This is a genomic window from Cohnella sp. LGH (genome assembly GCF_017671885.1).
GTDB lineage: Bacteria > Bacillota > Bacilli > Paenibacillales > Paenibacillaceae > Cohnella > Cohnella phaseoli.
Window position 1 is genome coordinate 2,876,763 of record NZ_CP072117.1, and the last position, 57,671, is coordinate 2,934,433.

Genomic DNA, 57,671 nt, shown 5'->3' on the forward strand with positions numbered 1-57,671 from the left:
CGTCATGAGAGAAGACAAAGGCGGCGTTTACGTAGAGGATGTCATCGCGGAGAGTCCGGCTTCGTCGGTCGGCATACTGGCGGGAGATCTTCTCGTCAGCGCGGACGGCAAATCGTTCAAAGGAAAATCGATGGCCGACATTCAGAAGGAAATTCGCGGCGAAGAAGGAACGTCCGTAGCGCTAACCGTGTCTCGCAGCGGCAAATCTCTGAAATTCAAAATTACGCGCAAGTCTGTGCATGTGCCGGTCGTTTCGACGAAAATGCTCGATCAGGGAATCGGCTACTTGGCGCTCTCCAGCTTTACTTCCGAGGCGGGCAAAGAGGTGAAGCGAGAGCTGGAGAAGCTCGAGAAGAACGGCCTCTCTTCCCTCGTGCTGGATTTGCGCAATAACGGCGGCGGATACGTCGTCGCCGCGCAGGAAATCGCCGGGCTGTTCGTCGAAAAGGGCGTGCTGGCGCACATGAGAGATCGTACCGGACATGACGAGCCGTTGTCCATCTCCGGAACGAAGAGGCCTTACGAGGTCGTCATCCTCGTCAACGGCAATACGGCGAGCGCGTCGGAATTGCTGTCGGGCGCGCTTCGGGATTACGGAGTCGCGCAGCTGGTCGGCGCTAAAACCTACGGTAAAGGCGTCGTGCAATCGCTGATGCCGCTTAGCAGCGGAGGCGTGTTGAAAGTGACGATTCAAGAATATTACACCCCGAAGGGGAAAAAGGTGGACCAAGTCGGCCTGGCGCCGGACTTGGCGCTGAGCGGAGCCGCCGAGCAGCTGATCGGCGCTTTCCGTCTCGCGGGCGGCAAGAAATTGGCCGCAAGCTGGCAGAATGGCATTCTGACGGTTAATGGCATACGCATGTCGCAGCCGGATGCCGCGCGCAAAGAACAGAACCTGTGGTACGTCAACTTGAAGCTGGGCGCCGAAATCGCGGGAGCCAAGCTGTCGTACGATGCCAAGAACCGCACCTATACGCTGGCAAAAGGAAATCAGAAGGAGACGATCAAGCAAGGCGATTCCCGCATCCTAATCAAGGACGGGCGCACGAGTCTCGATGTTCGTCTGCTGGCGAAATGGTTCAAAGGCGTTACGTTCTCGACATCCGGAGATACGTTGAAGCTCGGCTCGCGATAATTAAACGAGTTATGAGGAATAAGGAAAGGGGGAGAAAGAGATGGGAATCATACGCCCGCTTGACGAGCATTTGGCGAACCAGATTGCCGCGGGAGAGGTCGTTGAACGTCCGGCTTCCGTTCTGAAGGAGCTGATCGAGAACGCCGTCGACGCCGGGGCCAGTCGAATCGACGTATCCGCGGAAGAGGGCGGTCTGCAGTTGCTTAGAGTGGCGGACAACGGCGCCGGCATACAGCCGGACGATATGCTGACCGCTTTCCAGCGACATGCGACAAGCAAAATATCGACGGATAAAGATCTGTTCCAGATCGCGACGCTCGGGTTTCGCGGCGAAGCGCTGCCGAGTATCGCGGCGGTGGCCAAAGTGAAATGCGTCAGCGCGACGGACGACAGCGGGCTCGGCAGCCTGCTTGAGATCGAAGCCGGAACGGTGACAACCAATCGCGAGACGAATGCGCCCAAAGGCACGGAGATGGTCGTCAAGGAAATCTTCTACAATACGCCTGCGCGGTTGAAATATATGAAGACGATCCAGACCGAGCTGGGCCACTTGTCCGATATCGTTTATCGGCAGGCGCTGGCGAGGCCGGACATCGCGTTTACTTTTTCGCACAACGGCAACGTGCTGCTGCGAACGCCGGGAAAGGACGATCTGCGCCAAGTCGTGGCGGCGATCTACGGAACGGCTTCGGCGAAGGCGATGATCGAGGTGCAGGATGAGAACCCGGACTATTCTCTGAACGGCCTGACCGCAATGCCGACTGAAACGAGAGCGAACCGCAATGCGTTGACCGTACTTGTCAACGGTCGTTACGTCCGCAGCCAAGCGGTCGTGCAGCCGCTGCTTCAGGCATATCATACGCTGCTGCCGCTGCACCGTTATCCGCTTGCCGTGCTTAACCTGCGAATGCATCCGACGCTTGTAGACGTCAACGTCCATCCGGCCAAGCTGGAGGTGCGCTTCAGCAAAGAAGTCGAGCTGCGGGCTTTCGTAGAGGGCGCGATCAAGAAAGCGGTAGGCAAGACGGCCTACATTCCGTCGGGAACGGCCGTTCGGTCTCCGAAGACAAACTCGTGGGTACAGGAGCAGATTCGTTTTCAGCTTCCGCCGGCAACGGAGGTGGCCGATCGTGAGCAAGCGCCGCTGCCTGAACCGCCGGAGGAACCGACGAGGGAGCCGCTCGGACGACAGCAGACCGACTTCGTGAAGGAGACGGCTACGTCCTATGAACGGAGCGAAGCTTCGCAGACATCGGCCGCGCCCTTCGAGCGGGGGGAAACTTCGCCTGCATCGTCTTCAACCTACGATCGCCGGGATGCTTCGTCAGCAACGTTCGCATCCAGTCCGTCTCAGGCGACCGCAGTGTCGAATGCTTCCTCTCGGCCGCAGTCCGGCCAGCCGCCGGCGCGTTCGTCGACTGCATGGCCTGCGGCGACCGGCGCTTCGGACCCGATTCCGTCCGAGGTATGGAAGAGCGCGTTCGCCGCGCCAGCCGTCCAGCCCGGGGTTCCGGAGTTTCCGGAGCTCGGCTGGGTCGGACAGCTGCACGGCACGTATATCGTGGCGCAAAATCCGAACGGGCTGTATTTGATCGACCAGCACGCCGCTCACGAGCGGATTAACTACGAGTATTATTACGACAAATTCGGGCGGCCGGAGGAAGCGAGCCAGGAGCTGCTGCTCCCGATGACGCTGGAGTTTGCCCCGGATGAGTGCGCCCTGCTTCGCGGACGATTGGCTGCCTTCGAGAGCGCCGGGGTATATATGGAGGATTTCGGGGGAAATACCTTTATCATAAGGGCGGTGCCTCACTGGTTCCCTTCCGGCGACGAAGCGGCGATCGTCCGCGAAATGGCGGAATGGATCATTCAGGAGAAAAGCGTCGATTTGCGCGTGCTGCGGGAGCAGGCGTCGATTATGTGTTCTTGCAAGGCGTCGATCAAGGCGAATCAGGCGCTGACGCGGGAATCGGGAGAGAAGCTGCTGCAGCGGCTGGCCGCCTGCAAGCAGCCGTACACTTGCCCGCACGGAAGGCCGATCGTCGTCAGCTTCACAACCTACGAGCTCGAAAAAATGTTTAAGCGGGTGACGTCTTGATCGTAACGACTTCGCAGCGGCCTTCCGAGGAAACGGTCGAAAGGGCCGTCCGGTTGGCCGCAGAGTTGGGCGTTGTCCGCGTTGCAAGGGAAGGTCGGACGATCCGCTCGCTGCAGACAACGACGGATGACACAGAGGTACTTGTCGTCGGTCCGCAGGATATTCGTCTGCACGGCGAGGGCGAGCAACCGTTCTATTTTCATCCGAGCATGGCGCTTGTCCGAATCAAGGGCCTGCTGGCCGGAGGTCGCGATTCGCTGCTTGAGGTATCGGGCGTCAAGCCGGGGGATACAGTGATCGACTGCACGGCGGGATTGTGCGCGGACTCGCTCGTATTCAGCTGGGCGGCGGGAGCGGCGGGCAAGGTCGTGGCGCTGGAAGCGGTGCAGACGGTGCATGTTGTCGTGCGGGAGGGACTGAAGACGTATGAGACCGGCCTTCAGGATGCCGATCAGGCGCTGCGCGCCATCGAAGCCGTGCATGCGAGCTGCGAGGAATGGCTTCCCGGGCTGCCGGACGACAGCGCGGACATCGTCTACTTCGACCCGATGTTCGAGAAGCCGGTGATCGCTTCGAGCTCGCTCGTCCCGCTGCGGACTCGCGCCTTTCACGGGCCGTTGACGCCGGAAACGGTGCGGGAGGCCAAGCGGGTCGCTCGCAGGCGAGTCGTTCTTAAAGACCATCGCGACAGCGGAAGGTTCGAACAGCTCGGCTTCCGGCTGGCCAAGTCGTCCTCGTCCGCCGTCGCTTACGGAGTGATAGATGTTGAGTCATGCAGAAGAGGATAACCGTCCGCCGCTGCTCGTGCTTGTCGGGCCGACGGCGGTGGGCAAAACCGCGCTCAGCCTGAAGCTGGCCAAAGCGTTGAACGCGGAAATTATTAGCGGCGATTCGATGCAGGTATACCGGGGAATGGATATCGGCACGGCCAAGCTGATGCCGGAGGAGATGGAGGGCGTTCCGCACCATCTCATCGACATCCGCGAGCCGGAGCATCCCTTCTCCGTATCGGAGTTCCAAAGCGTATGCGCCGATGCCATCGACGAAATTCATAGCCGCGGCCGCCTGCCGTTTATGGTTGGAGGGACCGGATTATATGTGGAATCCGTCTGCTACGGTTTTCGATTTCAGGATTTCGGAGCGGACGAGGCGTATCGGACCGAGATGAGAGCGTATGCCGCCGAGCACGGCGCGCAGGCGCTGCACGACAAGCTGGCCGCAATCGATCCGGCTACGGCAGCCAAGCTGCATCCGAACGACGAGGGACGGATCATTCGCGCGCTCGAGGTGTTCCGTCTAACGGGCAAGCCGCTTTCCGAGGCGCAGAGCCAGTCCCGCGGCGATGTCAAGCGTTCGCCCTATAAGCTGTGCCTGATCGGGTTGACGATGGACCGGGAGGAGCTTTACGGAAGAATCGACGCGAGAGTGGATCTGATGCTGGAGGCCGGACTGGTGGAGGAAGTGCGCCGATTGCTTAATGCCGGGGTGCCGAGAGGCGCCGTATCGATGCGCGGTCTCGGCTACAAGGAGATCGCCGCTTACTTGGACGGGGAGACCTCTTACGAGGAAGCGGTGACGCTTCTTAAGCGGGATACGCGGCATTTTGCCAAGCGGCAGCTAAGCTGGTTTCGCCATATGCAGGGGCTCGAATGGGTGGATGTAGGCGACGCTGCAAAAAACAGCGCCCTTTTCGAAAGTATATGTGCTATAATAGCAGGAAAGTTTCAGATTGATATTGAATATAATTGTTCATAAATATTAGTGGCGATGGGGGTTTACGGCCAATGAACAAGTCCATTAACATCCAGGATACCTTTCTCAATCAACTTCGCAAAGACAGCATTCCGGTCACTGTTTATTTGACCAACGGGTTTCAAATTCGCGGCATCGTTCGCGCGTTTGACAACTTCACCATCGTGATCGACAGCGAGGGACGCCAACAAATGGTGTATAAGCATGCGATCAGCACGTTTATGCCGCAGCGCAACGTCTCTCTCATGCAGCAGGACAGCGGGACGGATAACTGACCCGCCGTCTTCACGGCAGCGGTCAAGTGAAACTTTTCCCCAGCCATATGCGTCTAAGAGAATAGGCCGGCACATGAGCAACCCGCTAACCGGGTTGTTCTTTCTTTCTAGGCTGGGTAAATTAGAGACAGAGAGATACGGATAGAAGGGGAGACACAGATGAACCAACCGACAGTTCCAAGCCGATCGAGCAGCGCGGAGAGAAGCGGCAAGAGCGGCAGCAAGGGAAAAGGCAACGGGAATGGCGCAGGAAAGCGCCCGCGCAAGGGCAAGAAGAAGCTTGCGCTCGTGTGGCTGTTCTTCATCGTATTGATAGCAATCGTATGCGCGGTCGTCGGTTATTTGCTCGTTATTTTGAACGGGGAACGTATTCTTAACGCCAATATCAACAAATTGAATCTGGATAAAGCTTCGATTGTCGTAGATCGCAATGGCACCGAGGTTGCCAAGCTGTACAATGCCGAAGGCAATCGGGAGTTCGCGCCGATCTCGACCATTCCGAAGGTTGTGCAGGATGCGTTCGTCGCAACCGAGGACAAGCGCTTCTACGAACACAACGGCGTCGATCTGCTCGGCATCGGCCGCGCGCTCGTCAAGGACGTCATCGCCCGCAGCGCGGTTGAGGGCGCCAGTACGATTACCCAGCAGCTCGCCAAAAACCTGTTCCTGAACGCGGACAAGACGATTTTCCGTAAAGGCACGGAAGCTTCCATCGCGCTCGCGCTTGAGCAGAAAATGACGAAGCCGGAAATTTTGGAGCTGTATTTGAACCGGATTTATTTCGGAAAAGGCCAATACGGCGTCAAAACGGCGGCGAAGTACTATTTTGACGTGGACGATCTGGAGGAACTGGAGCTGTGGCAGATTGCGACGCTGGCCGGCATGCCGAAGGCGCCGAACACGTACAACCCGATCCGCAACCCGGAGAAGTCGATGGAACGGCGCTCGGTCGTGCTGAAGCTGATGTACGATCAAGGGCTGATTACGGAGAAGGAAAAGGAAGCCGCGGCGAAAGAAGTATACAAGCCATCCAAGGCGAGCCAGGTAGATGACAAATACTTGGCATTCCTTGATTACGTGCTCGACGAGGCGCAGGAGAAAACGAACCTCACCGAGGAAGAGCTGCGCAGCGCCGGTTATATCATTACGACAACGCTGGATACGAAAGCGCAGACGATCGCAGAGAAGGAGTTCGCCAACGCCGAACGATTCGAGAAAAGCGTAGACGAGCAGATCGTCCAGGGCGCGATGGTCATTATGAACCAGCATGACGGATCGCTTGTGGCGATGGTCGGCGGCCGAGACTACAAAGCGCAGGGCTGGAACCGCGCAGTGAAGCAGAGACAACCCGGTTCGTCGTTTAAGCCGATCATCGACTACGGACCGGCGCTTGAAACCGGCAACTACTTCCCGTGGTCGACCGTTCAGGACGTGAAGCAGTGCTTCGGCGACTACTGCCCTTCGAACTCCAATCGCAACCAGTATCTGGGCGCTATCCCGATGAGCCAGGCGATTAAGGAATCGCGCAACGTTTCGGCGGTCTGGCTGCTGAACGAAATCGGGATCGGCAAAGGATTGGAATTCGCCAACAGGCTCGGTATCGAGCTTGGCAAAGAAGACCGCAACCTATCGATCGCGCTTGGCGGTCTGACGCACGGCGTCACTCCGCTCCAAATGGCGAGAGCTTACTCGGCGTTCGCGAACGGCGGCAAGCTTTACGAGCCGCATAGCGTCCTCAAAATCGAGGACGTCAACGGCAAATCGATCTACGAATTCAACGAGAAGCCCGAGCAGGTCATGAAAGAGACAACCGCGCATTATGTGACGGAGCTGCTTTCGGGCGTCGTTCAGAAAGGCGGAACCGGCACGCGGGCTGCCATCAGCGGTCGCACCGTGGTCGGGAAGACGGGTACGACGCAAGCGGGTATTCCGAACCTGAGAACGAGCAAAAACCGCGATGTCTGGTTCGTCGGGTATACGCCGGAGCTGACGGCGTCCGTCTGGTTCGGCTACGATAAGACGGACAAGGATCATCTGCTCGACGGCAGCAGCGGTCAGGCCGCTTCGATGTTCTCCGCGGTCATGTCCAAGGTGCTGGAAGGCTACAAGAAGAAGAGCTTCCCCGTGCCTTCGGGCGTGCAGGAGGAAGAGGAGCAGAAGCTGGACGCCGTAAGCGGTTTGATGGTCTCGTACTCTCCGGAGACGGTCAGCGTCGATCTGCTCTGGACCGCGGTGCCGGGGGAAGAAATTACGTACCGCATCTACCGGAAGGAAGCTGCCGAGCAGGAATTCAAGATGATGGCCGAAGTCGAAGGGACGACGTACGACGATATGGCTCTGCTGCCGGATCAGACGTACACGTATTACGTGACGGCATATCAAGCGTCGAAGTCGCTTGAGAGCGAGCCGTCCGATCAGCAGACGATTACGGTGACTTCCGGCATGGAGACTACGCCTCCGACCGGAGAGGAAGGCGAGGAGACGATTCCTCCGGTGGAGACGGGCGAACCGACCGAAACGACGGAGCCGCCGATCGAGGTGCCGGGAGAATCGCCATCGCAGACCCCGACGCCTTCGGAGGGAGTTCCGCCGCCGGAGACGAGCGAAAGTCCGAGTCCGGACATTCCGGTCACCGAAGGCGATGACGGAACCGTTCCGCTGGTTGGCACTTTCCCTCAATAAGCTTGATACGCAAGGACGATCTCGGCTGCATGATGCCGGAATCGTCCTTGTTTCATGTGCGCCCGATCGGATCTGCAGGGGGCAAACTGGTTCGTAAAGGCAACTTGTGGTAAGCTTTTTATATGTAGAGTTGTCTTAAGGCAACGCGAGTAGGACTTTAACGACACTGTGTGAGCATACTAGGCTTACAAATGTTGAACGGACGGAAAGGAAAGTCGTGATGAAGCGTAAATTTTCGGATCGGGCCAACTGGCGGCGGATTTTAAAGAAAAGCTATGCATGCGTACCCATGGATGAGCCTCAGTTCAGAGGTTTCGTAACGCTGTACCGGATTCACGAGCTGCGCGACCCTCTGTGGAAGGAGTACAACGGGAAAAGAATGTGTTTGGCGGATCGCGGATATTTATGGATGCAGCATTTTCCTAAAGGAGAGCATTTCGTCGTGACGACGATGTTCGACGATCAGGGCCAAGTCGTACAGTGGTACATCGACATCTGCAAAATTCAAGGGTTAACCGATCAGCAGGTTCCATGGTTCGACGATCTGTTTTTGGACATTGTGGTGCTTCCGACGGGGGAGAAGCTGCTGCTGGACGAAGACGAGCTGGAAGAGGCGCTGGAGGAAGGGGAGATCACGCCCCGCGATTCCGCTATGGCGCGCAAGACGGCGGCTCGGTTGATGGATTTGATCAAGCAAAATAAATTTCCGTATTTCGACTTGAGCTTACAGCATCGCCGAATGCTGCTAAACAAGCTGGGCTGGGATAAGAGCCCGATATGACGCTCGGTCGGCAGGGAGAAGGGAGGTCGTCGGGCATGGAGACAGCCTTCGAACCCGTTAAACGCGGCAAGTGGAAAAAGAGAGTGCTGCGGCTGTTGGCGCTTGGAGCGGCAGCACTGCTCCTCTGGTGTCTGACGATTTACGTGATTGTCGTTCGGTTCGACGGCATTCCCGGAGAGGGCAAACCGACTCCTTCGGACGTCGGCATCGTGCTTGGCGCAAGGCTTTGGAACGACGAGGCAAGTCCCGGGCTGAAGGAACGGCTCGATCTCGCTCTGGAGCTGTATGAGGAAGGCGCGTTCGCCAGCATCATCGTTACCGGAGGATTGGATGGCGGCGGTGCGACGATTACCGAAGCGGAAGGGATGCGCAACTATCTTACGGCCAAAGGCGTGCCCGAATCGGCCGTACTAATGGATACGCTGTCCCGAAGCACATATGAGAATTTGCTTTTCGCAAAGGACATTATGGAGAGCAATGGCTGGAACTCCGCATTTGTCATCACGCACAGCTATCACGGCTCAAGGGCGGCGGACATTGCGCGGAAGGTGGGCATTTCCCCGTTGCAAGTCAGCGTTACGGATTCCGAAGTGCTGAATGTGCCGTATCATCAAGCGAGAGAGGTGCTGGCCTACACGAAGTGGCTTGGCACGAAGCTGTTCCTATGACTAGGGATCGGACGAACGGAATACATTGGTATTGCGGCTAATCGTCGACTCGAGTTCACGGGGTGAAGCTTGATGAACGTTAAAGCGGGAGCGCCTGAGGCCAAGATGGCTGCTGCTTCGTCTTCCCGTCCGTCCCGGCAAATCAATATTGTTCTGCGCAATGCGGACCAGGATACGACGGCCGGCTATGCAAGCGCAGCCGATCCTTCGGGCAGTCTAAAATCGTTGCCTCAATCCGGCCCGTGGGCGGAATGGCACAAGGAACTGGATCGTCTGGTCGGACTGGACGATATCAAAGAACTCGTCTACGAAATTTACGCGCTGCTGCAGATTATGCAGTATCGCAGCGAGGCGAGCCTGCAGGCGCAGGCTCATGTGTACCATATGATCTTTAAGGGCAATCCGGGCACAGGCAAAACGACGGTAGCCCGTCTGCTCGCGAAGCTGTTCCAGAGCATGGGACTGCTCGCCAAAGGCCATCTGGTCGAGGTGGAACGAGCCGATCTCGTCGGAGAGTACATCGGACATACGGCGCAGAAAACCCGCGATCTGGTCAAGAAGGCGCTGGGCGGCGTGCTGTTCGTGGACGAAGCGTATAGTTTGGCGCGAGGCGGAGAGAAGGATTTCGGTAAAGAAGCCATCGATACGCTGGTTAAGGCGATGGAAGACTACAAGAATCAATTCGTCCTCATTCTCGCCGGCTATACGCTGGAAATCGACTCTTTTCTGATGACGAATCCGGGGCTGCCGTCCCGTTTTCCGATTCAGATGACATTTCCGGATTATTCGGTCGATCAGTTGATCCAGATTGCCGAAGGCATGGCCAAAGATCGCGAGTATACTCTGCTTCCGCAGACGATTTACAAGTTCAGACAGCTGCTCGTCCAGGAAAAATCGGAAGCGATCTGCGATTTCAGCAACGCTAGGTTTGTCAGGAACGTTCTCGAGCGGGCGATCCGCTATCAGGCGGTACGGCTGCTGTCGCAGCATCCGGGCTCGTCGCCGGGGCGTCAGGAGCTGATGGCGCTAAGGCCGGAGGACGTTCGCGGATTGCAACACTAACGGAATGAGGGGACACAGATGAGACAAAGCGCATACGAGACGGAGGCGGCTGGCCTGGAGAGAGCTTTGCTCGTCAGTCTGGTCACGGACGAGGTAAAAAGATCCGGAGCGGACCCTGAGCATTCGCTGGAAGAGCTGGCCTCATTGGCCGAGACGGCTGGCGTCGAAGTCATCGGTTCCGTGATGCAGAATTTGGACTCGCCGGACAACAAATATTACGTCGGCAAAGGCAAAGCCCAGGAAATTCGGGACATCGCGCTGCGCGACGGTGCGACGACGGCGATCTTCGACCAGGAGCTGACCGGCACTCAGGTTCGTAATCTGGAGGAGACGCTGGATCTGAAAATTATCGATCGTACGCAGCTCATTCTCGACATTTTTGCCGGACGGGCCAAAACAAGGGAAGGGATTCTTCAGGTTGAGCTCGCCCAGTTGACCTACCTCCTCCCTCGGTTGTCCGGGCAGGGCAAAAACCTGTCAAGGCTAGGCGGAGGAATCGGCACGCGCGGTCCCGGCGAGACGAAGCTGGAGACGGACCGCCGTCATATCCGGCGGCGGATTACCGAGCTTAAGCGGCAGCTGGAGACGGTGACGGCTCACCGTAATTTGCACCGCGAGCGCAGGCGCAAGGTCGGAGCCGTGCAGGTCGCTCTCGTCGGTTATACGAATGCGGGCAAGTCCAGCCTGCTAAGACAGTTAACCGATGCGGACGTATTGGCCGAGAACAAGCTGTTCGCGACGCTTGATCCGACATCGCGCAGCTTGGAGCTGCCAAGCGGGAAGACGGTCGTATTGACGGATACGGTCGGCTTTATTCAGAATCTGCCGCACGATCTGGTTGCGGCGTTCCGCGCGACGTTGGAGGAGGCGGCGCAAGCCGATCTCCTGCTGCACGTCGTCGATTCTTCGTCTCCGATGAGGGAGCGTCAGATGGCGGTCGTAGAGGACGTGCTGCGCGAGCTTGGCGCGGGCGGCAAGCCGACGCTGACCGTGTTCAACAAGATCGATCTGTTGGTTGAGCAATCGGAACGAGTTCTTATCGGCGGCGCCGACGCGATTCGGGTTAGCGCCTTTGATCCCGAGGATATGGCACGGTTGCGCGCGTCGATTGAGGATCGGATACTGGGGGAGATGGCGACGTTCAGAATTCCGGCGTCTAGAGGGGATTTGGCGTCGCTCGCTTACCGGGTCGGGGAAGTAACCGGGCAGGAAACGGACGAGGAGCATTTACTTCTGTCCGTACGGCTGAATCCGGCGGATATGGAAAGATCGGGACGCGAGCTTGAGGAGTATCGCGTATTTCATACACAATAGCACATTGGCGGAAATAAAGGGGAGCATTATGCAGGCAGCTGAGATCGCGGATTTCGAAAAGCAATGGGAGCAATGGGAGGATGCGGCGGAGGAGCAGGTTCAGGGCGCGTTTCGCAAATTGGACCGCGTCGCGGAAAATAACCAATGGAAGGTCATCCGGGCATTCCAGAAACATCGAGTGAGCGACTTTCACTTCGCGACGTCCACGGGCTACGGTTACAACGACAGCGGAAGAGAAGTGTTGGATCTCGTCTATGCCGACGTCTTTGGGGCGGAGGCCGCGATCGTCAGACCTCATCTCGTATCGGGAACGCATACGATTTCGGCGGCTTTATTTGGTTGCTTGAGACCGGGAGACGAGCTGCTGTTCGTCACGGGGCGTCCTTACGACACGCTGCACAAAGTGATCGGCAAGCCCGGAGACGGGCTTGGCTCGCTAGCGGACTGGGGCGTGACGACGAAAATCGTGCCGCTGCTGCTGGACGGCAGCGTGGATTGGGACGGTGTGGCCGCAGCGACAAGCGAGCGAACGAAGGTGTTCGCGATTCAACGTTCCCGCGGATACGATTGGAGGCCGTCGTTCACGATCGAGCAGATCGCCGCGATGGCTTCGCGCCTCAAGGAGCTGAAATCGGACGCGATTGTATTCGCGGATAACTGCTACGGGGAGTTCACCGAGGAGAAGGAGCCGACAGAGGTCGGCGTCGACTTGATTGCGGGCTCCTTGATCAAAAACCCGGGCGGAGGTTTGGCTGCCAGCGGCGGTTATATTGCCGGCAGGCAGCGCCTGGTGGAACTGGCAGCGTATCGGATGACCGCTCCCGGAATCGGCGGGGAGGTCGGAGCGATGCTTGGAACGACGCGATCGATCTACCAGGGACTATTCCTTGCTCCATTGCTTGTCGGACAAGCCGTGAAGGGCAGCGTATTTGCTTCAGCTATTTTTGCGAAGCTGGGCTTTGAGACGCATCCGCGGTGGGACGATCCGCGAACCGATCTGATCCAGGCGATCAATTTCGCGGGAGCGGAGCCTCTGATTCATTTCGTGCAGGCGATCCAGAAGGCGGCGGCCGTCGATGCGCACGTCGTACCTGAGCCTTGGGACATGCCCGGTTACGAGCACCCGGTCATTATGGCGGCGGGGACATTTATCCAGGGGGGCAGCTTGGAGCTGTCTGCCGATGCTCCTGTTCGCGAACCGTACATTGCTTATATGCAAGGCGGGTTGACTTACGCTCATGTGAAGTTTGCCGTCAAGATGGCGCTGCAAGAGCTCCGCATACGCGGATTTTTGTAAATGAACGCTTCCAGAAACCTTACATTCCTTGACACGTTTTGGGGCCGCGGGTACAATGAAAGTGATTTCAAAGTCAAGCTGGAAGGTTGGGTACGAGATGGGTGACGAGATTCGCAGAAATATGGCGTTATTTCCGATTGGCATCGTCATGAAGCTGACCGACCTGACCGCCCGCCAAATTCGCTATTACGAGCAGCACGAGCTCATTCAACCCGCCCGTACGGATGGCAATCAGCGATTGTTTTCTTTTAACGACGTCGAACGACTGATGGAAATCAAGTCGCTGATCGAGAAGGGCGTCAATATTGCGGGCATCAAACAAGTGATGAATCCGGTCGGTCAGAACGAGAACGAAGGCACGATCATTAACGAAGTGTCCGAGGTAAAGCGGAGGGAGCTGAGCGATTCCCAGCTGCATCGGATGCTTAAGCAGGAATTGCTGCAGGCTAAGCGTCCGGGTCAGGTTTCTCTGATTCAAGGGGAGCTCTCCCGGTTTTACAAGAACAAGTAATTACTCATCCGCTTTAGGAGGCTGTCATGACCTACACACGTGAAGATATTACTCGGATCGCCAAAGAACAGAACGTTCGTTTTATTCGACTGCAATTCACCGATTTGCTCGGTTCGATCAAAAATGTGGAGATTCCGTTCAGCCAGCTGGAGAAAGCTCTCGACAACAAAATGATGTTCGACGGATCCTCGATCGAAGGATATGTTCGCATAGAGGAATCGGATATGTACTTGTATCCGGATCTCAGTACCTGGGTCGTGTTTCCGTGGGTCACCGAGAATAAGGTCGCGCGCTTGATTTGCGACATCTACATGCCGGACGGCACTCCGTTCGCAGGCGATCCTCGCGGAATCTTGAAGCGTGCATTAGAGGACGCCGAGAAAATGGGCTATACGACGATGAACGTTGGCCCTGAACCGGAATTTTTCTTGTTCCAGACGGACGATAAAGGTTATCCGACCGCGGAGGTGAACGACCAGGGCGGTTATTTCGATCTCGCTCCGACGGATCTCGGCGAGAATTGCCGTCGCGATATCGTGCTTACGCTGGAAGAGATGGGCTTCGAGATCGAAGCGTCTCACCATGAAGTGGCTCCCGGGCAGCATGAGATCGACTTCAAGTACGCTTCCGCCGTCAAAGCGGCCGACCAGATTCAGACGTTTAAGCTCGTCGTGAAGACGATCGCGCGCCAGCACGGCTTGCATGCGACGTTTATGCCCAAGCCGCTGTTCGGCGTGAACGGGTCGGGAATGCACTGCCATCTGTCGCTGTTCAGAGGCAACGAGAATGCGTTCTACGATCAGAGCGACAAGCTGGGCTTAAGCGAGGAAGCCCGTCATTTTATGACCGGCATTTTGAAGCATGCGCGCGGCTTTGCGGCGATTACGAATCCAACGGTCAACTCCTATAAGCGTCTGGTTCCAGGTTACGAAGCTCCGTGCTACGTCGCTTGGTCCGCAAGCAATCGCAGCCCGATGATTCGCATTCCGGCGTCCCGCGGCCTCAGCACGCGGGTTGAAGTTCGTAATCCGGACCCGGCTGCAAACCCTTATTTGACACTTGCCGCCTTGCTGAAGGCTGGTCTTGACGGAATCAGCAGCAAGCTGCCGACGCCGCCTCCAGTAGATCGCAACATCTATGTGATGAGCGACGAGGAGCGGATCGAAGAAGGTATCCCGAGCTTGCCAATCGACCTAAAAGAAGCTCTGTCCGAGCTGTTGCGGGACGACATCATCTGCGAAGCGCTTGGCGACCACGCCCTCAGCCACTTCTACGAGCTGAAGGAAATCGAGTGGGATATGTACCGGACGCAGGTTCACCAATGGGAACGGGATCAGTATTTGACGCATTATTAATTGGGAAGATTGTTGTAATATCAGGGGTTTAGGAGATTTAAGGTTTGGGGGCAGGAAGGGGTTTAAGACGGTTATTCTATCGTCGCCCCCGAAACGCCCCTTATTTTTTATTTTTGCCAACAGCGAGATTAACAAGCCCATAATGAATAACCCGGGGGCCTAGACCCCCGGGCTATTCTATTTAAGAAATCCCGCACTGCCAGTGGCCAGGCGGGGATTTGCATATCAAAGCTTAAAGCCCGACAGTTTATCTAGGCTGGCTTTGGAATTTCCAAGTCGAGGGGCAGGACCGGCATTTTTGTTCGCCTCGTGCTCGAGGTTTCTTAGGCGATGCAATATCTCGCTTTGGTATTCCAGAATTAGGCCAATTGCAAAAAAGACGATGCCGGAAACAGCTCCGCTGATCCACCAAGCAACTGCAATGCCCCATCTGAATTCTGATACATAGCTGTCAGTTTGGTTTGCCTGAATAAACCCGGCAATAACAGCAGTCAAAAATGTAGCGATGGCCAAGCCTTTTAATATCTTATCCAACAATATCACCTGATGACTTCCCCATCGGATGGGGGATTTGCTATATTTTCATGTTCACATCATTTTACATCAAACGACTTAGTTTGACGATATGTGGAATCAAATCAAATAGCCGAGGATTCAGGCTCTTGGGCTGCATCTGTCGAGGACAGCCCGCATAAAAAAAGAACCTCAATCGCCGCTTAAATGGAGGGTGAGGTTCTTTCGTATGCGTAAGTATAGTTGTTCTCGTACTATGCGAACACTTCGAGATCGCCAATCATCACCAAGTATTAGTGAAGCGAGCGGATCAGGCCGATAACCTTGCCAAGAATGCTGACGTTGGAGAGGCGAAGCGGCTCCATGCTGGCGTTCTCCGGCTGCAGGCGAATGTGGTCGCGTTCCTTGTAGAACGTCTTGACCGTTGCTTCGTTGTCTTCCGTCATCGCTACGACGATGTCGCCGTTCACGGCGGTCGGCTGCTGGCGCACGATCACGTAATCTCCGTTATGAATGCCCGCTTCGATCATACTCTCGCCCTGGACGGACAGCATGAATACCGGCTGTTCTCCTACCATGGAGATTGGAAGCGGGTAATACTCCTCGATGTTCTCGGTGGCCGTAATGGGCACTCCCGCCGTTACTTTGCCTACAAGCGGGACTGTGCGAACGGAAGCCGAAAGTCTGTGCATCTGATCGTCTTCGTCGCCAAGAATTTCGATCGCGCGGGGTTTGGTCGGATCGCGCCGAATCAGACCTTTCTTCTCCAGGCGATCGAGGTGACCGTGCACGGTAGAGCTGGAAGCGAGTCCTACCGCTTCGCCGATCTCGCGGACGGAAGGAGGATAGCCCTTCTCACGCACTTCGGTTTTAATAAATTCAAGTATGGAATTTTGTCGGCTGGACATCTTGGTCACGCCAAAACCTCCCTATTAAAATAGCTCATGATGACAAATTATAGCACAGAACCCGAGTTCGCACAAACACTCGTTCTAGAGAACGAACGTTCCTGAAATCGTTGACATGAACATGTGTTCGTGTTACGATGTGATCAGAACAAATGTTTGGGGTGAGCGGAATGGTTCATACATGGGTTTCTACTGGAGCAATTTCTGCAACGAAGGCACACAACACGGCTCAGATGACATATAATCGCGATGTGAAGAATAAGGAAGGCTCTTTGAATTGGAGAGCGGCCAGAGGGCTGTTTGTGCTCGTGGCGTTCCTGCTTCTATTCAGCGGCTTTACGCTGATGCGCTCGTTCGCTTCTACCGGAGAGTTGGCGCCTGCCTCGAACGATGAAATCGTAATTTCCGTTGACAGCGGAGATACGTTGTGGGAGCTGGCCCGTACCTATAAGGACCCTGCGCTCGATACGCGCCAAGCAGTCCATGTTCTAATGGAGCGCAACAGGCTTTCCTCTCCTGCTTTGCAGAGCGGACAAGAGCTGATCTTTCCTGCGAATATATTGCCTTGACTTGATGATATAGAGGATACAAGAAAGATCGGCGAATCATTATGCCGGTCTTTTTTTTGATGGTTAAGCAAAGCTTGTCCAGACAAGGCATTGATTCTTGACAAGCCCTCGGCGAAAGTGGCAAAGTAGAGAAGATGCGAAAAGGGGAGTGAGACACCGATGGAGATGGAACAGTTGATTAACCGTATTAATGAATTATCCCGGAAGAGCAAGAGCGAAGGCTTAAGCGAGCAAGAGGTCGCGGAACGGGACCGTCTGCGCAAACAATATTTGTCGGTATTCAAAAGCAACTTCCGCCAAGAACTGGATCGGATCGAGGTCGTCGATCAGCCCCAGATCAAGCATTAACGATAGATATGCAGTCGGAAGAAACCGCAAGATGACGCAGAGGGAACCGCAAGCTGATGGAGGAAGTTCCGACACAACTAGAGGTTCAGGGCGTCGTCCGTAATGTGACGAGGAGGAAGGTTATGTCCCGCTCATGGGAACGAATGGTGACGAAGAACACCAAGCAGATCAACAAAAAGCGCAAAAAAGAAGGCAAACAGGGGATTGCCGCCAATGCCCCGCAGATTGACCGGTTTCAGGGACGGAACTATGTAATACCTTCTCTGTTAGTATTGTTGATTTTGTTCTATATTTTGTTGTCGCAGCCCTGGTCGGATAAATTCCTTCAGGATCCGACGCTGTTTTGGGTGACGATCGGGTGTTACGTTCTGCTTGCGGTGTTTTACTATTTCAGGCGGCCCTATTTGGCTGTGAGTCGGGATACGCTCGAGACACGTAAATTTACGGGCTACAAGACGTTGCGTCCGTCGGAAATCCGTAAAATCGTCGTTCAGCCCGGTTATGTCCTGATCGAATCCGTCAAAGGAACGAACTGGGTATTTTCCAAGATCATGAACCGTTATCCGATCAGCCGAATGGCCGAGCGGCTTAAAGTGTATGCGGAAGTGAACCGGGTAGATTATGAGATTAAAACAAAGTGAGGAACGGAAATGTCGATTAAAGCGGTGCTGTTTGATTTGGACGATACTTTGCTTTGGGACGATCGGAGCGTAAGCGAAGCATTCCGGTCTACATGCCGATATGGTGCCGAAGCGACGGGAGTGGACGAGCAGGAGCTGGAAGCAGCCGTGCGCCGCGAAGCAAGGGCATTGTACGAAACTTATGAGACTTTCGGATTCACCCAGATGATCGGCATCAATCCGTTTGAAGCGTTGTGGGGCAAATTCGAGCGCGGAGAGCATCCGATGTTCCGTAAGCTCCAAGAGCTCGCTCCCGGCTATCGTCAGACGGCCTGGACGAAAGGGTTGGCTGCGGTCGGAGTGGATAATCCCGGGCTAGGGTCTCAGCTTGCGGAAATGTTCCCGACGCAGAGAAGAAAACTCAAATATGTGTACGACGAAACGTTCGAAGTGCTTGAAGAACTGAAAAAGTCGTACAAGCTGCTGTTGCTGACGAACGGTTCTCCGGATCTCCAACAGGAAAAACTGGACGGAATGCCCGATCTGATTCCCTATTTCGATGCGATTGTTATTTCCGGCAATTTTGGCGAAGGCAAACCTTCCTCTAAACTGTTCGCGCATGCCATGGAGCAGATCGGAATTTCGGCGGAAGAGGGCGTCATGATCGGGGACAAGTTTACGACAGACATTCTCGGCGCTAACCGGATTGGAATGACATCGGTGTGGATTAATCGGCATGAGGCCGTTCGCAACGACGATATCGTTCCGTCCTACGAGATTGAGAGCTTGACCGAGCTTCCAGAATTAATTCGTACATTAAATTCGCGCTAAGCGTTTTTTAGTGACTTAGTCACGGTGAACGAGACCGATTTCACCTAAGCTGAAATAGAGTTCACTATTTCATGCGGAGGGATCGGAATGAAAAACGTGGGAACCGTCGATAGAGTATTGCGCATTCTTGTCGGCCTTGGCGTGCTGTCGCTCTTCTTCCTGCTGGAAGGCGGAGTGAAATACGTCGGCTTGCTGGGGCTTGCGGTGCTGCTGACGGGACTGGCCGGGAGCTGTCTGATGTATAGAGTGATGGGCTTCAACACCTGCAAGCGCTAGGGCGTGTCCGCAAACCCGCTCAGGGGCGTCTTTCACCACCTTTTCGCCCCCTGCTTCGTCACTTTTGCTTGACGTACCCCCAGTACGCCTTCACAAAAGTTCCTTGCATGGAACGAAAATTCGGCCAAATCTGCTGCCCTCGGAGTATGCAGACACGCCCTAGGCGAAGTAAGAGACGGCACGACGAAAATAAGGGCTATCCCCTCTGATCGTAAGATCAAGGGATAGCCCTTCGTCGTATCTAGCATCTATTTTACGAATGTCGGATCTTCGAACGGATCCGCCACCCAGCCTGCCGGCTCAATAAACAGACGGACCGCTACGATCGCTTTATTTTCCATTAAGGTGAAGAAATGCGGTTGGCCTTCCGGAACGGAGATGACGTCGCCGGCGCTCAGCTCGACATCGAAGTATCCGGTCTCGTCGTCGCCCTTGATGATGAAAATGCCGCGTCCGGCCGTAATGGCGCGAACCTCGTCCTCCGTATGCGTGTGCACCTGTTCGAACTTTTTGAGCAGCTCGGGCAAGTTCGGCGTTGCTTCGGAGAGCGCGACGATGTCCCACACCTTATAGCCGCGACGTCCGGCAAGATCGCGAATTTCCGCGTCGTAAGTGGAGAGGAGCTGGGCTTTCTCATCGTCGGAAAGCACAAACTTCTCATTCAGCTCGGAAGGGAGCTTGCTCGTATCCCAGTGCTCGTAAAGTACGTTTTGCTTTGTCAGAAACGCACGAACCTCATCTTCGCCGGCAATTCTTTCATTCGTGTTGCGGATGCGAATTTCTGCCATGTTAATTCCCCTTTTCCCAATGTGAATTAATGAATTTATTATAGTCCAATTCCGTAAACCTGTCGATGTGTATCTTTCCGTCCACTGAGGATTCTGTTACTATAGAATTTAATGATTTGACAGACAGGGGAAGAGACTCAATTATGACTTTAACGCAAAATAAACCGTCCCTGCAAGAGGCTCTGGGCTCCAGAATTCTTATTTTGGACGGGGCAATGGGTACGATGATTCAGCAAGCGGATCTGACGGCGGAGGATTTCGGAGGCGAAGAATTCGAAGGCTGCAACGAACTGCTTGTATTGACGAGGCCGGACGTGATCCGTTCGATTCATGAAGGGTATTTGGCAGCGGGCGCGGACATTATCGAGACGAATACATTCGGTTCGACGGCTGTCGTGCTGTCCGAGTACGATATTCCGGAGAAGGCTCGGGAGATTAATCTGGCCGCCGCCCGACTGGCGAAAGAAGCTTGCGAGAAATACTCGACTCCTGACAAACCTCGTTACGCCGCAGGCGCGCTCGGTCCGACGACCAAAACGCTGTCCGTTACGGGAGGCGTTACGTTCGATCAACTGATTCAGGACTATCTGGATCAGGTCGTCGCTCTTATGGAGGGCGGAGTGGATTGCATTCTGATCGAGACGTGCCAGGACACGCTTAACGTGAAAGCGGCGAGCATTGGCGTGCGCGAAGCGTTTAAGAAGATGGGGCGCGAGCTGCCGATTATGATCAGCGGAACAATCGAGCCGATGGGAACGACGCTGGCGGGTCAAAATATCGAATCTTTCTATATTTCGCTGGAGCATCTGAAGCCTGTGTCAATGGGGTTGAACTGTGCGACCGGGCCGGAGTTTATGCGCGATCATATCCGTACGTTGTCCGGGATTGCGAAGACGGCTGTCAGCTGCTACCCGAACGCAGGATTGCCCGACGAGAACGGACACTACCATGAATCGCCGGACTCTCTAGCCAAGAAGCTGCGCGGGTTCGCGGAGCAAGGCTGGCTGAACGTCGCCGGTGGCTGCTGCGGAACGACTCCTGCGCATATCGCAGCGATGGCCGATGCGATGAAGGATATCGCTCCGCGGAAAATCGAAGGCGAGCATCCGCCGGCGGTATCCGGCATCGATACGGTTTATATCGAGAACGACAATCGTCCGTATATGGTCGGAGAGCGGACGAACGTGCTCGGCTCGCGTAAATTCAAGCGCCTTATCGCCGAGGGCAAGTACGAGGAAGCCTCGGAAGTCGCCAGAGCGCAAGTGAAGACAGGGGCGCATGTCATCGATATTTGCGTACAGGACCCGGACCGCGACGAAACGGCCGATATGAAACAGTTTCTGGACTTCGTGACGAAGAAGGTCAAGGTGCCGTTCATGGTCGATACGACGGATGCGGCGGTCATCGATCTGGCGCTGAAATATATTCAAGGCAAATCGATTATTAATTCCATTAACCTTGAAGACGGCGAGGAGAAGTTCGAGAAGGTCGTGCCGATTTTGCACCGGTACGGCGCGGCGGTCGTTGTCGGTACCATCGATGAGAGAGGCCAGGCGATTTCGCGCGAGGACAAGCGGGATGTGGCGATTCGCTCGCATGATCTGCTGGTGAACAAGTACGGGTTGCAGGCGGAGGACCTCATTTTCGATCCGCTTGTTTTCCCTGTCGGCACAGGAGACGAACAGTATATCGGTTCTGCGAAGGAGACGATCGAGGGCATTCGGCTAATTAAGCAAGCACTGCCCGCCTGCCAGACGATTCTCGGCATTAGCAATATCTCGTTCGGCTTGCCGGAAGCCGGGCGCGAGGTGCTCAACTCCGTCTTCCTGTACGAGTGTACGAAAGCCGGCCTGGATTACGCGATCGTCAACACGGAGAAGCTGGAGCGCTACGCCTCCATTCCCGAACACGAGCGCAAGCTGTCCGAACAACTGCTGTACGATACGAACGACGAGACGCTTGCCGCATTCGTAGCCGCTTTCCGCGACAAAAAGATCGAGAAGAAGGTCAAAGTCGAGAACTTGACGCTGGAGGAACGGCTCGCCAACTACGTTGTGGAAGGCAGCAAGGAAGGCCTTGCGCCGGACCTCGACGAAGCGCTGCAGAAATACGCGCCGCTCGATATTATTAACGGACCGCTCATGGCGGGAATGACCGAGGTTGGCCGTCTGTTCAACAACAACGAGCTGATCGTAGCCGAGGTGCTGCAGAGTGCGGAGGTAATGAAGGCCTCCGTAGCGCAGCTTGAGCCGCACATGGAGAAGAACGAATCCGCTGTTAAAGGAAAAATTCTGCTCGCTACCGTTAAGGGCGATGTGCATGATATCGGCAAAAACCTCGTCGAGATCATTTTGTCCAACAACGGTTATCAGATCGTGAATCTCGGCATTAAAGTGCCGCCGGATCAAATCGTCGAAGCCGTGCGCAGGGAAAATCCCGATGCGATCGGATTGTCCGGCCTGCTCGTTAAATCCGCGCAGCAGATGGTCGTCACCGCGCAGGACTTGCGCAGCGCCGGCATCGATGCGCCGATTCTCGTCGGCGGCGCGGCGCTGACGCGGAAGTTTACGAAAAACCGCATCGCGCCCGAGTATGAAGGCGTCGTGCTGTATGCGAAGGACGCGATGGAAGGGCTAGACTTGGCGAACAAGTTGAGCGATCCCGGCCATCGAGCGCGAATTATCGAGGAGCACTGGGCCGCGCAGGCGAAGCTGGCGGAAGAAGCCGACAAGCCGGCGAAGGAGCTGCCCGAAGCGTCGCGCGTACGTCGCTCCAGCATTTCGCAGGACGCGCCGGTATTCGTACCGCCCGATCATGACCGCCATGTGCTGCGCGATTATCCGATCTCGCATGTGATGCCTTACGTCAACATGCAGATGCTGCTCGGCCACCATCTCGGCTTGAAAGGCAATGTGGACGATTTGCTTGCTGCCGGAGACGAGAGAACCGTTAACCTGAAGGAGACGGTCGACGATATTCTGAAGCAGTCGCAAGCGAAAGGCTGGTTGAATCCGCAGGCGATGTACCGGTTTTTCCCGGCGCAGTCCGACGGCAACGATATTTTGGTCTACGATCCGGCCGATACGACGAAGGTGCTGCAGCGCTTCTCGTTCCCGCGTCAGCAGGTGGAGCCGTTCCTGTGTCTGGCGGATTTCTTGAAGTCTGTGGACAGCGGCGTGATGGATCATGTCGGTTTCCTCGTCGTCACCGCAGGCCAGGGCGCCCGCGAGCAAGCCGAGGCGTGGAAGGACAGCGGTGACTACTTGCGCTCTCACGCTCTGCTGGCTACTGCGCTTGAAGTGGCGGAAGGCTTGGCGGAGCGCGTGCATCATATGATGAGGGACATCTGGGGCTTCCCGGATTCGGCAGATATGACGATGAAGAAGCGTTTCGGCGCTCGTTATCAGGGCATTCGCGTATCGTTCGGTTACCCGGCCTGCCCGGACCTGGAGGATCAAGGGCCGCTGTTCGCGCTGATGAAACCTGAGGACATCGGCGTGGAGCTGACCGAAGGATTCATGATGGAGCCGGAGGCAAGCGTATCGGCGATGGTGTTCGCTCATCCTGAGGCGCAATATTTCAACGTCGAGAAAGCCTGATCGCTAGGACGTGTATGCATACACGCCCTAGAACCCCGACGCGAAGCGGAAAACAGCCGCCTTGCGCCGGGGTTTGATTTTTCTGCGCTATTCCGTTCAATTGCTAATTGTCCCCCTCTGAAAATAATACATCGCTTACTAGGGGACAGCCCCTTGCGCCTTGCAACGGCGGGAAATCATACTTTCCCGGGAAAGCGCAGGAGACGACAGGAAATGTCGCAACTAGCCCGTTCGTTGCGAATCGGGGAGACTGACCGTCCTTGCCGGAGACCGATTTGTCGAACGATGGGCGTATCCGGTTATTGCCGCACGAACATGTATTCTGTACAATAGATCTATATCGTTTTTAGGAGAAATGCCATGAATCCGTATACGCAAAAAGCGGAGTCCGTGGAAGAATGGCTGGACCTGCTCAGAAGCCGACCGGAGCTGATGGATAACGTCACGTTCTGGCATACCGAGCCGGCGCGGCCGGCGCGTACGGCTGCGCTGCCCTCCTCCATTCATCCGAAGCTGGTCGAAGCGCTGAGACACAAGGGCATTGCGCAGCTCTACACGCATCAGGCCGCATCGTTCAGGGAGGTGGCGTCCGGCCGCCACGTCGTTACCGTCACGCCGACCGCGTCGGGGAAGACGCTTTGCTACAACCTGCCTGTCGTACAGCGGCTGCTTGAGGACGACAGCGCCAGAGCGCTGTACTTGTTTCCGACCAAGGCGCTTGCGCAAGACCAAGTAGCGGAGCTTCAGGAGCTCGCCAACTTGATGGAAGCGGACATCAAGACGCATACCTACGACGGCGATACGCCGCCGACGGTACGGCAGGCGATCCGCAACGCCGGACATATCGTCGTGACCAATCCGGACATGCTGCATTCGGCAATATTGCCCCATCACACGAAGTGGGTTAAGCTATTCGAAAATATCAAATATATCGTCATCGACGAGGTCCATGCCTATCGCGGCGTTTTCGGCAGTCATGTGGCCAACGTCATTCGAAGGCTAAAGCGGATTTGCCGTTTCTACGGCAGCGAGCCGCAGTTTCTGTGCGCCTCGGCGACGATCCGCAATCCGCGCGAGCACGCGGAACGGTTGATCGGAGAGGAAGTCGCGCTCGTGGACGACAACGGGGCGCCTACAGGCGAGAAGCATATGGTGTTCTACAACCCGCCAGTCGTCAACAAGCAGCTCGGCATCCGCAGAAGCAGCGTGCTCGAATCGCAGAAGCTGGCCGCGCTGCTTCTGAAGAGCGGCATACAGACGATCGTGTTCGCGCGCAGCCGCGTCCGCGTGGAAATTTTGCTCACCTATCTTCAGGAGACGGTGAAGCATGAGCTGGGCTCCAAGACGATTCGCGGCTACCGCGGGGGATATTTGCCCAAGCTGCGCCGGGAAATCGAGCGCGGTCTGCGCAGCGGCGAGATTCGCGGCGTCGTCAGCACGAACGCGCTGGAGCTGGGCATCGACATCGGACAGCTTCAAGCGTGCGTGCTTAACGGGTATCCCGGCACGATCGCCAGCACCTGGCAGCAATCGGGCCGCGCGGGCCGAAGGCAGACGAGCTCAGTGACGTTCCTCGTCGCCAGCAGCAATCCGCTCGATCAATACTTGATCCAGAATCCGGATTATTTTCTCGGCCGTCCGCCGGAGGAGGCCCGCATTCATCCCGATAATTTGCTGATTTTGCTGGATCATCTGAAGTGCGCCGCGTACGAGCTTCCGTTCGAGGAAGGAGATTCGTTCGGGGGCGAGAAGCTGACGGACTTGTTGGAATTTCTGACCGAGGAGAAGGTGCTGCATAAGGTCGGCTCTCGTTGGTATTGGATGGAGCAGGCTTTTCCGGCCCATAATATTTCGCTGCGGTCGGCGGCGCAGGAAAACTTCGTCATCATCGACCAGACGGAAGGGCATCGCGTCATCGGCGAGGTGGATCGCTTCGGCGCGCCGACGCTTATCCATGAGGAAGCGATTTACCTGCACGAAGGGGTGCAGTATCAGGTCGAGAAGCTGGACTATCCGGAGAAAAAAGCTTATGTGCGCGAAGTGAACGTGGACTATTTTACCGATGCGAGCATGGCGGTTGAGCTGAAGGTACTGCACGTCGATCTCGAGGCGACGTCCGGCCCGCTGCAGCGGCAGTTCGGCGAAGTTACGGTCATGGCCAAGCCGACGATTTTCAAGAAAATCAGACTGCGGACGCATGAGAACATCGGTTCCGGGCCGATCCATTTGCCCGAGGAAATTTTACATACGAGCGGTTACTGGTTCTCGTTCTCGGAGGAGGAATCGGCTAAACGAAGCGCCAACGACATGCAGATGGCGCTGCTCGGGCTGGCAAACGTGCTTATTCACCTTGCGCCGCTCCACTTGATGTGCGATCCGCTGGACATCCGCGTCGTACCGCAGGTGAAGGCGACGCATACGAAGCGGCCGACGATCTATTTCTACGATCGTTATCCCGGCGGCATCGGTTTGAGCCAGCGGCTCTATGAGAAGCACGGCGAGCTGCTGGAGGAGGCTGAGCGCCTTATTCGCGGCTGCGGCTGCCTAAGCGGCTGCCCGGCTTGCGTGGGGCCGATCGAGGAAGTCGGTTTGCTCGGCAAGGAGCTGGCGATGTCGCTGCTGCAGGGGACGAAGTCATGAGCGGGTTGCGGGACAAGCTGAATCGTCTGCGCGGCGCGTCCTCGCCGGAAGCGCCCGCGCCTAAGAGCGCGCCTCCGGCCGAGACGCTGCAGCCCGAGCTGCCGACAGGCTTCGGCGCGATCGGCGTCGAGCTGGCGAAGAACGAGGCGGGGCCGTTCCTGCTGCGCCGCATCGCTTACCCGCTGCCCTTCAGGCACGGCAAGCACGAGCTTGGCGAGCTGCTAACGCGGGCGGGAAGCCTGCAGCCGATCGCCGAGCGCCAGAACGGCGGAAGCGTGCCGGTCGATCCGTACCGCTTGCTGTTTCTGGATACGGAGACGACCGGGCTGGGCGTCGGAACGGGCAACGTGCCGTTTATGGTCGGTTTCGGCTACTATGCGGGCAACGCTTTTATCGTCGAGCAGGCGGTTATCCGGCATCCGGGCGAGGAGCGAGCAATGCTCACTTATTTGCTCGAACGGATGAAGGACAAGTCGCATCTCGTCTCCTACAACGGCCGTACGTTCGATTGGCCGGTGCTCGCCAACCGCTTTATTTTGAACGGCTGGCGCAAGAGCGGTCAACCGCCGGGCCATCTCGATTTCCTGCACCCTTCACGAGCGCTGTGGCGCAAAACGCTGCCTTCATGCAGACTTAGCGCGGTGGAGGAGGCGAGACTAGGTGTGCGCAGGGAAGAGGATGTACCCGGCTCGCTCGCGCCGACGCTTTATTTTCAATATTTGAGCGACGGCAACCCGGAGCATCTTCATGGCGTATACGCGCATAACGAGAAAGATATTTTGACGCTGGCTTCGCTATCCGTTCATTTTGGCCGCCTACTGGACGGAGAGGGCGACGAGGAAGCGTCAATGGAAAGCGAAGAGCTGTTTCGTACCGCCGCATGGCTGGAACAGCACGGTTTAACTGAAGTGGCCGAAAGGCTGTTTGAGAGGCTGACGGAACGGGAAGAGGCCGGAGAAGCGGGCTGGCGTCTGCCGCTGGCGGCCAGATACAAGAAGGCGGGCCGCTTAGAGCGGGCGCTTCCGCTCTGGCGCAAGTTTGCGGACGCGGCTGAGGAAGCCGCGGCGCCTGCAATCGAAGCGCATGTCGAACTGGCGATGTATTACGAGCATCGAGACAAGCAATTATTGATGGCGCTAACTTATGCCGAGAAAGCGCTGGAGCTGGCCGTCCGACGCGGCGTGCTGGCGCGGGACAAAGCCAAGCGCGATGCGGAAAGGGCGGCATTGCAGCATAGAATAGCGAGACTGAGGAACAAAGTGTCGCGCGACGAAAGGAAGTTAGACGGCATTGATACGAATACTTAAACCGCTGGACGAATTCGCCAAACCCGAGGCGCTCCTGTTTGATCTAGACGGGACGTTGTACCGCGGGCACGAGCCGGTGCCGGGAGCGGGCAGGCTAATCGCCGGATTGCAAAGCCGGGGCATGCTAAGTTTGTTCGTGACGAACAATTCGACGCGTACGCCCGGCGAAGTAGCGGAACACTTAGAGATGATGGGCGTCGAGGCGCCTGTGGAACGAATCGTCACTTCGGCGATGGCCGCCGCCGATTACGCCCGGTCGAACTACCCGGGAGCCGCCGCTTATGCGATCGGCGAGAAAGGGCTGAAGGAGGCGCTGCAAGACGCAGGCCTCCGACTGGTCGGGAACGGCGAGACGGCGGACGTCGTCGTGCAGGGACTTGATCGCCAGCTTACTTACGATCGGCTGACGGAAGCCGTCCGTCATTTGCTCGGCGGAGCGGCGTTCGTGCAGACGAATCCCGACCGATTGCTGCCGGTGGACGGCGGTTTTCTGCCCGGCGCTGGGAGCATCGGAGCGACGCTGCAGGCAGCGGTCGGCATCGAACCGATCGTCATAGGCAAGCCGTCGCGCATATTGATGGATTATTCGCTGCGAATTTCCGGCACTTCGCCGGCTGGGACCTGGGTGATCGGCGACAATCCGTATACCGATCTAGCCGCCGCACGCAACGCCGGATGCCCGGCGATACTTGTGCTGACCGGCCTGTGCGACGCAGACAATTGGGAGTCGCATTGCGCCAAAGCCGAAGCGTATCCCGACGTTGTCTGCACGGGGCCGGAGCAGCTTGAGCAGTTTCTGCACGACAGAATATAAAGCGCGCACAACGCCAACAGAGCGGAAAGAAAGGAAGATCATCATGCCGGAGTATCCGGAAATGGAACATTACCGCACACAGCTTTCGTCGCTGCTCGGCGGCCGAAAAATCGTCAAGGCGACCGTAAATCGCGCCGAATCGGTCAACGAGCCCGTAGACGAATTCATTGCGGCGCTTGCCGGGCGCACCATTTTGTTTGTCGAACGCAGAGGCAAGCACTTGCTTTTCCATTTGGACGACGGCAACCGTTTGCTGCTTCATCTCATGCTGGGCGGATGGTTAGCCTATGGAACGGAGGGTCCTAAACCGGACAGCCATTTTCAAGTCATTTTGGCGTTCGACGACGATCATTCGCTTTATTTCGGAGGGCTGCGTCTTGGCTACCTGCACCGGATTTCGGCCAAAACGGCCCTTGAGCGCATGAAGGAGCTCGGTCCGGAGCCATTCGACCCGCGCCTGACGCTCGAAGCGTTCCGCAAGCTGGTCGGCTCCAAACGGAGCAAGCTAAAAACGGCGCTGACGGACCAGCACTTTATCGCCGGCATCGGCAACTGCTACAGCGACGAAATTTGCTTCGAAGCGAAACTTCATCCGGCGGTGGCCGCGAACAAGCTGAACGACGAGGAGGCAGAACGGCTGTATCGGGCCATGCACAAGGTACTGAACGAGGCGAAGGAGGCAGGCGGATACATGGAGCCTCCGTTGACGCCGGACGATCGGCTGACCGGCGGTTACAATGATCGCTGCCTCGTGTACGACCGTCCCGACGAGCCTTGCGACGTGTGCGGAACGCCGATTCGTCAAGAGACGCTTAGCGGGCGCAAAATGTTTTTTTGTCCGAATTGCCAGCGGGAAGCTTAAATGAGCAGGGTCGGCAGCCATGTCAGCACGCGCCGCGGCTATCGCGCGGCGGCGGAACACGCGGCGGCGATCGGGGGAGACTGTTTTCAATATTTTCCGAAAAACCCAAGAACGCTTCAGCCGAAGGCGTTCGACCGCGGCGATGCCGAGAGGTGCGCCGTCTGGTGCCGGGAACGCGGCATCTTATCGATCGGGCACGGACCTTATCCCGTTAACCCCGCCTCCGAAGGGGAGGCGTCGCGGAGTATGGCACTATGCACGCTTAACGATTTGCAGATCGCGGAGGCTTGCGGCTCAATCGGCGTTGTCGTCCATTTCGGAACTTATAAGGGCGAGGACAGGTTGCAAGGCTACCGGAATGTTATACAATGGATCAATAGCGTAACTGCGCTCTGGCATGGCAAAGCGCAAATTTTACTCGAAAATCAGGCCGGAGATCACGGTCCGATGGGCACGACGCCGGAAGAGCTGACGCAAATTCGCTCGTTGGCCCAGCATCCCGACAAAATCGGTTTTTGCCTGGATACGTGTCATCTGTACGCTAGCGGCGAATGGAAGCAGGGCAGGTGGGGAGCTTTCGCGGAGCGAGCCAGAGATTTGGGGCTTTGGGAGCATGTGCGAGCGGTTCATCTGAACGATTCTCTGCATGAATCGGGCTCGCGCAAGGATCGGCACGCGCCGATCGGGGAAGGCCGAATCGGCCAAGCGCAATTCGAGGAGTTGCTCGGCACGCCCGAGTTGCGGAACGTTCCGCTTATTATGGAGACGCCTGCGGGCACAGACGGCACGCATCGGGAGCAGGTGAAGCTGGTTAGACGATGGTCGGGGGAGGAAGAAGGATGATCAACGTTTATTTGGATGACATTCGGCCCTGTCCGCGCGGCTTTGTCGCGGCGCGTTCGGCGGAGGAGTGCCTGCTGCTGTTGACCGAATGCGAGGTCGATATTTTGTCGCTCGATTACGAGCTGGGCTTTGGCCAACCGAACGGGCTGGCGGTCGTGCATGGCCTGATTGCCGCGAACAAGTACCCTAAGCGAATTTTCGTTCATTCATCCAGCATGCTGGGACGGGCGAATATGGTGCGGGATTTGCGCGCGGCCAATCCGGCCGGAGTCGAAGTTCACGACGGGCCGATGCCGCCGTCCGTGCTTCGCGAAGCGGCTGAGGAGCGGCGGGATGCGTGACTGGGAGCCGGAGAGCTGGATGCGGGATTGGACATTCTCGCCGGCGCCCCTGGCTTTGTTCGTCCATACGCCGTTATGCGGCACCTGCCTAGCGGCGGGGCGCATGCTTACTGTGGCGACGGAGCTCGTGCCGGAGACGCCCGTTGCGCGGGCGAATTTGAACGCGATGCCCGAGATGGCCCAACTGCTCAAGATCGAGAGCGTGCCCTGCCTGATCATTAAGCGCAAGAGCGGCTCATGGAGCAAACATTATCGTTTCCCCTCGGTCGTGGAGCTGGTGGAACTGCTAAGGAAGGCGAGAGAGGACTTATGATTCATCTGCAAAATTTGACATTTCGGCGCGGGGAACGCGATATTCTCCGCGGCGTCGATCTGAAAGTTAATTCGGGCGAGCACTGGGCGATTCTCGGGCGCAACGGTTGCGGCAAATCGACGATTCTGGAAATCGTGACCGCTTATCAGTTCCCGACTTCGGGTACCGTCGACGTGCTCGGCAATCGTTATGGAACGATAGACGTGCGGGAGGTGCGCAGGCAGATCGGCTATATCAGTCCGGCTCTGATTGAGAAAATGGAGCTGGGCGATCCGCTGTGGGAGATCGTTGCGAGCGGTGCGTTCGCTTTCCTGCGCTTCTACGAGGAAGTGCCGCAGGAAGTGAAAGATAGAGCCTACGAGCAATTGAAGCGTGTCGGGCTGGGCGACTACGCCGAGCAGCCGTTTGGCACGTTATCGCAGGGGGAACGCAAGAAGGCGCTGCTCGCCCGCACGATGATGTCGTCTCCGCGTCTGCTCATTCTGGACGAGCCTTGCGCGGGTCTGGATCTGTACGAGCGCGAGAAGTTTCTGCAGTCGCTGACGGAGCTGGCCGAGAACGATGTTTCTCTTCTCTATGTCACGCATCATATCGAAGAGATTGTTCCCGTGATCACGCATGTGGCGCTGATGGCCGAAGGTTATTTCGTCTCCTCGGGCTTGAAGAAGGACGTGCTGACGCCGGAGAAGCTGAAGGAAGCCTACGATCTCCCTATCGACGTACGCTGGTCGAACGATCGTCCGTGGATCGAAGTCCGGAAGGAGAACAACGCATGATCGCGTTCGTCTGCACGGCCAATCCGAGCTTCGCTCCTTACGCGATGGAGGAATTAAGACGACGGTTTCAAGGCGCCAAGGTGTCCGGCCTCGCTCCGGGCGAGACGTTTATGTTCGCGATCGAGGAGCAGGAGCGGGAGCAGACGCTGAAGGAGCTTCGCCGCAAAGAGCCGGTGTTTCTGCGGCATCTGTTTCCGGTCGAAGCCGAGGGCGAAGCAAGCGGCGACCGGGAGGCGACAGCGGAGCTTATGAGAGCTTTCGCCGCCACACTCGGGGAACGGCTGAAGGGCGCGAAGGCGGCGATTCAAGTCCGCAAGGAGCAGAACAGTCCCTTCCCGTTCTCGTCGGCGGAAGGCCGGGATACGATCGTTCCGGTCGTGAACGGGTTTGGAGCCGAGGTCGTAGCTCGCGAGGCGGATTGGATCATTTCGATCTATGCGTCGAAGAAGAAGCTGTTCATGGGCTGCTCACGTCCTCGTGACAATTTGTCCGACTGGCCGGGCGGCGCCGTTCGTTTCCGCAAGGATGACAGCTTGATCTCGCGAGCGGCGTTTAAGCTGCTTGAGGCGGAAAAGGCGTTTAATCTGCCGCTGGACCGATTCTCCAACGCGCTTGATCTTGGGGCCGCTCCCGGAGGCTGGACGTCCGTGCTGTTGGAGCGCGGTCTTAAGGTAACGGCAGTCGATCCGGCCGAGATGGACGAGTCGCTTGTTATGAACCCGCATTTGCGCCATATTCGCCGCAATGCCGCAGAGGTGTCGTTCTCTCCGGGCTCGTTCGATTTGTTCGTTTGCGACATGAGCTGGGACCCGTATCATACTTGCCGGATCGTTTCGGAGTTGGCTCCGTCGATTAGCGCCGGAGGCTCGGGCATCATTACGCTAAAGCTTATGTACCGTAAGCCGCTGCAGACGATCGACGAGTTGACGGAGGAGTATGGCCGACTTTTCGATGTTCGTCAGGTGAAGCAGTTGTTTCACAACCGCGAAGAAGTTACAATATGGGTGAAGAGAAAATAAAATCCGCCGTCGGGAAAGCATCCCGCATCCGGCCGCAGCCACGAACGATTATTCGTTCGCAGCTGCGGAACGAGATGCGGGTTATTTGCGTTAACCGGCTACACACCCTAGAAGAGGAGAGAGGAAAAACATGGATAATTCGCAGATACATGGTCTTGAGCTGGAGCCGGGCATGCTGTTTGGCGATCGCTATCGAATTGCGATGCCGATCGGCAGGGGAGGAATGGGGCGGGTTTACTTAGCCGAAGATACGAGGCTCGGAGGGAAGATGAGGGCGCTTAAGCTGACCCGGCCGCTGCCGGAGGAACGCAGGGCTTTCCTTCCGGAGGCGCAGCTGCTGAGCGAGCTGGATCACCCGCATTTGCCGGCCATCGTCGATTATTATCCTCCTGACGCAAGCGGCGTCGCATGCATCGTAATGGAGTACATTGCCGGCGATACGCTTGCCGAGCGCTTCGAACGGTACGGGCTGCGCCTCGGGTTTCCGCTCGTGCTCGATGTTCTGATCGACCTGACAAACGTGCTAACGTATTTGCATTCGCTGGCTCCAGCCGTCGTCTTCCGCGATCTGAAGCCCGCGAACGTGCTTCTGGGTCAGAGAGATAAGGCGATTCTGGTTGACTTCGGCATCGCCCGACGCTATCGCGAGCATAAGACGAGCGACACGCTGCAGCTCGGCACTCCGGGCTTTGCCGCGCCGGAGCAGCTGCGGGGCGAACAGTCCGACGAGCGCACCGATCTGTACGGTTTAGGCGCATTAGCGTACTTCCTTCTGTCGGGCGGACGCTTCGCCATGCGCCATCGCGGCGCAATCGCCCAGGCGCTGCAGGAGGACGTTCCCGCCGATTTCTCTCTGTTGCTCGGACGGATGCTGGAAGTAGAGCAGGCGGACAGACCGCGTTCCGCGGATGAACTGCTCGAGGAGTTATCCCGGATCAAGCTGGAGCTTGTCGGCCTGGACGGCTTTTCGCCGTCAGCCGCGCAAGAGCAAGAACAGAGCCGGGCGGATACGCGAGTCATAGCGCTCGTCTCCACTTATCCGGGAGCAGGAGCAACATTCGCGTCGTTGGCATTGTCGGCGACGCTCGGTAGCCAAAGCAAGGCGCACGCGCTCGTCGAGTGTCCAGGCGGCGATGCGGAGCTGTTCGCTCTGCTGAACGGGGAGAGGCGGATGCCGAAGAGCGCCGTATTCGCTCGCGCGGACGGGAGACAGGCGACCGTCCCCGCATGGCGAGAAGGCGCTGCCGCCTATTATCCGCTTCGTCCGGAGGAGGAGCCGGCCGTTAACCGCGAGCCGGGCAAGGAGCTGGGCAAGTGGATCAGGCGACTTGGCGTTCCGCTTGTGCTGCTTGACGTTTCCAGCCGCTGGGAGCATCCCGCGACGATGGATTATGTGCTGCGCACGGCCGATCTCGTCGCGCTCGTGGCCGACTGCTATCCGGCCAAATGGTCGCCGCGCAGACAGTCGGCCTGCGCGGAGCTGTTCGGACAGGCCGAACGCCGCGGTATTCGCAGCCTATGGATCGCGAACCGGGATCAGCCGTTCGATGATCGCTCCAGTTGGCTGGCCCTGTTTCCGGAAGCCCCTGCAGCCATCTTGCCTGAGCTCCCTTCCTCCCTCATGCTGAACGCGCTGTGGAGAGGAGAAGGTTTTCCGCGGGACGAGCGGACGGGTCGAACGATGCAGCGGGCGCTGCGATCTGTGATGAGTCTTTTGTCCGAACGATCGCGTTGACAAACTGACGCCCTTCGACCTATTTTTATTCGCTTTGACAGGCGTGGTACAATAGGTTAGGAACAAATGCGAGGTGATGATGATGAATAATGAAAATATATTGATTATCGAGGATGAAGATTCGATTGCAAGAATTTTGCAACTTGAGCTGGAGCATGAAGGCTATGGCGTAGGAAGAGCGGCCGACGGGCGCAAAGGGCTGGAGATGGCCGTGTCCGGAGAATGGGATCTCGTGCTGCTCGACGTGATGCTGCCTGAACTGAACGGCATCGAGGTGCTTCGTCGGCTGCGTCAGAACGACGCTGCCGTTCCGGTCATTTTGCTGACGGCCAGGGATACGGTTCCCGATAAGGTGAGCGGCTTCGAGCATGGGGCCAACGATTATATTACGAAGCCGTTCGCGATGGAGGAACTGCTGGCAAGAGTGCGGAATCTGCTGCGAATATTCAAAGCGTCCCGCGAGGGCGATAGCGAGGACGTAATCAAAATCGGCGATTTGACGATTGAGCTGCTGACGCGCAAAGTATATCGCAAGGATCATTCGATCGATCTGACGCCGCGGGAATTCGAGCTGTTGCTGTACTTGGCCCGCAATAAAAACGAAGAGAAGACGCGGGACGAAATTTTGTCCGATGTATGGGGCTACGAATATATCGGCGATACGAACGTCGTCGACGTCTACATTCGTTATTTGCGGCAGAAGATGGACAAGGGGTATCGTCATAAGCTGCTGCACACCGTTCGCGGCGTCGGGTATATGCTGAAGGAGCCGGATGCATGACCCTTAGATCCAGATTTACCTTATTTACGGTTTTCTGGTTGATTTTTATTTTGATTTTGTACAATATTTTCGTCTACTTCTTCGTGATTCGGGTCACGACGCGAGGAGAGCTGCAGCTTCTGGCCAGCAAGGCGGATCAGGTGATCGAGTCATTGCGCAAGCGAAGTATGCAGGGGCTTGACGAACCGAAGCTGCTCAGCGATCTTTACAACTACAACGAGATGATGAGAGTCGTCGTGGGCGAACAGATTGTCAATAAAGTCGGGACGGACGAGGAACTGCTCTCGATTCCTTCGCAGTTCCAGGTATACAACTACTCGGACACGATGCAGATCAACGGACAGCGCGTGCTGTTTCTATCCAAGCCGATATTTGATCAAGGACGGATGGTCGGCACGATAGAGGCGGCCCGTCGGTTGACCGTGCTGGACAGCTATTTACAAATTCTGGTCGGCGCTCTGACCGTCACGAGTATCGGCGCGGTCGTGTTCGCCATTTTCGGCACGTATTGGTTTACGTCCCGACTTACGGGGCCGATCGGCCAGATGGTGCAGACGATGCGCGAGATCGACCGAAGCGGCAAGCTGTATCGCGTCAAGCTGAATGGGCGGGAAGAATCGATTGAGCTGCAGCAGATGGTGCGGGCGTTTAACCAGATGATCGACCGGCTGGACAGGACGATCGAGAGCCAGAAGCATTTCGTCGCGGACGCCTCACACGAGCTAAAGACGCCGCTTACGGTTATTTCCAGCTACGCGGATATGCTGAAGCGCTGGGGAAGGGATAACGTAGAAGTCCGGGACGAAGCGATCGAAGCGATTGCCAGGGAAACGGAACGTTTGCAAAATCTGATTCGTTCCATGCTTACGCTCGCCGAAGCGGAGCAGGACAATTGGCTGAACGTATCGCGTTTTGACGTCGTGGGCATCGTCCGGGAGTTGTCCGAAGTGCTCGGCACGACGTTCCATCGCAGCATTCGCGTGCATTCGGATCATCAGTTCGTGTACATGAAGGGAGATAAGGATAAGGTGCGGCAACTGCTGCTCATCCTTATCGACAACGCGCTGAAGTACAGCAAGGAGCCGATCGACGTGCGAATTCGCAATCAGAAGAGCGGCATCAAGCTGGAGGTGATCGATTACGGCATCGGCGTTCCCGAGAACGAGATCCCGAACATGTTTCAGCGCTTCTACCGGGTGGATGAAGCCCGACACCGTTCAACCGGAGGCAGCGGCCTCGGTCTGTCGATTGCCAAGAAGATTATCGACGTTCACGAGGGCAGCGTAGAGGTATACAGCAAGCCGGGCAAGGGGACAACGGTATCGATCCAACTGCCCCGCAAAGTTTAAGAGGAAGTTCAAAAAGTCCAATTTTGATCACGAAGCGGAACAGGAAGCGGATTCGACGTCGAATCTTGAACTCAGCCGGATCCTCCGGTACTCATGTAGGTTTGCCTACACTCCGTTCCTCGTCTCCTAGCTTCGTCCAACCTTCTCGGTGCTGAAAATCGGACTTTTTGAACCCTCATTTGAACGGAAGTTCAAAAAGTCCAATTTTGATCACGAAGCGGAACAGGAAGCGGATTCGACGTCGAATATTGAACTCAGCCGGATCTAAAAAGATACTATAGGAAGTAAGTAATGGGAACATAGTTTCAGCATAGTTTCGGTCCCCGTGTCCGGAACGGCTACGGGAGGTGCAGAGGTGCTAAAACTGGTGAACATGCCCGGCGAAGGCCGGATGCTGTCGCTGACCATTCGTAATTATGGAAGGGGGGACTTCGCGAATCTGATCGCATTGCAGGCGAGGTGTTTTCCTCCGCCTTTTCCGTCCGAGCTGTGGTGGAACGAAGAGCAGCTGAACGAGCACGCAACCCGTTTCCCGGAAGGAGCGCTTTGCGCGGAGGTAGACGGAACGATCGTTGGCTCGATGACGGCTTTGCGAGTTACTGTGTCCGAAGACAGGCCTCACAATTGGGCCTCGATGACGGATAACGGTTACATTCGCAATCACGAGCCGGACGGAGATACGATTTACGTCGTCGATCTGTGCGTAGATCCGCACTATCGCAAGCTGGGGCTGGGGAAATGGCTGATGCAGTCGATGTTCGAGACGGTCGTTCATCTAGGCTGTCGCCGATTGCTCGGAGGAGGACGCATACCCGGCTACAAAGTCCATTCCGCCAATATGGGACCGGAGGAGTACGTTCGAAAAGTATGCGAAGGCGAGCTGAAAGATCCGGTGATCACCTTCATGCTTCGCTGCGGCAGATTGCCGGTAGGAGTCGCCGCCGAATACTTGGAAGACGAGCAATCCTTGAATTATGCGGCTTTGATGGAATGGCGAAATCCTTTTAAGACGGAGAGATGAATATGGAATATATCCGCGTTACATCGATAGAAGATCCCAATTTTGCGCAAATGCATCGTCTAATGAGCTCGATCTTCCCGCCAGAGGAAGTGCTCGCGTTCGAATTATGGAAGGAACCGCTCGAAGATCCGGGCATTCACGTCTATGTCGCGGTTCATAACGACAGCGTTGTCGGTGCGACGGAATACCGCTATTACCCGGATATGCGCGTTGCAATGACCGATTTTACGATTATCGGCACGGCCGGGCTGGGTATCGGACGTTTTCTGTACATCGAGAGATCCCGCGATCTCGAAAGGCTGCAGAAGGAGAGCGGCACGGAATCGATCGGCATGTTCGCGGAGATTTATCGGCCGCATTCGGTTTCCTCGCTGAAGTTCGGCAACGTGCTTCCGATGCATCCGGCCGTCAGACGCGAAGTGCTGTCTCATATCGGCTATCGGAGGCTTGATCTGAATTACGTTCACCCTTCGTGGGATCACGAGGGCAAAGCGGTATCCGAGCTTGATCTCGGGTTCTGTTCGGCCGAGGCGGCGCAGCATTCGCTGCCTTCCGACTTAATCGTTCGTTTCCTCCGGCAATATTATTCGGCGCTGCCGAACAAACCGAAGGAATGGGAAGAGATGATCCGCGAGCTGGAAGGAAGGGACGAGGTCGAACTGCTTCCGCTATGACTTCGGCGATTCGGCGATTCGTCCCTTGTATTTGCCGGAATGGATGATCATAGCCTGCACGCGAACCGAACCGAGCGCGGCGGAAGCGAAGCCCTCTCCGCGCAGGTAAGACTTCCAGTCGGAATGGTGATATTTGAAGATCGGATAACCTAGGTTCAGAATGTCTGCGCCAATGTTTTTACCGGCGTCGTAAGTGGATCTTACGGTTTTCTCGACCTCTTGTTCCAGCAGCTGTCTCATTTTCGCTTCGTCGAGATTTTGCTGCATTTCATCAATGAAGGCTTTAACCTTGATGTCGAGGTTGAAGTTCAACCTTCCGTCCCGAACGGCGTAACGGACCTTAAATTTTTTCATGCGGACAACAAAGGTGATAACCGGATTTTCCTCATTTTCAATCGTAAGCGGTACCCGGAACATTTTTTCGTCCAGGTACCGTTTTCCTATTAATTGCTCTGTAGTCAACGTACCCAAGAAGTCGGTTCCCTTGAAGAAAAAGGCTCCGTCCATGATCAATAGCGAAATCGGTTTGCCGCCTTCGAGCCAACTTGAGGAATCAATCGTCAATCGCGGGATCATGGCGGTTTTGCCGCGCTCGTAAGTATCGGACAGGAAGCGGTATAAATAAACCGGCTTGATGTAAGAGAACTGTCTATACGACTCGTCGGGCTTCATCATTAACGAATCGTAAAGCGAACGATTGTAAAACGGAAACGCATTAAGCAGTCTCTCAATCGGTTCATCCGTTCCGAACAGCCACAGGTTGTAACGGATCTCCCGGTATCGGTTGATAAGATCCGTCAGATCGATGATGCCGACGTTGCGCAGCGCTCGTTTCGTGAATATGACCGTCTTGATGTGTCCCCAATATATCGGAAATTGCTCGGATTTGTACACCTTGAACATCGCGTCCGCAATCGATTTGCCTTTGCCGATCCCGACCACGTCATTCTGCTTGGCGCCGACGGGTGCGCCTTCGCGCCTAGCGATTTCGGAAAACTGCGCCGACTGGAGATAGACGACAAACTGCTCGTTCTCGTAGTCGATGCTCAGCGAGGTCAAATAGTTCATGCGGTCGATATTTTTGTAATCCCAGCATCCTGCGATCGTCATGGACGAGAGGGTAATCGTTAGCAGCGCGCAGACCTTTAGCAGCAGTTTAGGCAAGCGAAATCATTCCTTTAAGATCGCTTTTTTAAGTATCGCGGTACGTAGGTGCCCAGCTTGCGGGGGAACATGAGCAGAGCTCTGCCGATATCTTTCGGCGTGATCGGGGCAAGCGGCGCGAGGAACGATACTCCGAACGAGTTGAGGCTGGTCAAGTATACGAGCAGGATAAGAACGGACAGCATAAAGCCGTACATTCCCAAGGTTGCGCTAATAAAAACCGACGAATAACGCAATATGCTCACAGTGCCGCTTAGCGTTTGACTCACGAGCGTTGATCCGGCGACGGTCGACATTGCGGCGATGACGACCATGGAAGGGGAGATCAGCCCGGCGCGAATTGCGGCATCTCCGATAATAAGGCCGCCGACGACGGTTAGCGTCTGTCCGATCATCGAGGGAAGACGGTATCCGGCTTCCTTAAATGTTTCAAGCAGCGTCAGCACCAGAAACATCTCCATCGGCGTGCTTAGCGGAATGCCGATTCTCGTCGTCACGATGGTCGCCAGCAAGGGGAACGGAATTTGATCCTGGTGGTAGCCGGTCAGCGCGATATAGAAGCCGGGAAGAAAAATAGCGACGAGCAGGCTGAACAGACGCAGCAGCTGCCCGAACGATGCGGATAGGAAATTAAAGTGCGTATCTTCTGGCGTCTTCAGCAGCATCAACAGCGAGATTGGCGCGATCATGGCGCCGGGCACTCCGTCGATGACGATCGCGAATCGCCCACGCAGCACGCAGGAGGTGACGAAATCGGGTCTGCCGGTATAGATCGTCAGCGGAAAGAGGCTGAATGGAGTGTCCGAGATCAGCTCTTCAAGCTGCGTAGAGCTGATCAGTTCCTCGATTTGCCCCCCAAGCCGCTCCAGTCTCCCGCGAATATCGGCGAGCAGGGAAGGCGAGATTTTCTCCGAGTCGAAGATGAGGCCGACCTTGGTTGCCGTTTTTGTGCCGATGATATAAGTCTCGAACGACACGGTATGCACGGGCATATAACGTCTGAGCAAGCCGAAGTTCGTTTCTATCGATTCGACCAATCCATTCTTTGGTCCGCGGATCGATACCTCGATGTTTGTTTCCTCTGTTTGGCGCTCTGGGAATTGAGCCGCGTTAAAAGCGAAGAACATATTCAGTTGGGAAAAACCGATAATTACATTGCCCTTGAACAGCAGAGCATCCGTTGTCGAGGCGGAAAGCTCCTTAATAGGCCGCAGGCGGATCGAAGCGCGGTATTCGATATTCTCTGTCTTCTCCAGCCCGGTTTGGTGGTAAAGCTCGCGAATTTGCGGCAGCACCAGCCGATTAATCAGTTGAATGTCGCATAGCGACGGACAGAAAAACAAAGTTGCGCCAGTGCGATCCGGAAGAGGAACGAGATCGGAAATGACGTCCGCATTGTGGCGATATCGTGCCTTAAGCGTATCGAGGGCATCGGTAGTCATGATTGCGCTCCTTGTCGTTTTTTGGCGGGAATTTTGAAGAGGATTAGCAAAATCAGGCTCATGGCAAGCATCGTATAGAAGTCCGCCGGAAAATAAAAGTGAGTCAGCAAGGAGATGAAGCTGATGTCGCCGATCGGATAAAGAACGAGGCCGAGAATCGCCAGCGTCACGATCGGTAGCGCAAGCTTATGAAAATTGAAAAATTGAAAGATCAGCCATAAAGTAAAGCTTAATCGGACGAACGCTCCGCTCACCCATTGAAAGATCGACAGAAAGTCGACATGTTCGATAAAGGAGCCGATTTTGACGAGCCGCCATTGCTCAAACGCGGGATAACGCTGCAGCGAGCCTTCGACCGGTCCGAACTCCGCGATGCTGCCCAGCAAGGGGCCGAGCGTCAGGCCGGTTAGCAGAACCGCGAGCAGAAGCAGATGTCTCTTTTTGATCGATGTGGAAACATGATGTTGGACAAACAGCAGCAGCAAGAGTTCGACCAAGCCGGAGCCGGCGAACGGGATACCGCGGGAGAAAGCCGCCGCGTCGCGCTCGAATATCGGGAACAGCAAGCCATAGTCTTTGTGTGGCCAGTTGGCGATCATAACGAATTCTCCGAACACAACGATAAAGGGCAGTAGAATTCCGGCCGACAAGGCTACGGAGCGCAAACCTCGGGATGCGGTGTATGCGCACAGCAGCAAGAAGGATGCGGCCACGGCGTATTGGGGCGTAAATGGCAAATAGGAGGACGTTGTCCAAGTTGTCATGTCTTTGACCGTCACGGCGGCGGACAAAGTGAGCGCAACCGCAAACAAGCCGGCGATCGTCCGGGATACGACGGAACCAAACCGTTCCTGGAGATAAGCAAGTGCGGCTTGTCGGTTAAGCGACTTGATCATTCGGGCGATCAGCAGGAAAAAGGGGACGAGAATCAGAAACGTGGCGAGGACCGAGATCCAGGCGTCTCTACCGGAAGCGTCGAGCAGCAACGGGATGACGAGCACATGGTTGACGAGACCGATCGATTGGATAAAAATAAAGCTGATCTGCAGCAGGGAGAAGGTCGGAGTTTTCAACGGGCGGCCTCCTTCACGGGGATAAAACCTCCTTGTCATTGTTTGTCTTTCTTACCTTAAAATATACGGGAATTAGGGGATGCGGAATGGAAGTCACCTTTCTGGGAAACGGCGATTCGTTGGGAACGCCAAGAGTGTATTGCGATTGCGAGGTGTGCGAGGAAGCGAGAAGCGGCGGCTTGAACCGCCGCTATCGTTCGTCGCTTCTGGTGGAGACGGAGGGCGAACCGCCGCTGCTTCTGGACTGCGGCCCGGACTGGCGAGGGCAAATGGAGGCGATCGGCTGTCGCGGCATCTCGCAAGCGCTGATTACGCATGCCCATTTCGACCATATCGGCGGCTTGACGGAGTGGGCGGACGCTTGTCGATGGAGACAGGAGAGGGGCGCTCTATACGCGCCGCAGGATGTCATTCAGAGCATTGTCGAGCGTTTTCCATGGATCGTCGGCCAATTGTCGATGACGGCCAATGACGAAGGCATGAATTACGGAGAGTGGCGGATTACTCCATGGCGGGTGAATCACGGTAAAAACGGATTTGCCTACGCTTATCGATTCGAGAGTATGAAGGACGGAAGAGCCTGGGCGTACTGCTCGGACTCGATCCATCTGGAAGAGGAGCAAAAGTCGCCTATGCGTGGTCTGTCTCTGCTTGTCCTCGGCACAAGCTTTGTCGTGGAAAATTATCCGGTGGAGACGCGGTCGGTGTACGATATGCGCGAAGGGCTGGAGCTTGTTGCCGAGATGAAGCCCGAACGCGTTCTGTTCACGCATCTGTCCCACGACGTCGACACTCGCGCCGATTACGGGCTGCCCGCCTGCGTATCGCTTGCCGAGTCGGGACTGGTCGTAACCGTCTAGTCGCGGCTGCGTATGACGAGCAGCAATCCGCCTGACAGCTCAATCGTACCGGTATCCGCTTCGAGCACATTGCTGATGCCAAGCGACCAGCCCAACTTAAGCGTAGCGTTCAGCAACGGATAACGAAAGCCGGTCAGCGTCACTCCGGTCGCTTCCAGGGACAGCGGCAGCAGCGAGACGTAAGGGTACTTGCCGTCTGCTTCCAACTGAAGGCGATTGGCGCACAGCCGAATTTCGTTGTGCTCGTCTACAAGCGTCATCGAAGCTCCGCGTTCATGCGCCTGACGAAGCAGATGCACGTTGCCAAGCCCGTGATCGAATCGCGTGCCGAGCGCCCCGGCAGCGACGATCTGCTTGAAGCCGCGATCCAGCGCTTCGCGTAGAGCAAGCTCGGTATCGGTCCAATCTTTATCGTAGGCGTCGCAGGCAAGCACCTCCTTGGCAGCGGCGGAGATTCGCCGCATTTCGTCTTCGCTGACGGAATCGAAATCTCCAAGCGCGAGGTCGGGCTTCAGTCCGTGGCGAACAAGAAATTCCGCCCCGCGGTCGGCTCCGATCAAATAATCTCCCGGGACCGGCAAATCGGCAGCCCACGGACCGAGGCTGCCGCCGGCGAATATAATAGCGCGTTCGGAATAGGAACGGGACATATCTAAATAGCTCCTCCTGCAATCTATTGTCCAATATTATTTAATTTTAGCATAGACCGTTGCAGAACTGCAGATCTACCCGCTACAATGAGTAACGGAGCGCCTGCCGTAAGGTCGGCGGAAGTGTTGAACCGGTGTTTGCAGAGGAGAGTTAAAGTTGGAATTGGACGATGTGTTTCAAATTTTCAGCTTGATCGGAACGATCGCGTTCGCGGTCAGCGGCGCGATCGTCGCCATGGAAGAAGAGTACGACATATTGGGCGTGTTCGTGCTTGGGCTTGTTACTGCGTTCGGAGGAGGGGTGATCCGGAATTTGCTGATCGGCGTTCCGGTGACGACGCTGTGGAGTCAAGGCTTGTTTCTGAAGACTGCGGGCATTTCGATTCTGATCGTGTTCGTGCTGCCGATCGCCTGGATTCATCATTGGAAAAGAAGCGAAGCTTTCTTCGACGCGATCGGTCTGTCGGCCTTCGCGATTCAAGGGGCGCTTTATGCGGTGAAGGCGAATTTGCCGATTAGCGCCGTTATGGTCGCGGCTATGCTGACCGGGATCGGCGGGGGAATGGTGCGGGACATTATGGCCGGCAGGAAGCCGCTCGTGCTTCGCGACGAGATTTATGCCGTCTGGGCGCTTGCCGCCGGCTTGGTCATCGGCTTATCGAAACTGCAGGCCCCTTGGTTCCTGTTTATTCTGTTCCTGCTCGTCGTTGCGTTTCGAATGCTGTCCGTACATTATAAATGGAAGCTGCCGCGCCGTTCGTTGCGCGCAGCGTCGGGAGGTCCATCATGAGTTACTCCGTATTGTTTGTGTGTCTAGGAAATATTTGCCGCTCTCCGATGGCGGAGGCGGTTATGCGTCATCTGATCGAACGTGAGGGGTTAAGCGATCTTGTGACGGTCGATTCTGCCGGCACCGGCGACTGGCACATCGGCCGTCCGCCTCATGAAGGGACGCGCGGCTTGCTGGATCGCTACAGCATTTCTTATCAAGGGATGAGAGCCCGACAGCTCTCCGTTCAAGACGGCGGAGATTTTGATCTGATCGTGGCAATGGATACGCAGAACGAGAAGGATATCCGGGCGAAGCTCGGAGCTTCGCCGCGGTCGGAAATCGTCCGTTTTCTGTCCTTGCTTCCGGAGAGAGGCATGGACGACGTGCCCGATCCTTATTATACGGGCAACTTCGACGAGGTGTACGAGCTCGTCAATGAAGGCTGCGAGAGAATTTTGACGCGTATTCGCGAGAAGCTACCTCAGCGCTAAGTCAGCGGAACGCCCGAAGCTCCGGTCCGAGAAAGGGGGCCAGAGCTTCGGGCAGCTCCTTCTGCCAAAACCCCCATTTATGCTCCCCGTCCTTTTCCGTGTAGAGGACTTGAGCCCCTTTTTCCCTCAATGTTTGCTCCGCTTGACGATTCAGCTCAACGAAATCGAATGTGCCTCGGTCGGTGGCAAACTCGTTTTCCTGCAGACCGACAATCATCCATATGCTTAGCCGCTCAAGCGAAGGGGCGCTGCGAAGCTGCTCCATGTAGACGTCGTAAAAAGCGCCGGAAAGCGACAGAATGCGGCTGAACAGCTCCGGATAGGCGAGCGCAAGCGACACCGATACCGCTCCTCCGAGGGAGTCGCCGGCAAGCAGGCGCTGTTCGGGAACATCGCGAACCGGATAATGAGATTCGATCCAGGGAATGAGTTCCTCCGCGAAAAAACGGGTATAAGACAAATAGCGTTCTCCATCCGGAGTATACTCCGAGGTGCGAAGCTTGACGTTCACGTCGACGCCGACGACGATAAACGGCTCCCAGTCTTCTTCTAGAATCAGTCTTTGGGCATGGGTAGCGATTCGGCCAAAATTAAAAAATTCTTCTCCATCCTGACAATAAACGACAGGATAACTCATCCAAGGCTGAAATCCGGGAGGCAAATAGACCCGGATTGAGCGGCTGCCCTCCGGAAGCCAGCGGCTGGGGATGTCGTGCTTGTGAATCGTTCTCTTAAACAACGAGCTGTCGCTCATAGGAGACGCCTCCTTGGCAGGTATGGGATTGACCGGGCATGGGCAAACCAACTGAGGGTATGAGACACAAATTGTACTACACTGTATTACAAATTTATAATTCCTGTTATATAAACATGAAAAGGAGAAAAGCTTTATAAAATAAGGTTTTTTCGAGTTTTTCTTTGACCAATTCACTTAAACAGGGATATAATAATTCTATAACAGATTGCCCTCTTCCACAATCAAAGATGAGGTGAACCTTAATGAGCAAAGTATCCACGGAAGCTCCGGAGGTCAAAACCGGCGCTCAACCGCACGTAGTCAAGTCCGAAGATGTAAAGCCGTTGCAGGTACTGTCACCGGAAGGCGAAGTAATTAATCCGGAGTACATGCCGAAGCTGTCGGACGAGCAATTAAAAGAAGTGATGTATCGCATGGTGTTCACGCGCACTTGGGACGACCGCGCAGTCAACCTGGGACGTCAGGGCCGTCTCGGTTTCTACGCTCCGGTATCCGGACAGGAAGCGACAATGGTCGGCAGCGAATACGCGCTTACGAAAGAAGATTTCGTCTGCCCGGGTTATCGCGATATGCCGCAGCTAGTGTGGCACGGACTCCCGCTTTATCAAGCGTTCCTGTACTCCCGCGGTCATCAGCACGGCGGGCAAATTCCGGAAGGCGTTAACGTTCTGATGCCGCAGATTATTATCGGCGCTCAGATCCTGCATGCAACGGGCATCGGCATGGGCTTTAAGCTGAAAGGCGAGAAGCGCGTTGCCATTACGTATACCGGGGACGGCGGTTCCTCTGAAGGCGATTTCTACGAAGGCTTGAACTTCGCAGGATCCTTTAAGCTGCCGGTTATCTATTTCGTGCAAAACAACGGCTACGCGATTACGACTCCGTACGAGAAACAGACGGGCGCTCAATCGATCGCACATAAAGCGCTGGCCGCAGGTATCCGCGGCGTGCAAGTCGACGGCATGGACGTATTGGCTGTCATCTCTGCCGTGCAAGAAGCGGCCGAAATCGGACGCAATGGCGGTGGCGCGACGTTGATCGAAGGTCTGACCTACCGTTTCCGTCCTCACTCGATGGCGGACGATGCGACGAAGTACCGTACGAAAGACGAAGAGCAGGAATGGAACCAGAAGGATCCGATCGTTCGCTTCGGCAAGTTCCTGGCGAAGAAAGGGCTGTGGACGGAAGAGGACACGGCTCGCGTGAAGGAAGAATCGAAAGCTGCCGTTAACGAGCATATCAAAAAAGCGGAACAGACAGAAAAAATGTCGATCTCCGGCTTGATCGATTCGATGTTCGAACATACTCCGCCACACCTGGAAGAACAAAAGGCGGATTTCCAATAATCGCAACCACTAAGAGCGGCCGGCTGCGGTCGCAAACTGAATGACGGGGGAGTAAACAGCATGGCGCAAATGACAATGATTGACGCGATCCGCGATGCGATGCGGGTAGAGCTTGCGCGCGATCCAAGCGTGCTTGTGTTCGGGGAAGACGTCGGCCACGTCGGCGGCGTATTCCGCGCGACGGAAGGGCTGCAAAAAGAATTCGGCGAACAGCGCGTATTCGATACGCCGCTGGCCGAGTCCGCCATCGGCGGCCTTGCGGTAGGTCTGGGAACGCAAGGCTTCCGCCCGATCGCAGAAATTCAATTCGTAGGCTTCATCTATGAAGCGCTTGACCAGATGTTCGTGCAAGCCGCCCGCATGCGTTACCGTTCGGGCGGACGCTATCATGCTCCAATCGTATTCCGTACGCCGTTCGGCGGCGGCGTCAAGGCGGCCGAGCTGCATACGGATTCGCTGGAGGGTCTCGCCATCCAGACGCCGGGCATCAAAGTGATCGTGCCTTCCAATCCATACGATGCGAAAGGTCTGCTCATCTCAGCCATTCGCGATAACGATCCGGTCTTTTTTATGGAGCATCTTAACTTGTACCGCGCATTCCGCGCCGAAGTGCCGGAAGGCGAGTACACAGTGCCGATCGGCAAAGCGAACGTCGTTCGCGAAGGCAAAGACGTGACGATTATCGCTTACGGCTTGATGGTGCATACTGCGGTCAAAGCGGCCGAAGAGCTGGAGAAGAACGGCGTATCCGCAGAGGTAATCGACCTGCGCACGCTGATGCCGCTGGACATCGACACGATCGTCGCTTCCATTCAGAAGACGAATCGTGCGATCGTCGTGCAGGAAGCTCAGAAAACTTCCGGAGCGGCTGCGGAAATTATCGCGCAAATTAACGAAAAAGCGATTCTGCACCTGGAGGCTCCGGTGCTTCGCTGCGCAGGTCCGGATACGGTGTATCCGTACGCGCAGATTGAAGATGCATGGCTGCCGACTCCGGCACGCATCGTGAAGACCGTTAATCAAGTGCTGCAGTTCTAAATCGGAAAAAGGAGGGTTCCAGGTGACGAGATTCGAATATCGATTCCCGGAACTCGGCGAAGGGATGCACGAAGGCGAAATCGTCAAAGTGCTCATCGCGCCGGGACAGACGGTAACGGACGAAGACATTATTATGGAAGTACAGAACGATAAAGCGGTCGTAGAAGTGCCGTGTCCGGTTAACGGCAAAGTGCTCGAAGTGCTGGCCAAAGACGGACAAGTTATGCATATCGGCGAACTGGTCGCCGTCATCGAAGCGGAAGGCGACGTACCTGACCAAGTTCCGGCTGCAGACAGCCACGCTCAGCCTGCCGGCGACAACAGCGCCACCGGCGGCGCGGATACGAAGGGCGAACCGGCGCAACAGCCTGCGGCGGAAGCTGCTGGAGCGGCCCCGGCTGCTGCTGAAGCGAAGCCGGCGGCAAGCAATGCGCTTGTGCTGGCGACGCCTAGCGTACGCAAGCTGGCGCGCGAGAAGGGCGTTGCAATTGCAGAGATCGCAGGCAGCGGCAAGAACGGTCGCATTACTCGCGAAGACGTAGTTGCTTACGCTTCCGGCGGCGCGCCGAAAGCTGCGGCCTCCGAGGCGGCGGAAGCTTCCGAAGCTCCGGCAGCGGCGGCTGCTCCGAAAGCGGCAGCGGCGGTCAGCGGTCCGGGCGTCGAAGAGCGCGTACCGTTCAAAGGCATCCGCAAGGCGATCGCCAACGCGATGGTCAAGTCGGTCTACACGGCGCCTCACGTTACGCTGATGGATGAGATAGACGTGTCCGCACTTGTGGCGCTGCGCTCCAAAGCGAAGCCGGTCGCCGAGAAGAAGGGCGTCAAGCTGACGTACCTGCCGTTTATCGTGAAGGCGCTCGTCGCCGCATGCCGCGAATTCCCGGCAATGAACGCGATGATCGACGAAGCGGCCAACGAAATTGTATACAAGAAGTACTACAACATCGGCATTGCGACGGATACGGACAACGGCTTGATCGTTCCGGTCGTGTTCGACGCCGATCGCAAGAACATTTGGTCGATCGCCAACGAAATCCGCGATCTGGCCGCTCGCGGCCGCGACGGCAAACTGAGCGCAGCCGAGCTGAAGGGCAGCACGATTTCGATTACGAACATCGGCTCCGCCGGAGGCATGTTCTTCACGCCGGTGATCAACTTCCCGGAAGTTGCGATTCTCGGTACGGGACGCATCTCCGAGAAAGCCGTCGTCAAAAACGGAGAAATCGTTGCGGCTCCGGTTATGGCACTGTCGCTCAGCTTCGATCACCGCATCATCGACGGCGCCACGGCGCAAAACTTCTTAAATTACATCAAGCAGCTGCTTAACGATCCTGAACTGCTTGTTATGGAGGTATAAGACATGGTCGTAGGAGACGCTTCTCTCGATATTGATTTGCTCGTTATCGGTGCGGGCCCCGGCGGATACGTCGCGGCGATCCGCGCGGCTCAACTGGGACAGAAGGTAATTATTGCGGACAAAGCCAAGTTCGGCGGCGTCTGTCTGAACGTCGGCTGTATCCCGTCCAAAGCGCTGATTAACTCCGCGCACCACTACGAGTCGATGCAGCATGCGGCGGACTATGGTCTGTCTGCAGATAACATCAACGTTGACTTCGGCAAAGTACAGGACTACAAAAACTCGGTCGTTAACAAAATGACGAGCGGCGTAGAAATGCTGCTGAAGGCGAACAAGGTGCAAATGTTCCAAGGCGAGGTTATGTTCATCAACGAGAACGAAGCCCGTCTGTTCAACGATCAGGAAGCGCCGCGCTACCGTTTCAAAAACTGCATTATCGCGACGGGGTCCCGTCCGATCGAGCTGAAGCCGTTCCCGTTCGGCGGACGCATTCTGTCTTCGACAGAAGCGCTGTCCCTGCCTGAGCTGCCGAAGAGCCTTGTTGTTATCGGCGGCGGCTACATCGGTATCGAACTCGGCCAAATGTACGCCAAGTTCGGCACGAAGGTAACGGTGCTTGAGGGCGCGGATACAATTCTTCCGGGCTTCGACAAGGATATGAGCCAACTGGTCGTTAAGAAGCTGAAGAAATCCGGCGTCGAGATCGTGAACGGCGCGCTTGCTAAAGGCGCGGAGCAGACCGACAAGGAAGTTACGGTAACGTACGAAGTCGGCGGCGAACAGAAGACAGTAACGGCCGACTACCTGCTCGTAACCGTTGGCCGTCGTCCGAACACCGACGGCGAGCTTGGCCTCGACCTGATCGGCGTGAAGGTTGGAGAGCGCGGACTGATCGAAGTGGACGAGCAATGCCGTACGAACATTCCGCACATTTACGCTATCGGCGACATCGTGCCGGGCGCGGCTTTGGCGCACAAAGCCTCCTACGAAGCGAAGGTAGCTGCGGAAGCGATCGCTGGCCTGCCTTCGAAGGTGGACTATAAGTGCATTCCAGCCGTGGCGTTCTCCGATCCCGAATGCGCAAGCGTCGGCTACACGGAGAAGGAAGCGAAAGACAAAGGCATCAACGCGAAATCCAGCAAGTTCCCATTCGGCGGCAACGGCCGTGCAGTAACGTTGGGCGGCGCGGACGGCTTCATGAAGCTCGTTCACGATGCCGATACGGGTCTGGTGCTCGGCGCGCAAATCGCGGGCGTCGAAGCTTCCAACATGATCGCCGAGCTGGGTCTTGCGATCGAGATGGGCGCAACGATCGAAGATATTGCGCTAACGATCCATGCTCACCCGACTTTGGGCGAAATCACGATGGATACAGCCGAGCTTGCTATGGGTCATCCGATCCACACGCTTGCGCCTAAAGCTTAAGTTAGTAGTTAGCGATGCACGGCTTATTCTGCGCTGCTTGACAGTGCAGGTAGGCCGTGTTTTGTTTTTTGCCGATCCAGAGCAGCGGTTTATGAGGAGGGGAAAGCATGACGGACCGTCAAGAAGATAGGCAGGAGCAATCGACATGGCGCATGATTCAGACTTGGGCGGCGAAAGCGGTCAATGCGGTTGAACTGCTTCCTGTGGAAGGAAGCAAGGGCGAAGAGGAGATTGCAAGGCTGAAGCTCTCCTTGCGATCCACTCTGGGGGCGGTAGCGCAATATACGGGCGGTATTCTTGTGCAGCACGGATGGCTGCGTATCCTCGGTTCAGGCAGCCCCCGACTGCCGCGCCGCTTAACGGAATGGAACGAGGGGACATTGGAGCTGACGGAACGTAGACTGGACGGAGCATTGCTAGTCGCGGACGATGTGATGGGCGGCTTTTTCGCTTTAAACTTCGGGGCGTTTGACGGCGGTCATGGCGATGTGTACTATTTTGCGCCTGACACGCTGAAATGGGAGCACTTCGGGGTTCCGTACTCGGATTTTTTGGAGTGGGCATGCAGCGGCGATCTGGACTTGTTTTACGAAACGTTTCGCTGGCCGGGCTGGAAGGAAGAGCTGGAGCGAGTGCGGGGGGATCAGGCATTCTCCGTCTATCCGCCTCTGTGCATGAGCGGCGAACAGATTCAGAAGCGGTCGAGGGCGATCGTATCGGTAGAAGAGGTGTGGGGTTTAAGGGCAAGCGGACGGGCGTAACCGGGATCGGATAGTTCTGCGGGAGTTGCGGGAATAGGAACGTAGACGCTTCATATCCTTATTTGTCGCATGGTACACTTGATCCGCAATGGAAATAAGTTAACTATGGGAACCGGGGAGGCGTCTGCTTTGCTTGAGTGGACTAGCGATGCGTGGGGAAAATTGACGGGACCGTATGGTACCGGAGAGAATGTGCCGGCGCTGCTGCAGCAGTTGATGGGAGAGTACGATCAAGAAATAGCCGATGAGCTTTTTCAGGAATATTTGTTTCATCAAAATACAATTTATACGGTCACTTATGCGGCCGTTCCTTATTTGACGCAGATGGCTCGTTCGACGACCGATCCGGAAGTCCGGCGCGATCTGTTTGTTACATGCGGCGTCATCGAAGCGAGTCGTGATCGGAATGAAGCGGCGCCATTCCCCGCTGCTTGGGCTGGGCTCGCCGAACAAGTGGGAGCGCCGGTCTGCTCAGACATCTACGACTCGTATATTGAAGCGATACGGGAGATGGCGTCTTTAGGAGAAGACGTGCGCGCCCATGCCGTCGATGCGCCCGTTGACGAGTCGGAGAAGCGCTACATTCTTCTGGCCGACGCAGCCTATCGGGGAGCGCATCCGGTGGCGAATATGCTGATGACATTCTCGTCAGGGGATGAGTACGTTGCCGTATGTCCAGCCTGCGAGCAGGATGTGTATTTGTGGCCGAATGGAGAAGGTGGGCGTATTCAGGCGTTTGCCGAAGACCCCGTGTTCGAGGAGGAGCAAGAGGCTTATGAAGTCGTACCGACGGCCAAATTTGCGGATGCGGACCAGAAGACGTTAGCGAAGCACGCAGCGGCAATCGGCGAACATGGGCTCGCTCGCGATTTGCCGTATTTGGCCGGAGAGGCAAACTGTCCTTCCTGCGGCAAGCATATGCAAATCTGGCCAGCGTTGCTTTCGACATTTTCAGGATAAAAGGCTGCAAAAAACGCGGTACGACCAAATAAAAACAATCAGCGCTATTCGCCGAACCGCCCTTTGGGCTAAAGCGAAGGCGCTGATTGTTTAACCCGCGGCTTCGGCGTAAAATAAGGCATAGCGAGGAGGCGAACGAGATGAACGAGGAAACGGCCAGACCGGTCGGAAGATCCAGATCGGTCATGACGGAGCTTGTATTCCCGACGGATACGAATCATCACGGCACGATGTTCGGCGGCACATTGATGAAATATATCGATAAAATATCCGCGATCGCCGCTATGCGCCATTGCGGAAAGACGGTTGTGACGGCTTCATCGGACAGCTTGGATTTTCTGGCGCCGATTCGCATGGGCGAGGCCGTGGAACTGGAAGCGTTCGTCACCTGGACGAATCGCAGCTCGATGGAGGTGTACGTCGTCGTGCGGGCGGAAAATCTGTTCACCGGAGAACGCCGAGTCACATGCACTGCGTTCTCGACGTTTGTCGCGCTCGGAGACGACGGCAAGCCGACGCCGGTGCCTGCTGTCGTCCCCGAGAACGAAGCCGAGCGCAGGCTGCACGACAGCGCTCCAGAGCGCTACGAGCAGCGCAAGAAGCGTCGCTCGCAGCGGTTTTCCGCAACGGAATGACGTAAAACTTGAGCGCCACGCTATAAGCGACTTGTGCATGCAAGGCAACGCGGAGTGACAGCCGCCGGGACGAGTGGTACAATTTTAGACTACGACGAATTTAAGTATCTCTAAATTTCGTTGCTGCTCCTTAACAACAAAAATTCGGTGTCGAGGTGTGTATTCGTTGCGTAATTATTTGGATTTGCTGCAGGATGTGCTGGATCATGGCGCGAAGAAGGAGGACCGCACCGGAACGGGAACGCTGTCCGTTTTCGGTCGTCAGCTTCGCTTTGATTTGTCCGAAGGATTTCCCCTCGTGACTACAAAACGCATTCATCTGAAATCGGTCGTTCACGAGCTGCTGTGGTTTCTGAAAGGCGAAACGAACGTTCGTTATCTGAAAGAAAACGGAGTCCGTATCTGGGACGAATGGGCCGACGAGAACGGCGATCTCGGACCTGTCTACGGCTCGCAATGGCGCGCCTGGGAGACGCCGGACGGTCGAACGATCGACCAGATCCAGCAGGTAGTGGATGCCATCAAAAGCAATCCCGACTCTCGCCGTCATTTGGTTAGCGCTTGGAACGTGGCCGTCATCGACCAGATGAAGCTGCCGCCCTGCCATTTCGTATTTCAATTTTACGTTGCCGAGGGCAAGCTGAGCTGCATGCTGACGATGCGCTCGGTCGATACGTTCCTCGGGCTTCCGTTCAATATCGCGTCGTATGCGCTGCTGACTCATATGATTGCACAACAGTGCGATTTGGAGGTCGGTGAGTTTGTCTGGTCCGGCGGAGACGTTCATATTTACAGCAACCATTTGGAGCAAGTCAAGCTGCAGTTAAGCCGGGAGCCGCTGCCGCTGCCGAAGCTGAACATTTTGCGCAAGCCGGATTCGATTTTCGACTACGTCTATGAGGATTTCGAATTTGCGGGCTATGAGCATCACCCCGGAATTAAAGCGCCTGTAGCCGTATAGACAGGCCTGTTTGGATCAATTATACAAAGGATGTTGGTTTATGACTGTCACTTTAATCGCCGCTGTCGCTTCGAATGGAGTGATTGGGCGAAACAACGAGCTGCCTTGGCGGCTTCCCGCAGATTTGAGCTATTTTAAGCGAAATACGCTTGGCAAGCCGGTGCTGATGGGTCGCAAGACGTTCGAATCGCTGGGACGCCCGCTGAAGGATCGCGAGAACGTTATTTTGTCGCGGACGCTGGAGGAAGCTCCGGCAGGCTGTGTGCTCATGCGGACGATCGACGAGGCGGCGGAGGCCTATCGAGACCAGGAGCTAATGGTTATCGGAGGGGCGGAGATTTACGCGGCGACTGTGGCCAACGCCGATCGGCTTCTGCTGACGGAGCTTGCGCAGCCCTTTGACGGGGATGCCTATTTTCCCGAATACGACCGAGAGGAATGGCGGCTGGTGTCGCGGGAGGAGGGCGTTATAGACGAGCGGAACGCGATTCCGCACGCCTACTGCGTCTATGAGCGGGTCGGCAGCAAATAAGTGCAAACAATGCGACGGATAATCCATTGTGAGGATAAGCCTCATTTGTTAGGATGATCTATCATCGGCATACAAATGATGCAAGGGGACGAACTCACAAAGATACCGACGGATATGGAGGTTTTGCACGATGTCGACACCTACGGGATTTATGGAATATAAGCGCGAGCTGCCGGGCGACCGAGATCCGCTGGCTCGCATCCAAGACTGGAATGAATTTCACCGGATGCTCTCCGAGGAGCAGCTCAGCACGCAAGGCGCGCGCTGCATGGATTGCGGAACTCCTTACTGCCATACAGGCATCGAATTGGCAGGCAGCGTATCGGGCTGCCCGATCAATAATCTGATTCCCGAATGGAACAGCCTTGTCTACAGAGGCCTGTGGAGGGAAGCTTACGAGCGTTTGTCGAAGACGAATAATTTCCCCGAGTTTACGGGCCGCGTATGTCCGGCGCCGTGCGAAGGTTCTTGTACGGTCGGTTTGATTGGCGAGCCGGTTACGATCAAGACGATTGAGCAGGCGATTATCGATAAAGCGTTCGAGGAAGGTTGGGTCGTACCGCAGCCGCCGAAGACGCGCACCGGCAAGAAAGTCGCCGTCGTCGGCTCGGGTCCGGCGGGACTTGCCGCCGCCGCTCAGCTGAATAGGGCCGGCCATGCCGTCACCGTATACGAACGCGCGGACCGTCCCGGCGGGCTGCTGACCTACGGGATTCCGACGATGAAGCTGGAGAAGCATATCGTGCAGCGGCGCGTCGACCTGTTGGCTGCCGAAGGCATTCAATTCGTCGTAAATACGGAGATCGGCAAAGACATTTCCTCTGCGGAGCTGCTGGAGCAATACGATGCGGTTGTGCTATGCGGCGGCGCGACTAAGGCGCGTCCGATCGGCAACGTGGAAGGGCACGGGCTGAAGGGCATCCATCAGGCAATGGACTATTTGAACAGCACGATCAAAAGCTATCTGGACAACGGCTTGCAGGACGGCACGTACATTTCCGGCAAAGACAAGAACGTGATCGTAATCGGCGGCGGGGATACGGGGACGGACTGTGTCGCTACGGCGCTGCGTCACGGGTGCTCCAGCATTACGCAATTCGGAACGCATGCGAAGGCGCCGCAGCAACGCGACGAGATGAATAACCCGTGGCCGGAGTATCCAAACGTGTATACGCTGGATTACGCGCATGAGGAAGCGAAAGCTCTGTACGGCGAAGATCCCCGTGCCTTTTCCGTTCTGACGAAGAAATTCGTCGGCGACGAACAGGGCAACGTCAAAGAGCTGCACACTGTGCAAATCCGCCGCTATGTGGACGAGCAAGGCCGTAAAATTTACGAGGAAATTCCCGGAACCGAGAAAGTCTGGCCTGCGGATCTCGTGCTCGTCGCGGTCGGCTTCGAAGGTCCGGAAAGCACGTTGATCGATCAGCTCGGCTTGGAGACGGATCGCCGCTCGAACGTTAAGGCCCGTTACGGCAAATATACGACGAATGTGAATAAAGTGTTTGCGGCAGGCGATATGAGGCGCGGACAGAGTTTGATCGTCTGGGCGATCAACGAGGGCCGAGAAGCGGCGCGCGAAGTCGACAAGTTCTTAATGGGCGACACGTTGCTCCCATGACGGATATCGGTTATCTTATAGAGGTCGTTCCCGCGCTGCGGGACGGCCTCTTTTTCACGGATGAACGGAGGAGGAACGGCCGAATGATTCGGTATGGAGACGAAATGTGGTCGGAGTTGAGGTTTACAGGCTTTCAATATCAGGCGGAGCGCAGGGATGGGCAGTGGGTCGATGTGGCTTTGCGTCCGGAGACGGCAGGCGATACGCCGCTGCCGGAGGATGTGACCGACTTCCAAATTATCGCGGTATGTACCCATAACGGACATCCGATCCAACTGGTGACTCAGGACGAGGGCTGCGATTGCGAATATCAGCTGACCGAGTGGGAGCAGGAGCAAATTAATGCTTTTATCCGCACCGAGGAGGTCCGGCAGACAATTGCCAAAGCAGCGTCTGGCGGGGGCGAGTAACGGCGAATGTTCGCGATTGGCGTCGAATGCCGGGCCGGATTTCGCTTGAGAATGGTACGGAAGACAGGGCTTCCCCCAAATCTTTCCTCTATGTTACACTTGTGACTGACTGGCATCGAATCGGGGCGGGGGGAGTTTGTGATGGAAAGCGCGGCATTGCTGTCGCCTATGGACATACATACGATTCGCAGATACGTGCAGACCAAGTACGCTCCGCTTCCGGACGGACGCCGCGCCGAGATCGTCGCCGACGCGATTCGCAGGGCGCTCGCGCAGAGGATGCCGAATGTGCCTGACGAGCTTAAACTACGAATGATCGATCAATTGATTACGCGTTACCTGGTAGGGGAAAAACGCGATATTCACCCGGAAGACGTGCTTGATCTATTTGCGGAAATTGGCCAGGGAGACGAGCGCTTGACGGAACGTCTGCTGGAACCGCTCTTGGAATGGGCGAACGAACGGACGCAGCGGAGATGGAGCCCGGAGCAGCTTGCTTCCCGACTGGAGAGGCACAGAGGGCCTTCACCGCACCTTGCAGCGACTGAACCGTTGGCAGGAGTCCAACTGCCGGAAGAACTGGTTTCGGGCCGCAATGGCTGGCGGGGAGCGACCTGGGCCGCGGTACGGAGTTTGGCGAAGCCTGCTCCCGCCATCGTTCTGGCGTCGGTCGTTGCCCTTGGCAATGCGACCGCGTGGATCGCGCTTAGCGGGGAGCGTTCCGCATCTATAGAAGAATCTACGAGCGCCGCGCCTCCTGCGCCGGCAGCGTCTCCGGCGTCCGCTCCGGACGTTGGAATGCCGAAGGCGCTAAGGTATGCGGAGATCGATAAACAGGCGCTTATCGCCTACTTGAACGGACGGGATTCTCTGCTTGCCGAGGCGCCTTATTTTGAGGCGATTATGGATACCGCGCGCGAGTACGATCTGCATCCTCATCTGCTGTTCGCCATCACGGGCCAAGAGCAGGGCTTTGTGCCGAAGTCGGCCAAGCAGGCGGCGAAGATCGCGAACAATCCGTTTAACGTCGGGCATAGCTGGATGGAGTTCAATACGGACATCGCCAACTCCTCGGGCATCGCGGCCAGACTTCTCGTGAAGCTGGGCGAGAGCCGTCCCGAAGGTTACGACCCGTTCGAATGGTTCAATCGCACTTATGCCGAAGACCCGCTCTGGTCGGTCGGCGTTCGCAAAATTTTCGACAAACTCAGCGGATTGGGTGAAGAGAGCGGTGCCATCAGGTAGGGGTTAAAGATAAAACGGGGCTGTTCCTCCAGTCGTTATGCGACCTTTGGGAACAGCCCCGTTATTGTTGCGAGAGGAGCGGCTTAACCCGACTCCTCCATCAGATTAGCGTCCAAATATTGATGGATCGCCGGCGGAACCTGCGTCAACTGCGTAAGGGTGAGCAACGCTCCGCGAGGCTTGGCGTCGATCGGAATGACGTTGTAGGCCCATTCGGCTTCCTGCTTCAAGTACACGGCGTTGATGCCGCAGTGAAGGGCGGGCAGCACGTCCGTTCTAACCGAGTTGCCGATCATCCACGTATGATTGCGGTC

The 57,671-nt window shown here is 56.3% G+C and carries 57 protein-coding genes (2 of these 57 cut by a window edge); 48 read left to right on the top strand and 9 right to left on the bottom strand.

Going from position 1 to position 57,671, the window contains the following annotated elements:
* From J4772_RS12070 to glnA, 13 genes are all read left to right on the top strand, one after another.
* Positions 1-1,135, top strand: partial view of a S41 family peptidase gene (locus tag J4772_RS12070; protein ID WP_181917665.1) — the 3' portion only. 293 nt of this gene lie to the left of the window's left edge; only the last 1,135 of its 1,428 coding nucleotides appear in the window; its start codon lies off the left edge, out of view; its stop codon occupies positions 1,133-1,135.
* A gap of 40 nt (positions 1,136-1,175) precedes the next feature.
* A complete protein-coding gene (mutL, locus tag J4772_RS12075) occupies positions 1,176-3,233 on the top strand; it encodes a DNA mismatch repair endonuclease MutL (protein ID WP_209075397.1) in 2,058 nt (685 codons plus the stop codon).
* Positions 3,230-4,021, top strand: coding sequence for a class I SAM-dependent methyltransferase (locus J4772_RS12080; protein ID WP_209075398.1), 792 nt, complete (start codon positions 3,230-3,232; stop codon positions 4,019-4,021). The genes mutL and J4772_RS12080 overlap by 4 nt, the downstream gene beginning before the upstream one ends.
* Positions 3,996-4,988, top strand: coding sequence for a tRNA (adenosine(37)-N6)-dimethylallyltransferase MiaA (gene miaA, locus J4772_RS12085; RefSeq protein WP_209075399.1), 993 nt, complete (start codon positions 3,996-3,998; stop codon positions 4,986-4,988). Before J4772_RS12080 ends, miaA begins: the two co-directional genes overlap by 26 nt.
* A gap of 29 nt (positions 4,989-5,017) precedes the next feature.
* Entirely contained in the window at positions 5,018-5,260 is a 243-nt protein-coding gene (hfq, locus tag J4772_RS12090) for an RNA chaperone Hfq (RefSeq protein WP_094042585.1), read from the top strand.
* Between the two features lie 159 nt (positions 5,261-5,419).
* Positions 5,420-7,942 (top strand): transglycosylase domain-containing protein, encoded by a 2,523-nt coding sequence (locus J4772_RS12095; RefSeq protein WP_209075400.1) that lies wholly within the window; start codon positions 5,420-5,422, stop codon positions 7,940-7,942.
* A 220-nt stretch (positions 7,943-8,162) separates the two neighbouring features.
* Positions 8,163-8,723: a ribonuclease FAU-1 family protein gene (locus J4772_RS12100; protein ID WP_116061082.1), complete on the top strand. Its 561-nt coding sequence runs from the start codon at positions 8,163-8,165 to the stop codon at positions 8,721-8,723.
* A 35-nt stretch (positions 8,724-8,758) separates the two neighbouring features.
* A complete protein-coding gene (locus tag J4772_RS12105; protein ID WP_209075401.1) occupies positions 8,759-9,391 on the top strand; it encodes a YdcF family protein in 633 nt (210 codons plus the stop codon).
* Between the two features lie 72 nt (positions 9,392-9,463).
* Positions 9,464-10,453, top strand: a complete 990-nt coding sequence (locus tag J4772_RS12110; protein WP_116061084.1) for an AAA family ATPase — start codon at positions 9,464-9,466, stop codon at positions 10,451-10,453.
* Between the two features lie 18 nt (positions 10,454-10,471).
* A complete protein-coding gene (hflX, locus tag J4772_RS12115; protein ID WP_209075402.1) occupies positions 10,472-11,767 on the top strand; it encodes a GTPase HflX in 1,296 nt (431 codons plus the stop codon).
* Positions 11,768-11,795: 28 nt separating this feature from the next.
* Complete coding sequence (locus J4772_RS12120; RefSeq protein ID WP_209075403.1) at positions 11,796-13,064, top strand: methionine gamma-lyase family protein; 1,269 nt, start codon at positions 11,796-11,798, stop codon at positions 13,062-13,064.
* Positions 13,065-13,161: 97 nt separating this feature from the next.
* Positions 13,162-13,575: a MerR family transcriptional regulator gene (locus J4772_RS12125; RefSeq protein ID WP_116061087.1), complete on the top strand. Its 414-nt coding sequence runs from the start codon at positions 13,162-13,164 to the stop codon at positions 13,573-13,575.
* A 26-nt stretch (positions 13,576-13,601) separates the two neighbouring features.
* The gene (gene glnA, locus J4772_RS12130; RefSeq protein WP_116061088.1) at positions 13,602-14,930 is read left to right on the top strand and encodes a type I glutamate--ammonia ligase; all 1,329 of its coding nucleotides are present in this window, start codon (positions 13,602-13,604) and stop codon (positions 14,928-14,930) included.
* 225 nt (positions 14,931-15,155) lie between these two features.
* On the opposite strand, the gene J4772_RS12135 is transcribed toward glnA, so the two are convergent.
* Entirely contained in the window at positions 15,156-15,473 is a 318-nt protein-coding gene (locus J4772_RS12135; protein WP_209075404.1) for a hypothetical protein, read from the bottom strand.
* Positions 15,474-15,736: 263 nt separating this feature from the next.
* Positions 15,737-16,360 carry a transcriptional repressor LexA gene (gene lexA, locus J4772_RS12140; protein ID WP_116061089.1) on the bottom strand — a complete coding sequence of 208 codons (624 nt, stop codon included), beginning with the start codon at positions 16,358-16,360 and terminating at the stop codon, positions 15,737-15,739.
* Between the two features lie 161 nt (positions 16,361-16,521).
* Between lexA and J4772_RS12145 the strand changes: the two genes are divergently transcribed.
* The 5 genes from J4772_RS12145 (at position 16,522) to J4772_RS12165 (ending at position 18,995) form a co-directional block, all read left to right on the top strand.
* Entirely contained in the window at positions 16,522-16,920 is a 399-nt protein-coding gene (locus tag J4772_RS12145; protein ID WP_209075405.1) for a LysM peptidoglycan-binding domain-containing protein, read from the top strand.
* A gap of 159 nt (positions 16,921-17,079) precedes the next feature.
* Positions 17,080-17,268: a DUF896 domain-containing protein gene (locus tag J4772_RS12150; protein WP_116061091.1), complete on the top strand. Its 189-nt coding sequence runs from the start codon at positions 17,080-17,082 to the stop codon at positions 17,266-17,268.
* Between the two features lie 122 nt (positions 17,269-17,390).
* Positions 17,391-17,909 (top strand): hypothetical protein, encoded by a 519-nt coding sequence (locus J4772_RS12155; protein WP_116061092.1) that lies wholly within the window; start codon positions 17,391-17,393, stop codon positions 17,907-17,909.
* Between the two features lie 9 nt (positions 17,910-17,918).
* A complete protein-coding gene (locus J4772_RS12160; protein ID WP_209075406.1) occupies positions 17,919-18,719 on the top strand; it encodes an HAD family hydrolase in 801 nt (266 codons plus the stop codon).
* 87 nt (positions 18,720-18,806) lie between these two features.
* Positions 18,807-18,995 (top strand): YgaP family membrane protein, encoded by a 189-nt coding sequence (locus J4772_RS12165; RefSeq protein ID WP_116061094.1) that lies wholly within the window; start codon positions 18,807-18,809, stop codon positions 18,993-18,995.
* A gap of 248 nt (positions 18,996-19,243) precedes the next feature.
* Here J4772_RS12165 and J4772_RS12170 read toward each other — a convergent pair whose 3' ends face one another.
* Entirely contained in the window at positions 19,244-19,783 is a 540-nt protein-coding gene (locus tag J4772_RS12170; RefSeq protein WP_209075407.1) for a 1,2-dihydroxy-3-keto-5-methylthiopentene dioxygenase, read from the bottom strand.
* A gap of 143 nt (positions 19,784-19,926) precedes the next feature.
* Here J4772_RS12170 and metH point away from each other — a divergent pair, with 143 nt between their 5' ends.
* The 15 genes from metH to J4772_RS12245 all read left to right on the top strand — a co-directional run bounded on the left by metH (position 19,927) and on the right by J4772_RS12245 (position 37,857).
* On the top strand, positions 19,927-23,382 hold the full coding sequence (gene metH / locus J4772_RS12175) for a methionine synthase (RefSeq protein ID WP_209075408.1): 3,456 nt from the start codon (positions 19,927-19,929) through the stop codon (positions 23,380-23,382).
* Positions 23,383-23,742: 360 nt separating this feature from the next.
* Positions 23,743-26,022 carry a DEAD/DEAH box helicase gene (locus J4772_RS12180; protein ID WP_209075409.1) on the top strand — a complete coding sequence of 760 codons (2,280 nt, stop codon included), beginning with the start codon at positions 23,743-23,745 and terminating at the stop codon, positions 26,020-26,022.
* Positions 26,019-27,329, top strand: a complete 1,311-nt coding sequence (locus J4772_RS12185) for a ribonuclease H-like domain-containing protein (protein WP_209075410.1) — start codon at positions 26,019-26,021, stop codon at positions 27,327-27,329. The genes J4772_RS12180 and J4772_RS12185 overlap by 4 nt, the downstream gene beginning before the upstream one ends.
* Entirely contained in the window at positions 27,313-28,143 is an 831-nt protein-coding gene (locus tag J4772_RS12190; RefSeq protein ID WP_247741076.1) for an HAD-IIA family hydrolase, read from the top strand. Before J4772_RS12185 ends, J4772_RS12190 begins: the two co-directional genes overlap by 17 nt.
* A gap of 43 nt (positions 28,144-28,186) precedes the next feature.
* Positions 28,187-29,005 (top strand): bifunctional DNA-formamidopyrimidine glycosylase/DNA-(apurinic or apyrimidinic site) lyase, encoded by an 819-nt coding sequence (gene mutM, locus J4772_RS12195; protein WP_209075411.1) that lies wholly within the window; start codon positions 28,187-28,189, stop codon positions 29,003-29,005.
* Entirely contained in the window at positions 29,006-29,848 is an 843-nt protein-coding gene (locus tag J4772_RS12200) for a deoxyribonuclease IV (RefSeq protein WP_116061100.1), read from the top strand. It abuts the gene before it with no gap.
* Complete coding sequence (locus J4772_RS12205) at positions 29,845-30,189, top strand: cyclic-phosphate processing receiver domain-containing protein (protein WP_116061101.1); 345 nt, start codon at positions 29,845-29,847, stop codon at positions 30,187-30,189. The genes J4772_RS12200 and J4772_RS12205 overlap by 4 nt, the downstream gene beginning before the upstream one ends.
* Positions 30,182-30,502: a thioredoxin family protein gene (locus J4772_RS12210; protein ID WP_246016521.1), complete on the top strand. Its 321-nt coding sequence runs from the start codon at positions 30,182-30,184 to the stop codon at positions 30,500-30,502. Before J4772_RS12205 ends, J4772_RS12210 begins: the two co-directional genes overlap by 8 nt.
* Positions 30,499-31,278 (top strand): ABC transporter ATP-binding protein, encoded by a 780-nt coding sequence (locus J4772_RS12215; protein WP_116061102.1) that lies wholly within the window; start codon positions 30,499-30,501, stop codon positions 31,276-31,278. The genes J4772_RS12210 and J4772_RS12215 overlap by 4 nt, the downstream gene beginning before the upstream one ends.
* A complete protein-coding gene (locus tag J4772_RS12220) occupies positions 31,275-32,297 on the top strand; it encodes an SAM-dependent methyltransferase (RefSeq protein ID WP_209075412.1) in 1,023 nt (340 codons plus the stop codon). The genes J4772_RS12215 and J4772_RS12220 overlap by 4 nt, the downstream gene beginning before the upstream one ends.
* 130 nt (positions 32,298-32,427) lie before the next feature.
* Positions 32,428-34,032: a serine/threonine protein kinase gene (locus tag J4772_RS12225; protein ID WP_209075413.1), complete on the top strand. Its 1,605-nt coding sequence runs from the start codon at positions 32,428-32,430 to the stop codon at positions 34,030-34,032.
* A 79-nt stretch (positions 34,033-34,111) separates the two neighbouring features.
* Complete coding sequence (locus tag J4772_RS12230; RefSeq protein WP_371822895.1) at positions 34,112-34,813, top strand: response regulator transcription factor; 702 nt, start codon at positions 34,112-34,114, stop codon at positions 34,811-34,813.
* Entirely contained in the window at positions 34,810-36,162 is a 1,353-nt protein-coding gene (locus J4772_RS12235; RefSeq protein ID WP_116061105.1) for a sensor histidine kinase, read from the top strand. The genes J4772_RS12230 and J4772_RS12235 overlap by 4 nt, the downstream gene beginning before the upstream one ends.
* 373 nt (positions 36,163-36,535) lie before the next feature.
* The gene (locus J4772_RS12240; protein ID WP_209077117.1) at positions 36,536-37,183 is read left to right on the top strand and encodes a GNAT family N-acetyltransferase; all 648 of its coding nucleotides are present in this window, start codon (positions 36,536-36,538) and stop codon (positions 37,181-37,183) included.
* A gap of 2 nt (positions 37,184-37,185) precedes the next feature.
* The gene (locus J4772_RS12245; protein WP_116061106.1) at positions 37,186-37,857 is read left to right on the top strand and encodes a GNAT family N-acetyltransferase; all 672 of its coding nucleotides are present in this window, start codon (positions 37,186-37,188) and stop codon (positions 37,855-37,857) included.
* Here J4772_RS12245 and J4772_RS12250 read toward each other — a convergent pair.
* Genes J4772_RS12250 through J4772_RS12260 form a run of 3 tightly spaced genes read right to left on the bottom strand, consistent with a single transcriptional unit; the run spans position 37,852 to position 41,536 of the window.
* Positions 37,852-39,021, bottom strand: coding sequence for a Ger(x)C family spore germination protein (locus J4772_RS12250; protein ID WP_209075414.1), 1,170 nt, complete (start codon positions 39,019-39,021; stop codon positions 37,852-37,854). The two genes, J4772_RS12245 and J4772_RS12250, sit on opposite strands and share 6 nt — an antisense overlap.
* A 14-nt stretch (positions 39,022-39,035) precedes the next feature.
* On the bottom strand, positions 39,036-40,463 hold the full coding sequence (locus tag J4772_RS12255) for a spore germination protein (protein ID WP_209075415.1): 1,428 nt from the start codon (positions 40,461-40,463) through the stop codon (positions 39,036-39,038).
* Positions 40,460-41,536, bottom strand: a complete 1,077-nt coding sequence (locus tag J4772_RS12260; RefSeq protein WP_181917669.1) for a GerAB/ArcD/ProY family transporter — start codon at positions 41,534-41,536, stop codon at positions 40,460-40,462. Before J4772_RS12260 ends, J4772_RS12255 begins: the two co-directional genes overlap by 4 nt.
* A gap of 86 nt (positions 41,537-41,622) precedes the next feature.
* On the opposite strand from J4772_RS12260, the gene J4772_RS12265 reads away from it, so the two are divergent.
* Positions 41,623-42,396 carry an MBL fold metallo-hydrolase gene (locus J4772_RS12265; protein WP_209075416.1) on the top strand — a complete coding sequence of 258 codons (774 nt, stop codon included), beginning with the start codon at positions 41,623-41,625 and terminating at the stop codon, positions 42,394-42,396.
* Here J4772_RS12265 and J4772_RS12270 read toward each other — a convergent pair.
* A complete protein-coding gene (locus tag J4772_RS12270; RefSeq protein ID WP_116061111.1) occupies positions 42,393-43,046 on the bottom strand; it encodes a thiamine diphosphokinase in 654 nt (217 codons plus the stop codon). The two genes, J4772_RS12265 and J4772_RS12270, sit on opposite strands and share 4 nt — an antisense overlap.
* A 157-nt stretch (positions 43,047-43,203) precedes the next feature.
* Here J4772_RS12270 and J4772_RS12275 point away from each other — a divergent pair, with 157 nt between their 5' ends.
* Positions 43,204-43,836, top strand: a complete 633-nt coding sequence (locus J4772_RS12275; protein ID WP_371822850.1) for a trimeric intracellular cation channel family protein — start codon at positions 43,204-43,206, stop codon at positions 43,834-43,836.
* Positions 43,833-44,309: a low molecular weight protein-tyrosine-phosphatase gene (locus J4772_RS12280; protein WP_116061112.1), complete on the top strand. Its 477-nt coding sequence runs from the start codon at positions 43,833-43,835 to the stop codon at positions 44,307-44,309. The genes J4772_RS12275 and J4772_RS12280 overlap by 4 nt, the downstream gene beginning before the upstream one ends.
* A 1-nt stretch (position 44,310) precedes the next feature.
* On the opposite strand, the gene J4772_RS12285 is transcribed toward J4772_RS12280, so the two are convergent.
* Positions 44,311-45,063 carry an alpha/beta hydrolase gene (locus J4772_RS12285; protein ID WP_209075417.1) on the bottom strand — a complete coding sequence of 251 codons (753 nt, stop codon included), beginning with the start codon at positions 45,061-45,063 and terminating at the stop codon, positions 44,311-44,313.
* A gap of 245 nt (positions 45,064-45,308) precedes the next feature.
* Between J4772_RS12285 and pdhA the strand changes: the two genes are divergently transcribed.
* The 12 genes from pdhA (at position 45,309) to J4772_RS12345 (ending at position 57,357) form a co-directional block, all read left to right on the top strand.
* The gene (gene pdhA / locus J4772_RS12290) at positions 45,309-46,412 is read left to right on the top strand and encodes a pyruvate dehydrogenase (acetyl-transferring) E1 component subunit alpha (protein ID WP_209075418.1); all 1,104 of its coding nucleotides are present in this window, start codon (positions 45,309-45,311) and stop codon (positions 46,410-46,412) included.
* Positions 46,413-46,472: 60 nt separating this feature from the next.
* A complete protein-coding gene (locus J4772_RS12295) occupies positions 46,473-47,450 on the top strand; it encodes an alpha-ketoacid dehydrogenase subunit beta (protein WP_116061115.1) in 978 nt (325 codons plus the stop codon).
* Positions 47,451-47,472: 22 nt separating this feature from the next.
* The gene (locus J4772_RS12300) at positions 47,473-48,807 is read left to right on the top strand and encodes a dihydrolipoamide acetyltransferase family protein (RefSeq protein WP_116061116.1); all 1,335 of its coding nucleotides are present in this window, start codon (positions 47,473-47,475) and stop codon (positions 48,805-48,807) included.
* Positions 48,808-48,810: 3 nt separating this feature from the next.
* Positions 48,811-50,232 carry a dihydrolipoyl dehydrogenase gene (gene lpdA, locus J4772_RS12305; protein WP_116061117.1) on the top strand — a complete coding sequence of 474 codons (1,422 nt, stop codon included), beginning with the start codon at positions 48,811-48,813 and terminating at the stop codon, positions 50,230-50,232.
* Between the two features lie 107 nt (positions 50,233-50,339).
* Positions 50,340-50,993, top strand: a complete 654-nt coding sequence (locus J4772_RS12310) for a DUF2625 family protein (RefSeq protein WP_209075419.1) — start codon at positions 50,340-50,342, stop codon at positions 50,991-50,993.
* A 129-nt stretch (positions 50,994-51,122) separates the two neighbouring features.
* Positions 51,123-51,953 carry a hypothetical protein gene (locus J4772_RS12315; protein WP_209075420.1) on the top strand — a complete coding sequence of 277 codons (831 nt, stop codon included), beginning with the start codon at positions 51,123-51,125 and terminating at the stop codon, positions 51,951-51,953.
* A 140-nt stretch (positions 51,954-52,093) separates the two neighbouring features.
* Complete coding sequence (locus J4772_RS12320; protein ID WP_209075421.1) at positions 52,094-52,588, top strand: acyl-CoA thioesterase; 495 nt, start codon at positions 52,094-52,096, stop codon at positions 52,586-52,588.
* A gap of 166 nt (positions 52,589-52,754) precedes the next feature.
* Positions 52,755-53,549, top strand: a complete 795-nt coding sequence (gene thyA, locus J4772_RS12325; protein WP_209075422.1) for a thymidylate synthase — start codon at positions 52,755-52,757, stop codon at positions 53,547-53,549.
* 40 nt (positions 53,550-53,589) lie between these two features.
* Entirely contained in the window at positions 53,590-54,081 is a 492-nt protein-coding gene (locus J4772_RS12330; RefSeq protein ID WP_209075423.1) for a dihydrofolate reductase, read from the top strand.
* Positions 54,082-54,211: 130 nt separating this feature from the next.
* Positions 54,212-55,702 (top strand): glutamate synthase subunit beta, encoded by a 1,491-nt coding sequence (locus J4772_RS12335; protein ID WP_116061123.1) that lies wholly within the window; start codon positions 54,212-54,214, stop codon positions 55,700-55,702.
* An 83-nt stretch (positions 55,703-55,785) separates the two neighbouring features.
* Complete coding sequence (locus tag J4772_RS12340) at positions 55,786-56,112, top strand: hypothetical protein (protein ID WP_116061124.1); 327 nt, start codon at positions 55,786-55,788, stop codon at positions 56,110-56,112.
* A gap of 141 nt (positions 56,113-56,253) precedes the next feature.
* Positions 56,254-57,357: a hypothetical protein gene (locus tag J4772_RS12345; RefSeq protein WP_209075424.1), complete on the top strand. Its 1,104-nt coding sequence runs from the start codon at positions 56,254-56,256 to the stop codon at positions 57,355-57,357.
* 83 nt (positions 57,358-57,440) lie between these two features.
* On the opposite strand, the gene J4772_RS12350 is transcribed toward J4772_RS12345, so the two are convergent.
* A protein-coding gene (locus tag J4772_RS12350) for an HAD family hydrolase (RefSeq protein WP_116061126.1) crosses the window boundary here: on the bottom strand, positions 57,441-57,671 show its final stretch. 522 nt of this gene lie beyond the right edge of the window; the window shows 231 of its 753 coding nt (coding positions 523-753); the start codon falls outside the window, past its right edge; it ends in the stop codon at positions 57,441-57,443.

Coding starts and splice junctions, on each gene's coding strand:
- mutL (WP_209075397.1), top strand. CDS start 1,176: ATGGGAATCATACGCCCGCTTGACGAGCATTTGGCGAACCAGATTGCC.
- miaA (WP_209075399.1), top strand. CDS start 3,996: ATGTTGAGTCATGCAGAAGAGGATAACCGTCCGCCGCTGCTCGTGCTT.
- hfq (WP_094042585.1), top strand. CDS start 5,018: ATGAACAAGTCCATTAACATCCAGGATACCTTTCTCAATCAACTTCGC.
- J4772_RS12095 (WP_209075400.1), top strand. CDS start 5,420: ATGAACCAACCGACAGTTCCAAGCCGATCGAGCAGCGCGGAGAGAAGC.
- J4772_RS12100 (WP_116061082.1), top strand. CDS start 8,163: ATGAAGCGTAAATTTTCGGATCGGGCCAACTGGCGGCGGATTTTAAAG.
- J4772_RS12105 (WP_209075401.1), top strand. CDS start 8,759: ATGGAGACAGCCTTCGAACCCGTTAAACGCGGCAAGTGGAAAAAGAGA.
- J4772_RS12110 (WP_116061084.1), top strand. CDS start 9,464: ATGAACGTTAAAGCGGGAGCGCCTGAGGCCAAGATGGCTGCTGCTTCG.
- hflX (WP_209075402.1), top strand. CDS start 10,472: ATGAGACAAAGCGCATACGAGACGGAGGCGGCTGGCCTGGAGAGAGCT.
- J4772_RS12120 (WP_209075403.1), top strand. CDS start 11,796: ATGCAGGCAGCTGAGATCGCGGATTTCGAAAAGCAATGGGAGCAATGG.
- J4772_RS12125 (WP_116061087.1), top strand. CDS start 13,162: ATGGGTGACGAGATTCGCAGAAATATGGCGTTATTTCCGATTGGCATC.
- glnA (WP_116061088.1), top strand. CDS start 13,602: ATGACCTACACACGTGAAGATATTACTCGGATCGCCAAAGAACAGAAC.
- J4772_RS12145 (WP_209075405.1), top strand. CDS start 16,522: ATGGTTCATACATGGGTTTCTACTGGAGCAATTTCTGCAACGAAGGCA.
- J4772_RS12150 (WP_116061091.1), top strand. CDS start 17,080: ATGGAGATGGAACAGTTGATTAACCGTATTAATGAATTATCCCGGAAG.
- J4772_RS12155 (WP_116061092.1), top strand. CDS start 17,391: ATGTCCCGCTCATGGGAACGAATGGTGACGAAGAACACCAAGCAGATC.
- J4772_RS12160 (WP_209075406.1), top strand. CDS start 17,919: ATGTCGATTAAAGCGGTGCTGTTTGATTTGGACGATACTTTGCTTTGG.
- J4772_RS12165 (WP_116061094.1), top strand. CDS start 18,807: ATGAAAAACGTGGGAACCGTCGATAGAGTATTGCGCATTCTTGTCGGC.
- J4772_RS12170 (WP_209075407.1), bottom strand. CDS start 19,783: ATGGCAGAAATTCGCATCCGCAACACGAATGAAAGAATTGCCGGCGAA.
- metH (WP_209075408.1), top strand. CDS start 19,927: ATGACTTTAACGCAAAATAAACCGTCCCTGCAAGAGGCTCTGGGCTCC.
- J4772_RS12180 (WP_209075409.1), top strand. CDS start 23,743: ATGAATCCGTATACGCAAAAAGCGGAGTCCGTGGAAGAATGGCTGGAC.
- J4772_RS12185 (WP_209075410.1), top strand. CDS start 26,019: ATGAGCGGGTTGCGGGACAAGCTGAATCGTCTGCGCGGCGCGTCCTCG.
- mutM (WP_209075411.1), top strand. CDS start 28,187: ATGCCGGAGTATCCGGAAATGGAACATTACCGCACACAGCTTTCGTCG.
- J4772_RS12200 (WP_116061100.1), top strand. CDS start 29,006: ATGAGCAGGGTCGGCAGCCATGTCAGCACGCGCCGCGGCTATCGCGCG.
- J4772_RS12205 (WP_116061101.1), top strand. CDS start 29,845: ATGATCAACGTTTATTTGGATGACATTCGGCCCTGTCCGCGCGGCTTT.
- J4772_RS12210 (WP_246016521.1), top strand. CDS start 30,182: ATGCGTGACTGGGAGCCGGAGAGCTGGATGCGGGATTGGACATTCTCG.
- J4772_RS12215 (WP_116061102.1), top strand. CDS start 30,499: ATGATTCATCTGCAAAATTTGACATTTCGGCGCGGGGAACGCGATATT.
- J4772_RS12220 (WP_209075412.1), top strand. CDS start 31,275: ATGATCGCGTTCGTCTGCACGGCCAATCCGAGCTTCGCTCCTTACGCG.
- J4772_RS12225 (WP_209075413.1), top strand. CDS start 32,428: ATGGATAATTCGCAGATACATGGTCTTGAGCTGGAGCCGGGCATGCTG.
- J4772_RS12230 (WP_371822895.1), top strand. CDS start 34,112: ATGATGAATAATGAAAATATATTGATTATCGAGGATGAAGATTCGATT.
- J4772_RS12235 (WP_116061105.1), top strand. CDS start 34,810: ATGACCCTTAGATCCAGATTTACCTTATTTACGGTTTTCTGGTTGATT.
- J4772_RS12240 (WP_209077117.1), top strand. CDS start 36,536: ATGCCCGGCGAAGGCCGGATGCTGTCGCTGACCATTCGTAATTATGGA.
- J4772_RS12245 (WP_116061106.1), top strand. CDS start 37,186: ATGGAATATATCCGCGTTACATCGATAGAAGATCCCAATTTTGCGCAA.
- J4772_RS12255 (WP_209075415.1), bottom strand. CDS start 40,463: ATGACTACCGATGCCCTCGATACGCTTAAGGCACGATATCGCCACAAT.
- J4772_RS12265 (WP_209075416.1), top strand. CDS start 41,623: ATGGAAGTCACCTTTCTGGGAAACGGCGATTCGTTGGGAACGCCAAGA.
- J4772_RS12270 (WP_116061111.1), bottom strand. CDS start 43,046: ATGTCCCGTTCCTATTCCGAACGCGCTATTATATTCGCCGGCGGCAGC.
- J4772_RS12280 (WP_116061112.1), top strand. CDS start 43,833: ATGAGTTACTCCGTATTGTTTGTGTGTCTAGGAAATATTTGCCGCTCT.
- J4772_RS12285 (WP_209075417.1), bottom strand. CDS start 45,063: ATGAGCGACAGCTCGTTGTTTAAGAGAACGATTCACAAGCACGACATC.
- pdhA (WP_209075418.1), top strand. CDS start 45,309: ATGAGCAAAGTATCCACGGAAGCTCCGGAGGTCAAAACCGGCGCTCAA.
- J4772_RS12295 (WP_116061115.1), top strand. CDS start 46,473: ATGGCGCAAATGACAATGATTGACGCGATCCGCGATGCGATGCGGGTA.
- lpdA (WP_116061117.1), top strand. CDS start 48,811: ATGGTCGTAGGAGACGCTTCTCTCGATATTGATTTGCTCGTTATCGGT.
- J4772_RS12310 (WP_209075419.1), top strand. CDS start 50,340: ATGACGGACCGTCAAGAAGATAGGCAGGAGCAATCGACATGGCGCATG.
- J4772_RS12320 (WP_209075421.1), top strand. CDS start 52,094: ATGAACGAGGAAACGGCCAGACCGGTCGGAAGATCCAGATCGGTCATG.
- J4772_RS12330 (WP_209075423.1), top strand. CDS start 53,590: ATGACTGTCACTTTAATCGCCGCTGTCGCTTCGAATGGAGTGATTGGG.
- J4772_RS12335 (WP_116061123.1), top strand. CDS start 54,212: ATGTCGACACCTACGGGATTTATGGAATATAAGCGCGAGCTGCCGGGC.
- J4772_RS12340 (WP_116061124.1), top strand. CDS start 55,786: ATGATTCGGTATGGAGACGAAATGTGGTCGGAGTTGAGGTTTACAGGC.
- J4772_RS12345 (WP_209075424.1), top strand. CDS start 56,254: ATGGAAAGCGCGGCATTGCTGTCGCCTATGGACATACATACGATTCGC.